Here is a 57,671-nt window from a genome sequence, read left to right on the forward strand (position 1 = left end):
TCCCCTTGGGTCCTCGTCGGTGGCCGACGACGCGGCGCGGGTTCGGCGGCCGGGTGGCCGCCACCGCACCTGATCGGCAATGACTGGCACACCGTAGTGAGCCGGTCGCGGGAGAACCAAAGGGCGTTCACTCACTCGAGTGAGTAGTCGGATGAACGGCAAATCCTTGCCAGAACCGGTCTTTCATCCGACGGCCGGAAACACGTTCGCCCCGCGGCTCAGTTGCCGCCGGCGCCCCCGCTGAACAGCCACTCCGACTTCAGCTCGGCGTAGCCCGGCTTGATCACGTCGCTGATCATCGCCAGTCGCTCGTCGAACGGCAGGAACGCGGACTTCATGGCGTTCACGGTGAACCACTCCAGGTCCCCCAGCGTGTAGCCGAAGGCCTCCACCACGTGCCCGAACTCCTGGCTCATGCTGGTGCCGCTCATCAGCCGGTTGTCGGTGTTCACGGTGACCCGGAACTTCAGCCGGCTGAGCAGCCCGATCGGGTGCTCGGCGTACGAAGTGGCGGCGCCGGTCTGGAGGTTGGAGGTCGGGCACATCTCCAGCGGGATGCGCTTGTCGCGCACGTACGCGGCCAGTCGGCCGAGCTCGACCGAGCCGTCCTCGCCCACCGTGATGTCGTCGACGATCCGCACGCCGTGGCCGAGCCGGTCGGCGCCGCAGCACTGCAGGGCCTCCCAGATCGACGGCAGGCCGAAGGCCTCGCCCGCGTGGATGGTGAAGTGGTTGTTCTCGCCCTTGAGGTAGTCGAAGGCGGCCTGGTGGCGGGTGGGGGGGTAGCCGGCCTCGGCGCCCGCGATGTCGAAGCCGACGACGCCCTGGTCCCGGTGGCGGTTGGCCAGCTCCGCGATCTCCTGCGAGCGGGCGGCGTGCCGCATCGCGGTGATCAGCGTGCCGATCCGGATCCGGTGCCCGGCCTCGCGGGCGTTGGCCTCGCCGAGGCGGAAGCCCTCCTGGACGGCCTCGACGACCTCGTCCAGGGTCAGGCCGGCCTCCAGGTGCTGCTCGGGGGCGTACCGGACCTCCGCGTACACGACACCGTCGGCGGCCAGGTCCTCGGCGCAGTCGGCGGCGACCTTGATCAGGCCCTCGCGGGTCTGCATCACGGCACAGGTGTGCGCGAAGGTCTCCAGGTAGCGGACCAGCGAGCCGGAGTCGGCGGCCTCACGGAACCACTCGCCGAGCTCCTTGGGGTCGGTGGTGGGGAGTCCCTGGTAGCCGACGGCGGCGGCCAGCTCGACCACGGTCTCCGGGCGCAGCCCGCCGTCCAGGTGGTCGTGCAGGAGGACCTTCGGCGCGCGGCGGATCTGGTCGGCGGTGGGGATGCGCGGGCCCGTGCCCGCGGTGGTGACGGGGATCTGCTTTTCCATTGCGGAAATATAGCCCCTACGCGCGTAGACCCACCACCGGGAACACCACCGGATGGTCCAAACTCCCCCCGGAATTCCACCGACCGGTCCATACGATCCGCCAAAAGCGCGCGCCGTTCCGCAGGGGCGCCGACCACCGTGGAACACCCCGCCGACGACCTCAGTCGTGCTGGAGCAGCCGACCGCGCCGGGACAGCACGAAGTCCCGGAACGCCTCCGCCGGCGGGGTCAGCGGCCGCCCCGCCGCCCAGGCCAGCCCGACCGCCCGCCGGGTGCGCGGCGCCGTCACCTCCAGCTCCACCACCCCGGGCCGGGGCACCAGGGCCGGCGGCAGCAGCGCCACCCCCAGCCCGGCCGCCACCAGCCCGCGCAGCGTCTCCGCCTCCTCCCCCTCGAAGGCCAACCGGGGGACGAACCCCGCCTCCGCGCAGAAGCCGTCCGTGATCGCCCGCAGCCCGTACCCCTGCTCCAGCCCGACGAACGGTTCCTCGGCCACCTCCGCCAGCCGGATCCGCCGCCGCCCGGCCAGCCGGTGGTCCGCCGGGACGACCAGGTGCAGTCGCTGCTCGTCCAGCGGGCGGGCGGCGAACGCCGGGTCGTCCGGCAGCGGCGCCACCAGGCACAGGTCCAGCTCGCCGGCCCGCAGCCGCTCCAGCATCGCCGCGCCGTAGTCCTGCACCAGCTGGAAGCGCACCCGCGGGTGCGCCGCGCGGAAGCCGCGCAGCAGCGCCGGCACCGCGTCCGGCCCCATCGTGTGCAGGAAGCCGAAGGCCACCAGCCCCACCTCCGGGTCCGCCTCCGCCCGGGCCGCCTGCGCGCCGCGCTCGACCTCGGCCAGCGCCCGCTCCACCGAGGCCAGCAGCAGCCGGCCCGCCCTGGTCAGCCGGACCGTACGGCCCTGACGGGCCAGCAGCTCCACCCCCAGCTCCTCCTCCAGCCGGGCCACCGCGCGCGACAGCGTCGGCTGCGGCACCCCGAGCAGCCCGGCCGCCTGCGTCACGTGCTCCAGCCGGGCCACCGCCGCGAACTGCGCCAGCCGGGGCGCCAGCAGGACGGCCGGCTCCTCCGGCCCCAACTCGGCTGCCCGGTACCGCTCCCCGCCGTCCACCGACTCCGAACCCGCCATCCCGCCACCACCTCGACTCATACGCCAGTGCATCGATCATCCCTGCTTCATGCATTGGACGCATCAACGACAACGGGCCTACGGTCGATGTCATGCAGCCCGCCGATACCAGGGCATCCGTCACCTCCCCGGATGCCCCCGCCGCCGCCCCCACCCGCCTCACCGCGGACGACCGCCACCGCCCCGGCCAGCGCGCCTTCCGCCGCGCCAACCTCGCCCTGTTCGCCGCCGGAGTCGCGACCTTCGTCCTGCTCTACTCCACCCAGGGCCTGCTGCCGATCCTCTCGGCCGACCTCGACCTCACCCCCGGCCAGGCCAGCTGGACGGCCTCCGCCGCCACCCTCGGACTCGCCCTCGGCCTGCTCCCGGCGAGCGCCCTCTCCGACAGGTACGGCCGCACCAGGGTGATGACGGCCTCCACCCTCGCCGCCTCCGTCCTCGCCCTCGCGCTGCCCTTCGCGCCGGACCTCACCACCCTCGTCGCCCTGCGGATCCTCCAGGGCGCCGCCCTCGCCGGGCTGCCGGCCACCGCCATGGCCTACCTCGCCGAGGAGGTCCACCCCAGCGCCCTGGCCTCCGCGATGGGCCTGTACGTGGCCGGCAACAGCATCGGCGGCATGGGCGGCCGACTGCTCTCCGGCTGGACCGCCGCCGCCCTCGGCTGGCGCTGGGGCCTCGCCGCCTCCGCCGCCCTCGCGCTGCTCGCCACGCTCGTCTTCCGGCTGCTGATCCCCGCCGCCCGGCACTTCACCCCCGCCCCGGTGGACGCCCGCGCGCTCGCCCGCACCGTCGGACGGCACCTGCGCGACCCGCTGCTGGTCCGGCTGTACGCACTCGGGATGCTGTTCATGGCCGTGTTCGGCGCGGTCTACAACACCGTCGGCTACCGGCTGATCTCCGCGCCGTTCCACCTGCCGGAGTCGATCGCCGCCTCGATCTTCGTGGTCTACCTGGTCGGCACCGGCACCTCCGCCGCGGCCGGACGCCTCTCCGCCCGCCTCGGCCGCCGCGGCGCCCTCTACGTCTCCGTCGGCGTGACCGCGGCCGGCCTGCTGCTCTCCCTCGCCGAGTCCCTGGCCTGCGCCCTGCTCGGCCTGGTCCTGATCACCGCCGGCTTCTTCGCCGGCCACGCCACCGCCTCCTCGGCGGTCGGCCGCACCGCCACCGAGGGCCGCGCCCAGGCCTCCGCCCTCTACCTGATCGCCTACTACCTCGGCAACAGCCTCGGCGGCACCCTCGGCGCCGACGCCTACCACGCCACCGGCTGGCCCGGCGCCGCCACCGTCGGCCTCACCGCCATGACCCTCGCCGCCGCCGTCACCCTCTACGCGACCCACCAGGCGCACATCACGAGACGAACGGTCGCGGACGCTTGACAGCCTCCGCCGATAGACTCCGGGACATGAGCATCGATCCTGCTGAGTACACCAGGCTGCTTGAGATCGCGGATCAGCTGCCGAAGGTGCCGGGGATAGGGAAGATTGAGATCGCCGACGGTCATATCGTCATGATGATGTCGCCGGTGAAGCGCCACGAGCTCGCCGTGCTGCGCATCGCCCGACAGCTCAACGCCCAGCTGCCGTCCACTCACCCGGGTCACATCGCTTACCACGGTGCGGACTTGCAGGACGCCGGACTCGGTCAGCTGCGCAACCCGGATCTGATGGTCTTCCCCGAGGCGACCTTGGAGGGCGAGCAGCGAGCGGTTCTCCCGCACGAGGTAGTACTCGTGGTGGAGATCGTGTCCGCCTCCAATCCCGAGAACGACTACCACAACAAGGTCCGCGACTACTCGGCCATGGGTATCCCGTTCTACCTGATCGTCGATCCCCGCACCGGCACCGGCATCGTGCATTCCGAGCTGGGCTACGAGTCCCGCGAGAAGTTCGTCTTCGGCGACAAGATCGCCGTCGGCCCCTGGACCCTCGACACCACCGGGCTGCTCACGTACGCCTGACCCGGCGTACGTGAGCAGCCCTCACATCGCTCAGGCGATGCGGTCGAGCACGATGGGGTTCGGGGTGAACGCCGTGCCCGCCGGGGAGACCTCGATGCCACCGGTCAGGGCCTCGATGGCGTAGTCGTAGCGCTCGGGCGTGTCGGTGTGGAGGGTCAGCAGGGGCTGGCCGGCCACGACGGTGTCGCCGGGCTTGGCGTGCATCTCGACGCCGGCGCCGGCCTGGACCGGGTCCTCCTTGCGGGCGCGGCCGGCACCCAGGCGCCAGGCGCAGACGCCGACGGCGTAGGCGTCGAGCTCGGTGAGCACGCCGGAGGCGGGCGCGGGGATGACGTGCTGCTCGCGGGCGACCGGAAGCGGGGCGTCCACGTCGCCGCCCTGGGCGACAATCATGCGGCGCCAGTGGTCCATCGCGGAGCCGTCGCGCAGTGCGTCGGCCGGGTCCTTGCCGTGCACGCCGGCCGCGGCGAGCATTTCGCGGGCGAGCGCGAGGGTGAGCTCCACGACGTCGGCCGGGCCGCCGCCCGCCAGGACCTCGACGGACTCCCGGACCTCCAGCGCGTTGCCCGCGGTGAGGCCGAGCGGGGTGGACATGTCGGTGAGCAGGGCGACGGTGTTGACCCCGGCGGTGGTGCCCAGGCCCACCATGGTGCGGGCGAGCTCGCGGGCGTCGGCCAGGTTCTTCATGAACGCGCCGGAGCCGACCTTGACGTCGAGGACCAGCGCGCCGGTGCCTTCGGCGATCTTCTTGGACATGATCGAGGAGGCGATCAGCGGGATCGCCTCCACGGTGCCGGTGACGTCGCGCAGCGCGTACAGCTTCTTGTCGGCGGGCGCGAGGCCGTCGCCGGCCGCGCAGATGACCGCACCCGCGCCGCGGAGCACGTTCATCATCTCCTCGTTGGAGAGCAGGGCGCGCCAGCCGGGGATGGACTCCAGCTTGTCCAGGGTGCCGCCGGTGTGGCCGAGGCCGCGGCCGGAGAGCTGCGGGACGGCGGCGCCGCAGGCGGCGACCAGCGGAGCGAGCGGGAGGGTGATCTTGTCGCCGACGCCGCCGGTGGAGTGCTTGTCGCTGGTGGGCAGCGGCAGCGAGGAGAAGTCCATCCGCACGCCGGAGCGGATCATGGCGTCGGTCCAGCGGCTGATCTCGCGCGGCTGCATGCCGTTCAGCAGGATCGCCATGGCCAGGGCGGACATCTGCTCGTCGGCGACCTCGCCGCGGGTGTAGGCGTCGATGACCCAGTCGATCTGAGCGTCGCTCAGCTCTCCGCGGTCGCGCTTGGTCCTGATGACGGAGATGGCGTCCATGCGTGCTCCAAGAGGGGTTCTAAAGCGTCAAATGCGTAGAGTGCCGCGAGATGACCGGGTTACGGCCCACTCGCGACACTCTACGCGCGTAACAAACGGCGATGCTAGAGCCGCTCCGGCCCGAACGCGTCGGGCAGGACCTCGCTCATCGGCTTCACGCCCGAGGCCAGGTCGACCAGCAGCTCCGGTCCGCCGTGCTCGTACAGCAGCTGGCGGCAGCGACCGCACGGCATCAGCAGCTCGCCGGCGCCGTCCACGCAGGTGAACGCGGTCAGCCGCCCGCCGCCGGTGGCGTGCAGCGCGGACACCAGCCCGCACTCGGCGCACAGCCCGAGCCCGTACGAGGCGTTCTCGACGTTGCAGCCGGTGACCACCCGCCCGTCGTCCACCAGCGCGGCCGCGCCGACCGGGAACTTGCTGTACGGGGCGTACGCGTGGCCCATCGCCTCGCGCGCCGCCTCGCGCAGCCGCTCCCAGTCGATCGCGGAAGGCGTGGGGGCGGTCACTTGCCCTCGCCCTTGCGGTAGATCTGACCGTCCGCCTTCGGCATCCGCAGCCGCTGCGAGGCCAGCGAGAGCACGATCAGGGTGATCAGGTACGGCGTGGCGACGATCAGCGGACGCTGCACCTGGTCGGTGAGCGAGTACCAGGCGATCAGGCCGCCGGCGACGACGAAGTAGATCACCGTCGCGGTGTACTTGCGCCGGTAAAGCTGCCACAGGGCGAGCAGGATCATCGCGATGCCGACGATCAGGATCAGCACGTGCACCGACCCCGGGTCGCGCAGCTGGAGGCTGTCGGTGAAGCCGAACAGACCGGCGCCCATGGCGAGACCGCCGGGCATCCAGTTGCCGAAGATCATCGCGGCGAGGCCGATGAAGCCGCGGCCCAGGGTCTGGCCGTCCTTGTAGAAGTGCGCGGCGACCAGCGAGAGGTACGCACCGCCGAGGCCCGCGAAGGCGCCGGAGGCGATGACCGCCAGGTACTTGTACTTGTAGACGTTGACGCCCAGCGACTCGGCTGCGGTCGGGTTCTCACCGCAGGAGCGCAGCCGCAGGCCGAACACCGTGCGCCAGAGCGCGAAGTAGCTGACCACGATCAGCGCGCCGGCCAGCAGCACGACCACCGAGATGTTGGTGACCAGGCCGCCGAGCACGCCGGCGACGTCCGAGACGAAGAACCAGTGGTGGTTCTCGATGCTCCTCAGGCCCGAGGACAGCCCCGGAATGGTGATGTACGGCAGCGGATCCGCCGGCGGGGACTGGTTCGCCCCGGCACCGGCCGAGATGTAGTCCTTGTAGTAGATCCGGTTGACGTACGCGCAGATGCCGGGGATCAGCAGGTTGATGCCGACGCCGGAGACGATGTGGTCGACGCCGAAGGTGACGGTGATGATCGCGTGCAGCAGACCGCCGAGCGCGCCGCCGAGCATGCCGGCCAGCAGGCCGACCCACGGGTTGACCAGGTAACCGGCCCAGGCACCGCAGAAGGTGCCGGCGACCATCATGCCTTCGAGACCGATGTTGACCACACCGGCCCGCTCGGACCAGAGACCGCCGAGACCGGCCATGCCGATCGGCACGGCGGCGCTGAGCGCGGCGGTGACCTGACCGGAGGAGGTCAGCGAGTGGTTGCCGGTGGCCATGCCCACGGCGGAGAACAGCACCAGGGCGCCCGCGATCAGGAGCAGGACGACCGGCCAGGACAGCTTGCGCTTCTTCGCAGGCGCGCCCGGCGCCTTCGGACGAGCGGCAGTGGCCGTACTCACGCGGACACCTCCTTCTTCTCAGTGGCCGCGAGCTGGGCGGCGAGCTCGGCGCCGACCTTCTGCTGCTGGCGCTTCAGGCCGTAGCGGCGCACCAGCTCGTACGCGACGACGACGCAGATGACGATGGTGCCCTGCATGACCGCGACGATCTCGGACGGGAAGCCGCCCTGCAGCGGCAGCTGGGAACCGGTGGCGTCCAGGAAGGCGAACAGCAGGGCCGCGAAGACCATGCCGATCGGGCTGTTCCGGCCCAGCAGGGCGATCGAGATGCCGAGGAAGCCGAGGCCGGGCTGGAAGCTCTGCCCGTAGTTGAACGAGTTCTGCAGCAGCTCCGGCATGCCGATCAGACCGGCGATCGCGCCGGAGACCACCATCGAGGTGATCACCATCTTCTTGACGTTCACGCCGGACGCCGTCGCCGCGCTCTCCGAGCGGCCGGTGGCGCGCAGGTCGAAGCCGAAGCGGGTGCGGGAAAGGGTGAACTGGAAGGCCACGCCGACCAGGGCCGCGATGAAGACGAAGCCCCAGAGGACGCCGCCGGCCGTCTCGATGCCGAAGAAGTGGCTGGACTGCGAGATCGGGTCGGTCTGGATCGAGTTGCTGGTGCCGCTCACCTTCGGCGCGAAGATGCCCGGGGCCAGCAGCAGACCCACGATCGCGATCGCGATCGAGTTCAGCATGATGGTCGAGATGACCTCGCTGACGCCGCGGTAGACCTTCAGCAGACCGGCGATGCTCGCGTACAGGCCGCCGACCAGCATGGCGGTGACCAGCAGCAGAGGGATCTGGATGAAGGCCGGCAGGTCGACCTGCGCGCCGACGTACGCCGCGAACAGCGCCGCGACCTTGTACTGGCCCTCGACGCCGATGTTGAACAGGTTCATCCGGAACCCGAACGCGGCGGCCGCGGCGGCCAGGTAGTACGTGGTGGACCGGTTGAGGATGGCCACCTGACCGTCCGACTTGGTGGCGTACGTGATCATCACGTTCCACGCGTCGAACGGGTTCTTGCCCGAGGTCGCCAGCAGGACGGAGCAGATCGCGACGGAGAGCACGACCGCGAGCACCGGCGCCGCCAGTGCGAGCACGATCCGCTCAACGCTGATCCGCTGCGCCAGACTGCGCTTGGCGGCGGGGTTGGGACTGGTCATGTGGTTACTCCCCCGCCTGCGGGTCGTCGGCGGTGTCGGACGGGTCGGTGCCGTCGGCCGGGGTGTCCTCGGCCTCGGTGCCCTCGGCGGCGACGGCGTGCGCCTCGGCGAGCGCATCCGGCTCGGACTCGATGTGGCCGCTGGCCGCACCGGTCATCGCGGTGCCCAGGTCCTCGGCGGTCACGGTGGCCGGGTCGGCGTCGGCGACCAGGCGGCCGCGGTAGATGACCCGGATGGTGTCGGAGAGGCCGATCAGCTCGTCCAGGTCGGCGGAGATCAGCAGGACGGCCAGGCCCTCCCGCTGGGCGACCCGGATGTGCTCCCAGATCTGGGCCTGCGCACCGACGTCCACACCGCGGGTGGGGTGGGCGGCGATCAGCAGCTTGGGCTGGTGGCTCATCTCGCGGCCGATGATCAGCTTCTGCTGGTTGCCGCCGGAGAGCGAGGCCGCGGTGACCTCGATGCCGGGCGTGCGGACGTCGTACTGCTCGACGATCCGGCGGGTGTCCACCCGGGCGGCGGACGGGTCGAGCAGCACGCCCTTGGAGTTGGGCTCCTCGGTGACGTGCCCGAGGATGCGGTTCTCCCAGAGCGGGGCCTCCAGCAGCAGGCCGTGCTTGTGGCGGTCCTCGGGGATGTAGCCGATGCCGGCCTCGCGACGGGACCGGGTGAGGGTGCCGGAGAGGTCCTTGCCGTCCAGGGTGACGGTGCCGCCGTCCAGCGGCAGCATGCCCATGATGGCCTCGACCAGCTCGGCCTGACCGTTGCCCTCGACACCCGCGATGCCGAGGATCTCGCCCTTGTGGATGCGCAGCGAGATGTCGTCCAGGACGACGCGCTCGATGCCCTCGGCGTCGGTCTTGGCGATCCGCAGGTCCTTGACGTCGAGCATCTCGGCCGTGGTGACGGTCGACTCGCGGCTCTCCGGGGAGGGCAGCTCGGCGCCGACCATCATCTCGGCGAGCTGGCGGGCGGTGACGGCCTTCGGGTCGGCGTCGCCGACCGTGGTGCCGCGCCGGATGACACTGATCGCGTCGGCCACCGCCAGCACCTCGTGCAGCTTGTGCGAGATGAAGATGACGGTGACGCCCTCGGACTTGAGCTCGCGCAGGTTGTCGAACAGCGCGTCGACCTCCTGCGGGACCAGCACGGCCGTGGGCTCGTCGAGGATCAGGATCTTGGCGCCGCGGTACAGCACCTTGAGGATCTCGACGCGCTGGCGGTCCGCGACGCCGAGGTCCTCCACCAGGGCGTCCGGGCGCACGCCCAGGCCGTACTGGTCGGAGATCTCCTTGATCTTCGCCTTCGCCTTGGCGCCGATGCCGTGGATCTTCTCGCCGCCGAGGACGACGTTCTCCAGCACCGTGAGGTTGTCGGCCAGCATGAAGTGCTGGTGCACCATGCCGATGCCGCGGGAGATGGCGTCGCCGGGGGTGTTGAACTCGCACTGCTCGCCGTTGATCGCGATGGTGCCCTCGTCCGGCTTCTGCATGCCGTAGAGGATCTTCATCAGCGTCGACTTGCCGGCGCCGTTCTCGCCCATCAGGGCGTGCACGGTGCCGGTGCGGACGGTGAGGTTGATGTCGTGGTTGGCCACGACACCGGGGAAGCGCTTGGTGATGCCGCGCAGTTCGACGGCCGGTGTCGCCGTCCCCGCGCTGGGGGTGCCGTCCTTGCGCAGGGGGACGGGGTCGGATGCGGTGATGGCGGTCTCCTGGTGGTCTGGAGGCGCGTCGTTGCGCTCGGAGGGCCAAGGGGGGAAACGGGGGGACGGAACGGGGCCCGGGGGTACGCGTTGAGCGCACCCTGCCGGGCCCCTCCCGTGAACTGTGTCGATCATCGCGCTGCCGGGCAGGCGGCAGGCGCTGTCGCGTCCGAGACGCGCGGCCTTACTTGGCCGGCGCGGTCGGGATGGTGGTGGCGCCGCTCTTGATGGCGTCGGCGGCGGCCTTCAGCTTGTCCTGGATGTCGTCGATCTTGCCACCGGTGGTGGCGAGGGAGACACCGTCGGCCTTCAGGTCGAAGAGCTTGATCCCGGTGAAGGCGTTGCCCTTCTTGACCGAGTCGATGTACGCGTAGACCGCGTTGTCGACGTTCTTGACCATCGAGGTCATGATGCTGTTCTTGTACTTCGCCAGGGCCGGCTGGGCGGCCTGGTCGGAGTCGACACCGATGGCCAGGGCGCCCTGCTTGTTGGCGACGGCCTCGATGGCGCCGTTGCCGGAGGAGCCGGCGGCGGAGTAGATGATGTCCGCGCCCTTGTCGAGCTGGCCCTGCGCGGCTTCCTTGCCCTTGTCGGGCGAGTTGAAGCCGGTGAAGTCCGGGGGCGTGGTCAGGTAGGTGGTCTCGATCACGATGTTCGGGTCGACGGACTTGGCACCCGCCTCGTAACCGGCCTGGAACTTCTTGATCAGCTCGGACTGCACACCACCGATGAAACCGATGTGGTGGGCCTTCGACTTGTTGGCGGCGGCGACACCGGCCAGGTACGAACCCTCCTGCTCGGCGAAGAGCAGCGAGGTGACGTTGGACGGCTGGTCCTTGTCGTTCGAGTCGATGATCGCGAACTTCACGTTCGGGTTGTCCTTGGCGATCTTGTTGACCGCCGGCTGGTAGACGAAGCCGACCGCGATGATGGTCTTGTAGCCGGCGTCGACCAGGTTCTTGAGGCGGGTCTCCTTGTCGGCCTCGGCCTCACCGGTCTTGGCCTCGGCCTCGGTGACGGAGGCACCCAGGTCGGCCTTGGCCTTGTCGAGACCGCGGGCGGCGGAGTCGTTGAACGACTGGTCGCCGCGGCCGCCGATGTCGTAGGCCATGCCGACCTTGAGCGAACCGTCGCCCGAGGCGGAAGAAGAGGTGCTGTCGGTGCTCTTTGCGCCGCAAGCGGCGAGCGAGGCCATGCCCAGGGAACCCGAGAGCACAACCGCGGCGAGCTTCATTGAACGGCGCAAGGGAGTTTCTCCTTCTGACACGCAACCGTTTGGCGTGGTCGGACGCCACCGTAACGCGCGTAGAACACGGTTGTGTTACGGGGTGCCAGAGCATTCGGGTTGTTATCAAACCGTGGTCTGACGCCCGCCCCGAGACTCTTTCCTCCTCCACGGACGGTGATCCGAGATTGGTTCGGCCCAGTTTACGGAACCGTTCCCGAACCCCGGATCCCGACGATCCGCCCACGTGTCGGCCACCCGGCCCGCGGAGGCGGCCCCAGTCGCGCGCTCAGCTGCTCCCTCAGCCGTTCCCTCGGTCGCCGTCCGCCTCCAGCGCCAGCGCCACGAACAGCTCGGCACCGATGCCGATCGCCCGCTCGTCCACGTCGAACCGGCCCTGGTGCAGGTCACGGACGGTGGTGTCACCGGGGGCTCGGACGCCCAGCCGGGCCAGCGCGCCCGGGGCGTGCTCCAGGTACCAGGAGAAGTCCTCGCCCCCCAGACTCTGCTCGGTGCCCTCGACCACCACAGAACCCTCGCGCCCGAATCGCGCGTGCATCACCTCGTCCAGCTGCGCGACCGAGACCGCCTCGTTGACCACCGGCGGCACCCCGCGGTGGTAGTCCAGCGTCCACTTGGCCCGGTAGGTCTCGGCGAGCTTGGCGATCAGCTCGTGCAGCAGGTCCGGCGCCTCGCGCCAGCCGTCCAGCTCCAGGCAGCGGACGGTGCCCTCCAGTTCGGCGTGCTGCGGGATGACGTTGGGCGCGGAGCCGGAGGCGATCCGGCCCCAGACCAGACTGACGCCCCAGCGCGGGTCCATCCGGCGGGCCAGCGCGCCGGGCAGGTCGGCGGCCATCCGGGCCACCGCGGTCACCAGGTCGGTGGTCAGGTGCGGGCGGGCGGTGTGCCCGCCGGGGCCGTCCAGGTGCAGCACCAGGCGGTCGCAGGCCGAGGTGATCGCCCCCGTGCGCAGGGCGATCCGGCCGACCTCCACCTTCGGGTCGCAGTGCACCGCGAAGATCCGGCCGACGCCGTCCATCCCGCCGGCCTTGATCACGTCCAACGCGCCCCCCGGCATGACCTCCTCGGCCGGCTGGAAGATCAGCCGGACCGGTCGGCGCAGCTCACCGGTGCGGGCGGCCTCGGCCAGCACCAGGCCGGCGCCGAGCAGCACCGAGGTGTGCACGTCGTGGCCGCAGGCGTGGGCCCGGCCGGGGACGGTCGAGCGGTACGGCACGTCGGTCTTGGCGTCGTCGATCGGCAGCGCGTCGATGTCGGCGCGGAAGGCCAGGAACTCGGCGCCCGGGGCGATGCCGGCCGGGACGATGTCGACGAGCAGGCCGGTGCCGCCGGGCAGCACCCGGGGTTCGAGGCCGGCCGCCACCAGCCGGTCGCGCAGCAGCCCGGTGGTACGGAACTCCTGTCGACCCAGTTCCGGATGCCGGTGCAGATCACGGCGGAAGGCGATCAGCTCGGGCTCCAGCGCCCTGACCCGGTCGCGCAGTTCGACAGCGGGGCGTGCGGCGGCGAGAGTGGCGCCCGGCTGAGCGGGCTCAGGACGGTTCATCTCCCCAAGCGTAGGCCTGTTGGGGGGTTTTGGCCCGACTTCCGGAAAATTAGTCCCCAGATGGGCGCATACCGGCCGGACAGGTGGGTATGACATCTCGTTTCAGCCGCCTTCCCCGGGTTGCTTGCCCTGTGCAACGATCACACCGGCCGGTGGTCACGGCCGCCACGTCCTGAACGGCGACCGGCCGTTGACGGCCGTTCAGGCGAATCCCGGAACCGCGGATCTCAGAAGCGCTCCACCGGGGCGTACGTCCCCCACACCTCGCGCAGCGCGTCGCACACCTCGCCGACGGTGGCCCGGGCGGCCAGCGCCTCCTTCATCGGGTACAGCACGTTGTCCGGCCCCTCGGCGGTGCGGCGCAGCGCGTCCAGGGCCCGGGTGACGGCGCCGGCGGAGCGGTCGGCCCGCAGCCGGGCCAGCCGGCCGGCCTGCTGCCGTTCGATCGCCGGGTCCACCCGCAGCGGCTGGTACGGCTCCTCCGTGTCCATCCGGAAGCGGTTGACGCCGACCACGGTCCGCTCGCCGGAGTCGGTCTCCTGCTGGACGCGGTAGGCGGTGCGTTCGATCTCGCCCTTCTGGAAGCCCTGCTCGATCGCGGCCACCGCACCGCCCCGGTCCTCGATCCGGGCCATCAGCGCCAGCGCGGCGGCCTCCACCTCGTCGGTGAGCGACTCGACGGCGTACGACCCGGCGAACGGGTCGACGGTGGCGGTCACGTCACTCTCGTGGGCGAGCACCTGCTGGGTGCGCAGGGCGAGTCGGGCGGCCTTCTCGGTGGGCAGCGCGATCGCCTCGTCGTAGCTGTTCGTGTGCAGCGACTGGGTGCCGCCGAGCACCGCGGCGAGCGCCTGCACGGTGACCCGGGCCAGGTTGACCTCGGGTTGCTGGGCGGTGAGCTGCACCCCGGCGGTCTGGGTGTGGAAGCGCAGCATCTGCGAGCGCGGGTCCTGCGCGCCGAACTCCTCGCGCATGACTCTGGCCCACATCCGGCGCGCGGCACGGAACTTGGCCACTTCCTCCAGAAGGGTCGTCCGGGCCACGAAGAAGAACGAGAGCCGGGGCGCGAAGTCGTCCACGGCCATCCCGGCGGCGATCGCGGTCCGGACGTAGGCGATGCCGTTGGCCAGGGTGAAGGCGATCTCCTGCGCGGGGTCGGCCCCGGCCTCGGCCATGTGGTAGCCGGAGATGGAGATGGTGTTCCAGCGCGGGATCTCGGCCCGGCAGTACCGGAACACGTCGGCGACCAGCCGCAGCGAGGGCTGTGGCGGGAAGATGTACGTGCCGCGGGCGATGTACTCCTTCAGCACGTCGTTCTGGACGGTGCCGGTGAGCGCCGACGGCGCCACGCCCTGGGCCTCGCCCACCAGTCGGTAGAGGAGCAGGAGCAGGGCGGCGGGCGCGTTGATGGTCATCGAGGTGGAGACCTCGCCGAGCGGGATGCCGTCGAACAGCACCGCCATGTCCTCGACGCTGTCCACCGCCACGCCCACCTTGCCGACCTCCCCGGCCGCGAGCGGGGCGTCCGAGTCGTAGCCCATCTGGGTGGGCAGGTCGAAGGCGACCGACAGGCCGGTGCCGCCGCCCGCGATCAGCTGCCGGTAGCGGGCGTTGGACTCGGCGGCGGTGCCGAAGCCCGCGTACTGGCGCATCGTCCAGGGCCGGCCGGTGTACATGGTCGGGTAGACGCCCCGGGTGTACGGGTACTCCCCGGGGCGGCCCAGGCGGGTCGCGGGGTCCCAGCCGGCCAGTGCCTCGGGGCCGTACAGCGGCTCGATCGGGAGGCCTGATTCGGAAAGCCGGGCTGGTTCCGGGGCGCGGCCCGACTCGGCGCGGCGCGGATCGGCTGCCATGGGTCCCTCCAGGGGATCGGCGGGCACGGGTCCTCGCAATGTAGGACGCGGGCGGTCGGCCGGGGCGCCGACGCGGTTGAGATGATCGGGTGAACGACCGATGAGCCCCAGGGAGTGGCAATGACCGAGCAGAAGGTGGCCGTGGTCACCGGTGCCAGCAGTGGAATCGGCGCGGCGACCGCCCGCCGGCTGGCGGCCGAGGGCTTCGACGTGGTGGTGACCGCCCGCCGCACCGAGCGGATCGAGGCGCTGGCCAAGGAGATCGGCGGCCGGGCGTACCCGCTGGACGTCACCGACCGGGCCGCCGTGGACGCCTTCGCGGCCGAGGTCGGCCGGGTGGACGTCCTGGTGAACAACGCCGGCGGCGCGATCGGCGCCGAGACCGTCGAGCACGGCGACCCGGCCGACTGGCGGGCCATGTACGAGGTGAACGTGCTCGGCGTGCTGCACATGACGCAGGCGCTGCTGCCGGCCCTGCGGGCCACCGGCGACGGCACGGTGCTGGTGCTCTCCTCGACCGCCGCGCTGACCGCGTACGAGGGCGGCGGCGGGTACGTCGCCGCCAAGCACGCCGCGCACACCATCGCGGCCACGCTGCGGCTTGAGCTGTGCGGAGAGCCGATCCGGGTGATCGAGATCGCGCCCGGCATGGTGAAGTCCGAGGGCTTCGCGATCACCCGCTTCCGCGGCGACGAGGAGAAGGCGGCCGCGGTGTACGCGGGCGTGGCCGAGCCGCTGACCTCGGAGGACGTCGCGGACACCGTGGCCTGGACGGTCACCCGGCCCTCGCACGTGAACATCGACCTGCTGGTGGTCCGCCCCCGGGCGCAGGCCGCCAACCACAAGGTCCACCGGGGCTGACCGGGCCGGGCGGGCGCCCGGAGGCGACCGATCGACTCGGCACGGGAGGGCCATGATCGAACGCGTCACCACCCAGTGGTACACACGTGCGATGAGAACCTTCCGGGCCGCCCGCCCACGAGTCCTGCTGACCGCCGTGGCGGCAGGCACCCTCCTCCTCACCACCGCCTGCGACGACACCGCCAAGCCGGCCCAGGACAAGGCCGCCGGCACCTCCGCGCCCGCCGCCGCCTCGGGCACGGCCACCCCGGCGCCGACCGCCAAGGCCACCGGTGAGGCCGACCCGGCCCTCAAGCCCTTCTACGGCCAGCAGATCACCTGGGCGGACTGCCCGGCCGACCCCCAGGCCGAGAAGGCCAAGATCGACACCTCCGGGATGAAGTGCGGCAAGCTGCACGTCCCGCTCGACTACGCCAACCCCGCCACCGACGCGATCGACCTCGCGCTGATCAAGTACCCGGCCGCCAAGCCGGACCAGCGGATCGGCTCGCTGATGGTCAACCCGGGCGGCCCCGGCGGCTCCGGCGTCGAGATGGTCGAGTACGGCGCCAAGGACTTCGTCGGCGCCCTGCACAACCGCTTCGACGTGATCGGCTTCGACCCCCGCGGCACCGGCGGCAGCTCGCCGGTCGTCTGCTACGACGACAAGCAGCACGACGCCGTCAACCAGCTGGACGAGCCGCTGGACCCGGCCGAGCGCAAGGCCGCGCAGATCAAGCAGTCCACCGACCACGCCGCCGCCTGCCAGGCCAAGTCCGGCAAGCTGCTGCCCTTCGTCGGCACCCGCAACACCGCCCGCGACCTGGACGTGCTGCGCGGCGTCGTCGGCGACCGGAAGCTCAACTACCTGGGCATCTCCTACGGCACCTACCTCGGCGCGCTCTACGCCGAGGAGTTCCCGCAGAACACCGGCCGACTGATCCTGGACGGCGCCGTCGACCCGGCCGAGGACAGCCTGGACCACGGCGTCGACCAGCAGGTCGGCTTCGAGAAGTCCTTCGAGCGCTTCGCCGCCGACTGCGTCGAGAACCACGCCGCCGAGTGCCCGCTCGGCAAGGACCGGAACGCGGCCGCCAAGAAGGCCGCCGACTTCCTGGACAGCCTGCACGACAGCCCGCTGACCGCCAAGGACGGCCGCAAGCTCGGCCGCGACCTGGCCTGGACCGGCACCATCCAGATGCTCTACGGCGACGAGAAGACCTCCTGGCAGTACCTGCGGGCCGGCCTGGGCATGGCGATGACGATGAAGCGCGGGGACCTGCTGCTGGCCTTCGCCGACGAGTACGACGGCCGCGACGAGAAGGGCCACTACAGCCCCATGGAGGAGGCCAACGCCGCGATCGGCTGCGCCGACACCGCCCGCCCCGCGCCCACCCCCGAACACGCCAGGGCCGCGGTGGACCGGCTGCTCGCCGAGGCGCCGCTGCTGTCCAAGGGCGTCACGGTGGACGACTACAGCGAGCCCGGCTGCGCCTACTGGCCGTTCAAGACCCAGGAGAAGCCGCACACCGTCCGGGCCGAGGGCAGCGCCCCGATCCTGGTGGTCGGCTCCACCGGGGACCCGGCCACCCCGTACGCCTCGGCCGAGTCCCTGGCCAAGGGCTTCGCCAACGCCACCCTGCTCACCCGGGTCGGCGAGGGCCACGGCGCCTTCGGCAAGGGCAACACCTGCATCGACCGGGCCATGGAGGCCTACCTGACCGAGGGCACCATGCCGGCCGCGGGCACCCGCTGCACCTGAGCCCGCACCTGAGCCCGCACCTTGGCCCGGGCGGCCCGGCAGGCCGTGCGATTAGCAGATGAACGCGGGGAGGGCGCTGACGCGAAGGTGTCAACGTCACAACTTGATAGCTCGTCCGGATGAATTCGGCGCGCGCCCTCCCCAACTGATGACGCCTCAACTACCTTTGAGACGCTGCCCCACCGGCGCCGAGCGCCTCTCCGCAGCCCCATACTTCATCTGCTTCACCACCCCTGCTTCACCGGCACCTTCCCGCCCTCACGAGGAGGACCCGCTGGCCAGCGACATCCCGTCACAGCGGCTCGACGTCAGAACAGAGCCGACCCTCCTCGGGTTGCACCGCTTCAACGAGGCCGACGCCGGCGCCGCCGAGGAGGCCCTCCTGGCCTGCTGCGGCAGCCGCCGCTGGGCCCTGCGGCTCACCGCACACCGGCCGTACCCCGACATAGAGTCCCTGCTGGCCGCCGCCAGCGAGGCCTCCTACGACCTCCGCCCGGCCGACCTCGCCGAGGCGCTGGCGGACGAGAGCTGGATGCCGCAGCCGCTGCTCGGCATGCGGGCTCCCGGCAGCCAGGCCGCGCACACCGCGCTGCGGGCGGCGCACGCCGCGTACGAGGCCCGGTTCGGCCACGTCTTCGTGGTCTGCCTGGAGAGCGTCGCCCCGGAGGAGATGCTCGACACCGTGCTCTCCTCCATCCGCATCCGACTGGCCAACGACCCGGACGAGGAGCGGCTGATCGCGGCGGACGAGCTCCGCCGGATCGCCCTGACCCGGCTGGAACACCTGGTCGCCACCCATTCGGAGGCCGGAGCGCACTGAGCCGCCCCCCGCCCGCCGCACATCCGGGGGGCGAAACCGCCCGTACGGGTGAATTGCGAATGAAGCCTGACCGCCGCGCCCCGCACCCTCATGTGCGGGGCGCGACCATGTCGCCACTCGGAGTGGCGAACTCCGCCCCGGTTCCCGCCCCACTAGGCCAGAAGTGCCTGATTGATCACACCTGGGGCCCCCGGAGGCGGCACGGGAGAAGGCGTCGATAGGATGCTCGCGGCCGGTGGACCGTACCCGGCCGGGCTGACCGACACCGAAGCCGGCCGAGCCCCCAATCCGCTTCCGGAGGGTTTTTCCGTGCCGGCTGGAACGCTGTACCGCGGCCGGGAAGGCATGTGGAGCTGGGTGGCTCATCGAGTCACCGGCGTCCTCATCTTCTTCTTCCTGTTCGCCCACGTCCTGGACACCGCCCTCGTGCGAGTGTCGCCGGAGTCCTACGACACCGTCATTCAGACGTACAAGACTCCCCTCGTGAACCTGATGGAGTACGGCCTGGTGGCCGCCATCCTGTTCCACGCCCTGAACGGCCTGCGCGTCGTCGCGGTCGACTTCTGGTCCAAGGGCCCGAAGTACCAGAAGCAGATGCTCTGGACCGTGGTCGGAGTCTGGGTGCTCCTGATGGCCGGCTCCTTCTACGGGATCCTGCAGCACACGCTGATCTCCTGGTTCGGGAAGTGAGCTGACACATGTCCACGGAAATCTCCGACGCCATCGTCGTCCCCTCCAAGCAGGCGCACACCGGCAAGGGCCTCGGCACCGGCAACCCCGCCGACGCCTTCGTCATCGAGCCGCCGCGCCAGCGGACCAAGAAGACCCCGCGCCGCACCCGCACCAACTTCGAGATGCTGGCCTGGCTCTTCATGCGCCTGTCCGGTGTCGTCCTGGTCGCCCTGATCCTCGGCCACCTGATCATCATGCTGATGCTCGACGGTGGCGTCTCCAAGATCGGCTTCGCCTTCGTGGCCGGCCGCTGGGCCTCGCCGTTCTGGCAGGGCTGGGACCTCCTGATGCTCTGGCTCGCCATGCTGCACGGCGCCAACGGCATGCGTCAGGTCATCAACGACTACGCCGAGAAGGACTCGACCCGGCTCTGGCTCAAGGGACTCATGGGTACCGCCACGGTCTTCACCGTGCTGCTGGGCACCCTGGTGATCTTCACCTTCGACCCCAACATCTGAGCCGCGAGCACCATCGACCATCGGCAGAGGCCAGAGGCGAGTTAACCCCCCATGCAGATTCACCAGTACGACACCGTCATCGTCGGCGCCGGCGGCGCCGGCATGCGCGCGGCCATCGAGTCCACGCAGCGCAGCCGCACCGCCGTCCTGACCAAGCTCTACCCGACCCGGTCCCACACCGGCGCGGCCCAGGGCGGCATGTGCGCCGCCCTCGCCAACGTCGAAGAGGACAACTGGGAGTGGCACACCTTCGACACGGTCAAGGGCGGTGACTACCTGGTCGACCAGGACGCCGCCGAGATCATGTGCAAGGAGGCCATCGACGCCGTCCTCGACCTGGAGAAGATGGGCCTGCCCTTCTCCCGCACCGAGCAGGGCCGCATCGACCAGCGCCGCTTCGGCGGTCACTCCCGCAACCACGGCGAGGCCCCGGTCCGCCGCTCGTGCTACGCGGCCGACCGCACCGGCCACATGATCCTCCAGACGCTGTTCCAGAACTGCGTCAAGCACGGCGTCGAGTTCTTCAACGAGTTCTACGTCCTCGACCTGCTGATCAACGAGGGCAGGACGGCCGGCGTCGTCGCCTACGAGCTGGCCACCGGCGAGATCCACGTCTTCCAGGCCAAGTCGGTCGTGTTCGCCTCCGGCGGCACCGGCAAGTTCTTCAAGGTCTCCTCCAACGCCCACACCCTCACCGGTGACGGCCAGGCCCTGGTGTACCGCCGCGGCCTGCCGCTGGAGGACATGGAGTTCTTCCAGTTCCACCCGACGGGCATCTGGCGCATGGGCATCCTGCTCACCGAGGGCGCCCGCGGCGAGGGCGGCATCCTGCGCAACAAGGACGGCGAGCGCTTCATGGAGCGCTACGCCCCCGTCATGAAGGACCTCGCGTCCCGTGACGTCTGCTCCCGCGCGATCTACACCGAGATCCGCGAAGGCCGCGGCTGCGGTCCGGACGGCGACCACGTCTACCTGGACCTCACCCACCTGCCGCCGGAGCAGCTCGACGCCAAGCTCCCCGACATCACCGAGTTCGCGCGCACCTACCTCGGCATCGAGCCCTACACGGACCCGATCCCGATCCAGCCCACCGCGCACTACGCCATGGGCGGCATCCCGACCAACGTCGAGGGTGAGGTCCTGCGCAACAACACCGACGTCGTCCCCGGCCTGTACGCGGCCGGCGAGGTCGCCTGCGTGTCCGTGCACGGCGCCAACCGCCTGGGCACCAACTCGCTGCTGGACATCAACGTGTTCGGCAAGCGCGCGGGCATCGCCGCCGCCGACTACGCGCAGACCGTGGACTACACCGAGCTGCCCGAGAACCCGGCCGAGAAGGTCCAGGCCCTGGTCGACGGCCTCCGCGAGTCCACCGGCACCGAGTCCGTCGCGCAGATCCGCAAGGAGCTGCAGGAGACCATGGACGCCAACGCCATGGTCTACCGCACCGGCGCCACCCTGAAGCAGGCCGTCGAGGACATCGCCGCACTGCGCGAGCGCTACAAGCACGTCGCCATCCAGGACAAGGGCTTCCGCTACAACACGGACCTGCTGGAGGCCGTCGAGCTGGGCAACCTGCTCGACCTGGCCGAGGTGCTCGCCGTCTCCGCGCTCGCCCGCGAGGAGTCCCGCGGCGGCCACTACCGCGAGGACTTCCCGACCCGTGACGACGTGAAGTTCATGCAGCACACCATGGCGTACCAGGAGGTGGCCGCCGACGGCACCACCTCCATCCGCCTCGACTACAAGCCGGTCGTCACGACCCGCTACCAGCCGATGGAGCGTAAGTACTGATGAGCACTCCGACTGTGGAGAAGCACTCGGCCGCTCTGGACGCGGTCGAGGCGGGCGGTGTCCAGCTGATCACCGTCACCTTCCGGATCCGCCGGTTCAACCCGGAGGAGCACCCGGACCCGGTGTGGGTCGACTACCAGCTCACCATGGACCCGAAGGAGCGCGTCCTGGACGCGCTCAACAAGATCAAGTGGGAGCAGGACGGCACCCTCACCTACCGCCGTTCCTGCGCGCACGGCATCTGCGGCTCCGACGCCATGCGGATCAACGGCCGCAACCGGCTCGCGTGCAAGACCCTGATCAAGGACGTCGACCCGGAGAAGCCGATCACGATCGAGGCCATCAAGGGCCTCACGGTCCTCAAGGACCTCGTCGTGGACATGGACCCGTTCTTCCAGGCGTACAAGGACGTCATGCCGTTCCTCATCACCAAGGGGAACGAGCCGACCCGCGAGCGCCTGCAGTCCGCCGAGGACCGCGAGCGCTTCGACGACACCACCAAGTGCATCCTGTGCGCCGCGTGCACGTCGTCCTGCCCCGTGTTCTGGAACGACGGCCAGTACTTCGGCCCGGCCGCCATCGTCAACGCGCACCGCTTCATCTTCGACTCGCGCGACGAGGGTGCCGAGCAGCGCCTGGAGATCCTCAACGACCGCGAAGGCGTGTGGCGTTGCCGCACCACCTTCAACTGCTCCGAGGCCTGCCCGCGCGGCATCGAGGTCACCAAGGCGATCCAGGAAGTGAAGCGGGCGCTGGTCACCCGCCGCTTCTGACCCCCGCCTGAAACCGCGAAGGCCCCCGCCCGATCCCCGGATCGGACGGGGGCCTTCGCGTTCCCCTAACGCAGCGCGCCGAGGTCGGTCGCGCGCGGGATTTCAGTCGGTGGCCGGGGTGCGGCGGGTGGCGCGGAGGCCGCGGAGGCCGATGGTGCCGACGGCGATGCCGAGGGCGAACGAGGTGACGGCGAGGAGGAGGTGGACCCAGAAGAAGGCGGTGGGCTGGGAGTGGTCGCCGTTGGTGAAGGCCTGGCCGCCGGAGTCCTTCCACAGGTTCTTGACGAAGGTGGTCCAGATGATGATCGACCAGACCCCGAAGGCGGTCAGGAACCAGGAGGTGCGGCGGCTGAGCTTCATGGGTGGTCCTCGACGGGGGTGTGAAGGTGGTGTGCGTCCCCAGTATGCGCGGGCCGCCGATCGGCGTACGGCGGGCCCCTCCTGCGGAGGACGGGCCCGGAGTGGCGGACGCCCGGGGTCGGGAATGGGTACGGTCTGCTGGTGCCCACACCCCCTCACACGTTCGCGCGTCTGTGCGCCGCGGTCACCGCGGCCCTCCCGGTCCTGCTCGTCGCCCCGGTGGCGGTCGCGGCCCCGCAGCAGCCGCCACCGTCGGCCGCGGTCGGCGGCGAGCGGCTGGGGAACCCCGGGGTGCAGGTCGCCCCGCTGGCGGGCGCCCCCGCGCTGCCGGGCGACCTCACCGGCCAGTCCTGGATAGTCTCCGACGCGATGTCAGGCGAGGTGCTGGCGTCCTACAATCCGCACCTCAAGCTGCCTCCGGCGAGCACCCTGAAGATCCTCTTCGCGGACACCGTGCTGCCCAAGTTCGACCGCAACGCGGTGCACAAGGTCGCCGACGAGGAGATCCAGGGGATCGGCGCCGGCAGCAGCCTGGTCGGCATCAAGGAGAACCTGGAGTACCGGGTCGAGGACCTGTGGCGCGGGGTGTTCCTGAGTTCGGGCAACGACGCCGTGCACGTCCTGTCGCACATGAACGGCGGCGTCCAGCAGACCGTCGCGGAGATGCAGGCGCGCGCCGAGGCGCTGCAGGCGAAGGACACCAGGGTGGTCTCCCCGGACGGTTACGACATGGACGGCCAGGTCTCCTCGGCGTACGACCTGTCGCTGTTCGCCCGGGCCGGCCTGCGCAACGCGGACTTCCGGAGCTACTGCGCCACCCGGGACGCGATGTTTCCGGGCGCCGTGGACAAGAACACCGGCCAGCGCGGCAGCTTCGGGATCGCCAACACCGACCGGCTGCTGGGCAAGTACCCGGGGCTGATCGGGGTGAAGAACGGCACCACCACCAATGCCGGCTCGACCTTCGTCGGGGCGGCCGAGCGTGACGGGCGCACCCTGCTGGTGACGGTGATGCACCCGGCGAGCTACCAGAAGGTGTACGACGAGACGGCCGCCCTGCTGGACTGGGGCTTCGCCGCGGCGGGCAAGGTCCAGCCGGTCGGCAAGCTGGTCGACGAGGTCCCGCCGGGTGGCGCCGAGCCGACGGGCCAGGCCGGCGGCACGGCCGGTGCGCCCGCGCCACCGCCGCACCCCTCCCCCGCCGCCACCGGGCCCGCCACCGCGGGCGCGCCCGCGGCTGCCGGGGATGACGGGCTCGGCCTCGTCGGCTGGTCGGCCGTCGTGCTGGCCGGGGTCGGGGTCGGGTACGGCGCGCTGGTCCTGCGGCGGCGCCGCTCCGCCGGCTGACCGCCCGTCGAGCGAGCGGGCCCGGTCTCAGTCCTGGGACCGGGCCTTGCCGTTCTCGGCGTGCGCCTTGCCGTTCTCCGCGTGTGCCTCGGCCTTCTCCGGGCGCGCCGCGGCCTTCTCGGCCTGCGCCTCCGCCTCGTCGGCGGCCTCCAGCAGGGCCCGTCCGTGCGCCCTGGTCCGTTCCCGGGCGGCCGCCGGGTCGGCCATCGCGGTCCAGGCGACGCAGTACATCAGCAGCCGGCAGACGAAGTTGATCCACAGCAGCAGCGCGACCGGCGTGGCGAAGGCCCCGTACAGGCTCCGCCCGGCGACCGAGCCCAGGTAGGAGGCGAGCAGGAGCTTCAGCAGTTCGAAGCCGACCGCGCCGATCAGCGCGCCCTGCAGGAGGTCCCGGCGGCGCTGGCCGGTGATTCCGGGGAACGGCGCCAGCAGGTAGGCGAACAGGAGGGTGTCGCACCCTATGGCGATCAGGACGCCGACGCCGGTCAGCAGGTAGCCGCTGCCCAGGCCGATCGCGCCGGCGATCCGCCCGGCCAGGGTCGTCCCGGCGGCGGAGGCGGCGAGGGAGAACAGCGACACCAGGCCGAGGCCGCCCAGCACCACGACGTCCCAGGCCTTGCGCAGCACCGGGTTGCTTTCCTCGTCGGGGAGCTGCCACAGGTCCCGGATCGAGGTGCGCATGGTGTCCACCCAGCCGAGGCCGGAGACCAGCAGCAGCGCCCCGCCGACCACCCCGACCGCGCCCGCGCTGGCCACCAGGGACGGCAGGTTGAGCGCGTCCGAGAGGCCCGGCAACTGGTCGGAGATGCGGGTCTGCAGGTCGTGCACCTGGCTGTCGCTGAGCGTCGCGACGGCGACCGCCAGGCCCACGGTGAGCAGCGGGAAGAGGGCCAGGAAGCCGAAGAAGGTCACGGCGCCGGCCAGCCGGTTGCCGCGGGCGGCGGAGAAGTACTCGTACACCCGGTACGGGCGGCTGCGCAGCACCCGGGCGACGAGCGGGCCGATGGCCGGAAGGCGAGTCAGGAAGTCCACCCGACCGGTTATACCGGCCCGTCCCCCGAATGGCCCTCAGGCGCGGGCCCGAATCCGGCGGACCTGCCTACCGCTTGACGAGGCGGCGGGCCTTCGCCACGGCGCGGACGGCCTGGTAGGCGCCGTAGCGGCCGTGGCTGAGGAGCTCGGTGCGTACGCCGTCCACGCCGGCCGGCGGCCGGTAGCCGGCGGGGCGCAGCCGGGTGCAGTGCGCGGCGGCGCGGCGGAAGTACTCGCGGCGGTCGCCGGGCGGGACCCGGCCGGGCTTGGAGACCACGGTGTTGAGGTGGTGCAGCATCCGGCCGTAGACGACCGGGCGCCAGTGGTCCAGGTCGGGGCGGCGGTCGAGGAAGGCGAAGACCAGGTCGTACTGGGCGAAGACGTCGAAGTGCTTGCGGCTCGCGGTGGCCAGGATGTTGCCGCCCTCCTGGCGCTGGCGGTAGTGCACGCCGATCCGGTCGAGGAGGGTGATCCGGCTCGCGGCGAGCAGCGCCGGGTACGTCCAGGGGGTGTCCTCGTAGTAGCCGGCGGGGAAGACCAGCTGCTGCTCGGTGATGAAGTCGCGGCGGTAGGCCTTGTTCCAGACGACCTGGAGGAGGTCGAGCAGGTCGGGGCGGGCGGCGAGGTCGAAGACGTCCGGGGAGGCGGCGCCGAAGACGTGGGCGGAGGCGGCCCGGGTGGTCCGGCCGTCGACGTAGGTGCGGGCGTAGTCGTAGACGAGGACGTCCGGGTCGCCGGTGGCGGCGAGCCGCTCGTCGATGGCCTTGAGCAGGCCGGGGGTGAGGGTGTCGTCGCTGTCGAGGAAGATCACGTAGTCCCCGCCGGCGACGTCCAGGCCGGCGTTGCGGGCCCGGCCGAGGCCGACGTTCTCCGGCAGGTGCAGCACCCGGACCCGGGGGTCGGCGGCGGCGGCCTCGTCCAGCATCGTGCCGCAGGCGTCCGGGGAGCGGTCGTCCACCGCGATCAGTTCGAGGTCCGGGCCGTCCTGGCCGAGCACCGAGTCGAGGCACTCGGCGAGGTAGTCCTGGACCTTGTACACGGGGACGACGACGCTGAAGCGGGGCACGGGCCCAGCGTAGTGGCCCCCGGGGAGGGCCCTGGCCCAGAGGTAGGATCGGGTCGCACGTACGCACCGATCAAAGTGCGGTCAGGCCCCCACCGGGCTGCCACGCTCCTTCCCCAGAAAGGCCTGCGTAGCCGATGGCTCCCCGCCTCTCCATCGTCGTTCCGATCTACAACGTCGAGCGTTATCTCGTCGAGTGCCTCGACTCGATCGCCGCCCAGACCTTCACGGACTTCGAGTGCGTCATGGTCGACGACGGTTCGAAGGACGACAGCGCGGCCCTCGCCGAGGCGTACGCGGCCAAGGACTCGCGCTTCCGGCTGGTCCGCCAGGTGAACAAGGGCCTCGGCGCGGCCCGCAACACCGGCATCCGGCACATCGACCCGGACTCCGAGTTCCTGTGCTTCGTGGACAGTGACGACTCGATGCCGCCGAGCGCGTACGAGCTGATGATCAACACGCTGGAGGAGACCGGCTCGGACTTCTGCACCGGCAACGTGCTGCGCTTCCGCGCCGTGGGCTACTACCAGTCCGGCGGCCACGTGAAGCCGTTCAAGGAGACCAAGCTCAAGACCCACATCACCGAGGTCCCGGCGCTGGTCACCGACCGCACCGCGTGGAACAAGGTGTACCGGCGCTCCTTCTTCGACGCCGCGGGCATCCTGTACCCCGAGGGCATCCTGTACGAGGACGCCCCGGTCAGCGTCCCGCACCACTACCTGGCCAAGAGCGTGGACGTGCTCTCCGAGCCGATCTACCACTGGCGCGAGCGCGAGGTCGGCGAGATGTCGATCACGCAGATGCGCACCAACCCGAAGGGCCTGATCGACCGCGTGGCCTCGGTCGAGCTGGTCCGCGAGTGGCTGAAGAAGCAGACCGAGCCGCGCTTCGCCCAGTACCTGCGCTCCTACGACGAGAACACCCTCGTCGAGGAGATCCCGATGTTCTTCTGGTCCGTCGTGGACGGCGACAAGGAGTACCGGGACGCCTACGTGCAGAACGTCAGCCGGCTGCTCCGGGCGATCGGCCCCGAGCAGGTCCGCAAGCTGCGCGCGCCGCTGCGGCTGAAGTTCCACCTGACCCTGGCGGGCCGGGTGGACGAGCTGGTCGAGCAGATCAAGTACGAGGGCGAGAGCGGCGGCGGTGTCCAGGCCCGCGGTCTGCTGCGCCCGTACGCCGACTACCCGTTCCTGCGCGGCGGGCGCAAGAGCGTGCCGTCCGGCGTGCTCAAGCTGGACAATTCGCTGGTCATGCGCAGCCGGCTGTACGAGAGCGCCTGGGTGGGCGGGAAGCTGCAGCTGACCGGGCACGCGTACCCGGAGCAGCTGGGCGCGGCCAACAAGCACGACATGGTCCGCACCCTGGTGCTGCGCGAGACCAAGGGCCGCCGGGTGATCGCGGTGCCGATGAAGACCACGTACAGCCCCGAGGCCACCGCGAGCTGCAACCACGACCTGTACAGCTGCGACTGGTCCGGCTTCTCCGTCTCCCTCGACCCGAAGAAGCTCAAGCACCGCGGCCAGTGGAAGGACGGGCACTGGCGCTTCCTGGTGGCCGGCGCGGGCAAGGGCGGGGTGTACAAGGGCCGGATCTCGGCCGGCTGGAGCGACACCGCGCAGTACATCCCCTCGCACTGGGTCGAGCCGGACGTGCGGATCATGCCGTGGGTCCGGGACAGCTTCGTCTACCTGCGGGTCGAGACGGTGAAGGCCCGGGTGACCGGCCTGGCCGCGCACGCCGGCCGGGTGGAGGTCTCGGGCGCGGCCCGCTCCGGCCCGAGCTTCGCCGGGGCCCGGCTGCAGCTCACCCACGTCGAGTCGGACCGCACCCTGGACGTCCCGCTGGAGCTGGACGCGCCGGTCGGCTCCCTGCAGCCCTTCACCGCGTCCTTCCAGGTCGCCGAGCTGACCGCCGTCCGCGAGGCCTGGGCCGAGCTGGACCCGGTGGCCGCCGAGCGCGCCCGCGACCGCTGGGACACCGCGCTGCTGCTGGCCGACGGCAGCGTCGTCCGGCTGGTCTGGGACGAGCGCAACGCGCCCGAGCAGCTGCACCTGCCGCTGAACCCGCAGGCCCCGGCCGGTCTGCGCCGGGCGCTGTACTCCAAGCCCTCCCCCAGCGGCTACCTGCAGTTCTCCGACCAGCTGCTGCAGCCGCTGGTGGACGAGGTGTCCTCGCGCGGCGCCGATGGCTTCCTGCTCAGCGGCTCGTTCCCGCTGCCCGGCGCGCACCTCTGGGAGCTGGTGGTCCGGCACAACTGGCGCGAGGAGGAGCACGTCTACCCGGTGGAGATCTCGGAGGGCCGGTTCCGCACCGCGCTGCCCGCCGTGCCGACGGCCTCGTTCGCCGGCCGGGTGCCGTTCGCCAAGGGCACCTGGGACGTCTACTTCCGCCAGGTCGGCGCGCCGGTCGAGAAGCTGACCGACGCCTCCGCGCAGGTCACCCCGGTCTGCTTCGCCGCCCTGCCGCTGGAGGTGGAGTCCCGCGGCAAGCGCATCGTGCTGGAGCGCCGCCACCACGACGGCCTGTCGCTGGAGGCGCACGCGGCGCTGCTGCCCGAGGAGCGGTCCGGCTACCGCCAGCGCCAGCTGCGCAGCGTCGACTACCCGGCCGCCCGCCGGCTGCCGGTGCGCGACACGGTGCTGTACAACGCCGGCAACGGCAGCATGTACGCCGACTCGCCGCGGGCGGTCCACGAGGAGCTGGTCCGCCGCGGTCTGGCGCTGGAGCACCTGTGGGGCAGCGACGACATGCAGGTCGAGCTGCCGCAGAGCGCGTCGGCGGTCCGGCTGTGGAGCCCGGAGTGGTTCGAGGCGCTGGCCACCGCCAAGTACATCGTCACCAGCACCCACCTGCCCGACTTCTTCGTCCGCCGCCCCGGCCAGGTCGTTCTGCAGACCTGGCAGGGCAGCCCGCTGAAGCAGGTCGGCTTCGACTTCGAGAAGGTCTGGTTCACCGACTCCAACTACCTCAAGTCCCTGGCCCGGGAGGTTCCGAACTGGAGCCTGCTGGTGGCCGGCAGCAGCTGGGCGGCCCCGGTGCTGCGGCGCGCCTTCGACTTCAAGGGCGAGATCCTGGAGAGCGGTGCGCCCCGGAACGACCTGCTGTTCGCGGCCGACCGGGACAAGACCGCCGAGCAGGTCCGGGAGCGGCTCGGCCTGCCCGAGGGCAAGAAGGTCGTGCTCTACGCGCCGACCTGGCGCGAGGACCGGCGCCGGCCGCAGGGCGGCTACCAGATCGACCTGCGGATCGACCTGGAGGCGGCGAAGGCCGCGCTCGGCGACGACCAGGTGCTGCTGGTGCGCCGGCACAACGTGATGTGCGGGCAGATCCCGGGTGCCGGCAACGGCTACATCTGGGACGTCGGCAGCTACCCCGACATGGCGGAGCTGCTGCTGATCGCCGACGTGCTGGTGACGGACTACTCGTCGAGCGTGTTCGACTTCGCGTCGACCGGCAAGCCGATGTTCTTCTTCACCCACGACCTGGAGCACTACCGGGACAACCTGCGCGGATTCAGCCTGGACTTCGAGGCGGAGGCGCCCGGCCCGCTGCTGGCCACCTCCGAGGAGCTGGTCTCCGCGCTCGGCCGGGTGGACGAGGTCGCGGCCGAGTTCGCGGACAAGGCCGCCGCGTTCCGTGAGGCGTACTGCGACCTGGACGACGGCAAGGCCGCCGCCCGGGTGGTCGACGCGATGCTCCGCAAGGAGTAGTCACCGCGAACGGTCCGAGAGGCGCCCGACACCACCGGTGTCGGGCGCCTCCGCATTTCCCGGAGCCCATATTCGACATTTTCTCGAACCCCTGAGTCATTTCCGCACCCATGTTCCAGGAAATGAATTCTCCGGGCAATTCGAAAAAGCGTGCAGTTGACCTTGGTGCCATTTCCGGATGGGATATGAATTTCCATTCCGAAGGGCCCCATTGCCATGCCTGTGCTCACACGGCTCGTCCTGCCGCACGCCGCTCCCCGTGTGACCACCGCCCGCCCCGCGGACGACGAGGACGTGGTGTTCGGGCTGCTGCGCGCCCGCTGGCACGGCCGCGGCCTGGAGCTCACCGGATTCGCCCGCCCCCAGGGACTGGACACCGGCCGCCCCGGCTCCGCCTGGACCTGGCTGACCCTGCGCCACGAGGACCAGGCCGAGCCCCCGCTGCACCTGCGCTCCACGCCCCGCAGGCTGCCCGAGATCACCGACGACAGCGCCCAGCCCGAGTACAACCACGACTGGTCCGGCTTCACCGTGCTGCTGGTGCCCGGCCGGCTGCGCCGCGAGGGCCGGTGGCTGCTCGGCGACTGGCAGATCGACACCACCCTCTTCACCCGCCCCCGCGCCGCCCGGGTGCGCCGCCAGTACGGCGCCCTCGCCCCGCACTGGTGCGGCTCCGGCGAATACCCGCCGGCCCGCTGGGTGGACCGCGACGTCCGCCTCCAGCCGTACTTCGAGGACGGCCGGCTACGGCTGCGGCTGGAGCGCCCGGCCGTACGGATCACCCGGGCCGCCCGCACCGCCGTCGACCTCGACCTGGGCGGCATCGCCGACTCCTGCCCCTCCGGCACCGTGCTGCGGCTGCGCCACCGGCAGAGCGACGCGGTGATCGAGCAGCCGCTCACCCGCGGCGGGAACACCTTCACCACCCGCCTGCCGTACCGGCCGTTCACCGCCGCAGGGCGCGGCAGCGGCGAACCGGAGCACTGGGACGCCGAACTGCTGCGGCCCGACGGCGGCACCGAGCAGCTCTGCCTCGACGAACGCGGCGGCCCGGTGGCCGGCCAGCACCCGCTGCCCGACGCCCCCGGCCGCGTGCTCTACCTCAAGCACCTCGCCGACGGGCGCCTCCAGGTCTGCGTCCAGCCCGCGGTCGGCCTGGTCGACCGGATCGCGGTACGGGCCGACGGCTTCGAACTGTGCGGCCACTGCCCGGACCCGGCCGCGGACCGGCTGGAACTGGTGCTGCGGCACTCCGGCACCGCGAGCGAGGTCCGCACCCCGGTCGAGACCGGCCCGGACGGCCGCTTCCTGGCCCGGGTGCCCGCCACCCGCACCGGCTCGGACGGCGCCGCGCTGCCGCTGCGCAAGGGCATCTGGGAGGCCGCGCTGGAGCCCGCCGACGGCTCCGGGCCGGGCCGCCCGCTGCTCGCCGCCCCCGCCGCGCTGCCCGCCGTCCCCGCCGCCACCACGGCCGGCGGCAAGCGGATCCTGCTGCAGCGCCGCTGGCACGACACCCTCCTGGTGGACTCCACCCCGGTGCTCGGCGCCGCCGAGCGCAGCGCCTGGACGCAGCACCGCCAGCGCGCCGAGCACTACCCGGCCGCCCGGCGCGAACCGCTGCGCGAGGCCGTGCTGTACGACGTGTTCGGCGGCCGCGGCTACGCCGACTCCCCGCGCGCGGTGCACGCCGAACTCGTGCGCCGCAGCACGCCGTTGGAGCACCTGTGGGTGGTCGACGACGCACAGGCCGAGGTGCCGGCCGGAATCACGCCGGTGCGGATCTGGAGCCCGGAGTGGTACCGGGCGCTGGCCACCTGCCGCTACCTGGTCGGCAACACGCACTTCCCGGACTTCCTGGAGCGCCGCCCCGGCCAGGTCGTCGTGCAGACCTGGCACGGCTCGCTGCTGAAGCGGATCGCCCACGACGTCGAGAACCCCTGGCTGGCCGACCACGGCTACCTGGAGGCACTCGACCGGGAGACCCCGCAGTGGAGCCTGCTGCTCTCCCCCAGCCCGTTCGCCACCCCGATCCTGCGGCGTGCCTTCCGCTACCGGGGCGAGGTGCTGGAGTCCGGCTACCCGCGCAACGACATGCTCGCCCGCCCGGACGGGCGGATCGCCGCGGCCGTCCGCCGCCGGCTCGGCGTCCCCGACGGCAAGCGGATCGTGCTGTACGCGCCGACCTGGCGCGAGGACCAGCGGCGCGGCGACGGCGACGGCTTCCGGCTCGACCTGCGGCTGGACCTCGACCACGCCCGGCGGCTGCTCGGCAAGGACCACGTGCTGCTGGTCCGCCCGCACACGCACGTGCGCGAACCCCTCCCGGGCGCGGGCGACGGCTTCCGGTACGACTGCGGGGACTACCCCGACCCGCAGGAACTGCTGCTGGTCGCGGACGTCCTGGTGACCGACTACTCGTCGATCATGTTCGACTTCGCGATCACCGGCCGCCCGATCTACTTCTTCACCTACGACCTGGAGCACTACCGCGACACCCTGCGCGGCTTCTACTTCGACTTCGAGTCGAACGCCCCGGGCCCGCTGGTGGCGACCTCCGCCGAACTGCTCGGCGCGCTGCGCGAACTCGCCGACAGCGGCGCCGGGTTACCGCCCGGCTGCGTCGAGCGCTACCGGCGCTTCCAGGCCGAGCACTGCGCGCTGGACGACGGCGGCGCGGCCCGCCGGGTGGTCGACCGGATGCTCGCACCGCGGCCGGCCGGGGGATAGCCCGGCGCCGGTCGTGGACCCCGACCCAGGAGGTCGGTCGTGGACCCCGGCCCAGGAGGTCGGTCGTGGACCCCGACCCAGGAGGTCGGTCGTGGACCCCGACTCAGGAGAAGGAGTAGCTCCGCCAGGGCCGCCAGACCTCGTCCGCGTCGAACCGGGAGAGGCCGAAGCCCGGCACCGGGAACGACGCCCGGAAGCCGCGCGCCTGCTCGTACGCCCGGTCCAGCACCTCGTCCGGCAGGCCGTGGGCGACCGTCACGTGCGGGTGGTACGGGAAGGCCAGCTCGCGGGCCAGTGGGCCGGAGCGGATGTCCGCCTCCAGCAGCCGGCACTCCTGCGCGCCCTCTTCGACCCGGACGTACACCACCGGGGAGACCGGGCGGAAGGTCCCGCCGCCGCGCAGCAGCATCCGGAACGGCCGGTGCGCGGCCGCCACCGCCGCCAGGTGCTCCTCGATCTTCGGCAGCAGTTCGGCCGGCACCTCGGTCGGCGGCAGCAGGGTGACGTGCGTCGGTATCGACCGGGCCAGCGGATCGCCGTGCCCGGCCCGGGCGTCCTGGATCGCCACGCCGTACGGATCCGGGACGCTCACGGACACGCCGATGGTGACGACCTCCCCGCCCTGGGCCGAAGAGCGCGCCGGATCCGGGCGCTCGGCGGCGAAGGGCGGGTCACGGTCGTCACCACCGGGCAGGCGTGTGACGGGAGTCACCGCTTGGCGGCCGGGAGGAAGCCGATCCGGTCGTACACCGTCTCCAGCGTCACCGACGCCACCTCGCGGGCCTTCTCGGCACCGATCGCCAGCACCCGGTCCAGCTCGGCCGGGTCGTCCAGGAAGGTGCGGGTGCGCTCCTGGAAGGGGGTGACCCACTCGGTGAACAGCTCGGCCAGCTCGGTCTTCAGGGCGCCGTACATCTTGCCCTCGAAGTGCGCGACCAGCTGGTCGACCGACTGGCCGCTGAGCGCGGAGTGGATGCGCAGCAGGTTGGAGACGCCCGGCTTCTCCTCCTCGTCGTAGGACACGACGGTGCCGGTGTCGGTGACGGCGCTCTTGATCTTCTTGGCGCTGGCCTTCGGGTCGTCCAGCAGGCCCACCAGGCCCTTGGGCGAGGAGGCTGACTTGCTCATCTTGACGGCCGGGTCCTGGAGGTCCTGGATCTTCGCCGTCTCCTTGAGGATGTACGGCTTCGGCACGGTGAAGGTCGGGCTGTAGCGGGTGTTGAAGCGCTCGGCGATGTCGCGGGTGATCTCGACGTGCTGGCGCTGGTCCTCGCCGACCGGGACGGCGTCCGCCTGGTAGAGCAGGATGTCCGCGATCTGGAGGATCGGGTAGGTGAACAGGCCGACCGTGGTGCTCTCGGAGCCGTACCGGGAGGACTTGTCCTTGAACTGGGTCATCCGCGAGGCCTCGCCGAAGCCGGTGAGGCAGTTCATCACCCAGGCGAGCTGCGCGTGTTCGGGCACGTGCGACTGGACGAAGAGCGTGCAGTGGTCCGGGTCCAGGCCCGCGCCGAGCAGCTGGGCGGCGGAGACCCGGGTGTTCTCGCGCAGCGTCGCCGGGTCCTGCGGCACCGTGATCGCGTGCAGGTCGACGACCATGTAGAAGGCGTCGTTGTCCTTCTGCAGGTCGACCCACTGGCGCACCGCGCCGAGGTAGTTGCCGAGGTGGAACGAGCCGGAGGTGGGCTGGATGCCGGAGAGTACCCGGGGACGGCCCTTGACCGGACCGGTGACCGCTGCGTTGACCATGCGGGCCATTGTTCCAGTTCCACCGGTCGCTCAGGAAACGTCCGCCCCTGGAGGTTCCACCAGTGTGACGGCACTCACCCTCACCCGGGCGATCCGCCGGCCCTCGACCTTGGCCACCGTCAGCAGCACCCCGCCGCCGCCCTCCAGCGGGATGCGCACGTGGTCGCCGTCCCGGGGCAGCCGGCCGAGCGAGGCGACCAGGCAGCCGGCCACCGTCTCGTACGGGCCCTCGGGCAGGGTGACGCCGGTCTCCTCGGCGAAGTCGCCGAGGTTGAGCAGGCCGTCCAGCTCCATGCCGCCGCCGGCCAGCCGACGGGTGGGGGCGGACTCCGGCCGGTCGTACTCGTCCCGGATCTCGCCGATGACCTCCTCGACCAGGTCCTCCAGGGTGACGATCCCCGCGGTGCCGCCGTACTCGTCCACCACGATGGCCAGGTGGTGGCCCTCGCGGCGCATCTCCCCCATCGCCTCCAGCACCCGCTTGGTGCCGGGCAGCAGCTTGACCGGGCGGGCCAGGTCGCGGACCTTGGCTGCCTGTTCGCCGCGGGCGCCGTACAGATCGCGGACGTGCACGAAGCCGACCACCGCGTCGGCGCTGCCCTCGACCACCGGGTAGCGCGAGTGCGGCGAGGTGTCGGCCTGGTGCCGTACGGCGGCCAGCGGGCGCTCGGCATCCAGGAAGGTCACCTCGGTGCGCGGGACCATCACCTCGCGCAGCTGGCGCTCCCCGGCGGAGAACACGTCGGCGATCAACGCCCGCTCGTCGCTGCCGAGTTCGGTGTTGGCGGCGACCAGGCCGCGCAGTTCCTCGGAGCTCATCGAGCCGCGCCCGGCCGCCGGGTCGCCGCCGAGCAGGCGGACCATCAGATTGGTGGAGTGGCCGAGCAGCCAGATCACCGGGCGCAGCACGACCGACATCACGTCCACCACCGGGGCGGCGATGACCGCGATGGACTCGGCGCGCTGCAGGCCGATCCGCTTGGGGGTCAGCTCGCCGAGCACCAGTGACGCGTAGCTGATCACCAGGGTGAGGCTGACCAGGGCGATCGCGTCGGCCACGCCCTCGGTCAGGCCCGCCCGGACGAACAGCGGGGCGACCTTGCCCGCCAGGGTGTCCGCGCCGAAGGCGGCGGACAGGAAGCCCATGCAGGTCACCCCGACCTGGACGGCGGCCAGGAAGCGGTTGGGGTCGGCGGCCAGGTGCGCGGCCCGGGCCGAGCGCCGGGTGCCAAGCGCCTCCAGCGTCCGGATCTGGCCCTCGCGCAGCGAGATCAGCGAGATCTCGGCGACGTTGAACAGCCCGCCCAGCAGGATGAAGACGAGGACGAGCGCGGCGTCCCCGAGGGTTTCGTTCACAGCGGGCCAGTGTAGGGCGGCCGGTGCGCGGAGGCGGGCCTCCGAGGCCGGACACGGCGGCGGCCCGCCGCCCCGGGGAGGGGTGACGGGCCGCCGGAGTGCTCAGCGGGCTCAGATGAGGCCCAGCTCCTGCACCGCGTCGCGCTCCTCGGTCAGCTCCTTGACCGAGGCGTCGATGCGGCCGCGCGAGAAGTCGGAGATCTCCAGGCCCTGGACGATCTCGAACTTGCCGTCCTTGGTGGTGACCGGGAAGGAGGAGATCAGGCCGGCCGGGACGCCGTAGGAGCCGTCGGAGACGACGCCCATGGAGGTCCAGTCGCCCTCGGCGGTGCCGTTGACCCAGGTGTACACGTGGTCGATCGCGGCGTTGGCGGCCGAGGCGGCCGAGGAGGCGCCGCGGGCCTCGATGATGGCGGCGCCGCGCTTGGCGACGGTCGGGATGAAGTCGTTCTCCAGCCAGGCCTGGTCGCTGCCGACGGCCTCGAAGGCCGGCTTGCCGGCGACCTCGGCCTGGAAGATGTCCGGGTACTGGGTCGCGGAGTGGTTGCCCCAGATGGTGACGCGCTTGATGTCGGAGACCAGGGCGCCGGTCTTGGCGGACAGCTGGCCGACGGCGCGGTTGTGGTCCAGGCGGGTCATCGCGGTGAAGCGCTCGGCCGGGACGTCCGGGGCGTTGCGCTGGGCGATCAGGGCGTTGGTGTTGGCCGGGTTGCCGACGACCAGGACCTTGATGTCGTCCGCGGCGTGGGCGTTGATCGCCTTGCCCTGCGGGCCGAAGATGCCGCCGTTGGCCTGCAGCAGGTCGCCGCGCTCCATGCCGGCGGTGCGCGGACGGGCGCCGACCAGCAGCGCGACGTTGGCGCCGTCGAAGGCCACCTCAGGCTTGTCGGTGATCTCGATGTCGCGCAGCAGCGGGAAGGCGCAGTCGACGAGCTCCATGGCGGTGCCCTCGGCGGCCTTGAGGCCCTGCGGGATCTCGAGGAGGCGCAGGTTCACCGGCACGTCGGCACCGAGCAGGTGGCCCGAGGCGATGCGGAAGAGCAGCGCGTAGCCGATCTGGCCGGCCGCTCCGGTGATGGTGACGTTGACGGGGGTGCGAGTCATTTCTACCTTCTCCAGCAAATCGCCAGGTGCCCCAGGCACACCGGCGCACTGGAGCCGAGGATGGTCTCTCGACATCGAGAGACCGGCGTCAGGTTATCGCAAGGGAAGCGTACGCCGCGTGCGCGGGCGTGGCTGATGCGTCACAGAAGCACCGCGGCCCCCGCCCGGCTCCCGAAGGACGGGGAGCCGGGCGGGGGCCGTTCGATCGGCGCGCGGGCCGGTCAGTGCCTGGGCCGGCCCATCAGCTTGCCGATGTTGTCGAGCAGCGGGATCTGCAGCCACGGGTTCGGCTGCGCGACCAGGGTCAGCAGCACGATCGAGGCGCCCAGGAAGGTCAGCACGATCACGTCGGTGAAGCGGCTGCGCACCGCCAGCATCCCGACCTCGGGCAGCACCAGGCGCAGCACCGCGCCGAGCAGCACGCCGCCGCCGAGGATCAGCAGCCCGTACTTGAAGCCGTCCTTGAAGTCGGCGAACCAGGTGACCGCGAGGCCCGCGCCGACCACCAGCAGGACCAGCGTTATCGGCCACTGCCGGACCGGCAGGGCGTGGTCGCCCCCGAGGGCGGCGGACGAGCCCTCGGGCGGCAGGATGCCGGTGGTCTTGACCGGCCTGCGCCGGGACCGCGCCGGTCGCGGTTCAGTCATGCTCGCCGTCCCTCGGGTGTCAGATGCCGGCGCGGCGCTCGGCCGCCTCGACGATGTTGTTGAGCAGCATCGCGCGGGTCATCGGGCCCACGCCGCCGGGGTTCGGGGAGATCCAGCCGGCCACCTCGGCCACACCCGGGTGGACGTCGCCGACGATCTTGCCCTCGCTGCGGCTGACGCCCACGTCCAGCACCGCCGCGCCCGGCTTGACGTCCTCCGGCTTGACCAGGTGCGGCACGCCGGCGGCGGCCACGATGATGTCGGCCTTGCGCAGGTGGGCGCTCAGGTCCCGGGTGCCGGTGTGGCACAGGGTCACCGTGGCGTTCTCGGAACGGCGGGTCAGCAGCAGGCCGATCGAGCGGCCGACGGTGATGCCGCGGCCGACCACGACCACCTCGGCGCCGTTGATCTCGACGTCGTGGCGGCGCAGCAGCTCGACGATGCCCAGCGGAGTGCAGGGCAGCGGGCCGTCGATGCCCAGGGCGAGCCGGCCGAGCGAGGTCGGGTGCAGGCCGTCGGCGTCCTTGTCCGGGTCCATCAGCTCCAGGACCGGGTTCTGGTCCAGGCCCTTGGGCAGCGGCAGCTGGACGATGTAGCCGGTGCAGGTCGGGTCGGCGTTCAGCTCGCGGACGACGTTCTCGACGTCCTCCTGGCTGGCGGTGGCGGGCAGCTCGCGCTGGATCGAGGCGATGCCGACCTCGGCACAGTCCTTGTGCTTCCCGTTCACGTACCAGCGGCTGCCCGGGTCGTCGCCGACCAGGACGGTGCCGAGGCCGGGCGTGACGCCCTTCGCCTTGAGGGCCGCCACGCGGGCGGCGAGTTCGGACTTGATCGCGGCGGCGGTGGCCTTGCCATCGAGAATCTGGGCAGTCATGACCCCATTCTCCCGGATCGCGGCAGGTCGCCGTACCACGGCCGGCCACGTCCCGCGGTCGGACCCGCGGTCGGACCCGCGGGCGGGTGCACGGCGCGTCCTCGAGCGGGTCCGCGGGTGGGTCTCGCGGCGGGTCCGGTCCGGGTGACCGGACGGGCACGAAGGTCCGCCGCACGTTGCGGTTGCGCCACATTCTTGACCCGGCCCGTGGAACCGGCTGGACAGGGCGCTGCCGTCCGGATCACGATAAGCGGGCATTCCCGCCGCGCCCCGGCCCGGTGACGGGCCGACGGGTCCCGCGGCGGGGCGTACCCGGGGGAAAGAGCAAGTGAGCCGACCACAGCAGACCGAGCAGCCCGGCCGTCGCGGCGCCGTCCCGCCCGCGCTGTGCCCGTCGAGGGCTCCACTGATCCGGCGCTCACCGCGCTGCTGAGCCGACGGCGCCCGTCACCGCCGCCGGGCTGTCACCCTGCTCCGCTACTGTCCCACCTGGTCGGCGACCCGACTCACCGACCGGCACCGGGCGTCCGCCGTCCCGTCCCCGTCCCCGCAACTGCCCGGAGGCATCCATGAGTTATCCGCCCGACCCGAACAACCCGTACGGCCAGCCGCCGGCCGCCCCGGGCTACGGCTACCCGCAGCAGGCGCCCCCGGCGCCGCCCGCCGCGTACGGCTACCCGCAGCAGGCCCCGGCCTACGGCTACGCACCGGCCGCGCCGGCGTCGATGCCGGGCCTGGTGATGACCGCGCGGGTGCTGCTGTTCATCGTGGGCGGTGTGCAGGCGATCCTGACGATCATCTACCTGGTCATCGGAGCTGCCGCCAAGGACGCCACCAACACCATCAAGCACACGACGACCAGCGACAACCCGTTCACCGCGATGGGCGACGCCGCCGCCAGCGTCATCATCGTCGTCGCGGTCCTGTTCGGGCTCTTCGCCGCGCTCTCCATCACGCTCGGCGCCAAGTTCGGCAAGGGCGGCAACACCGTCCGGATCACCACCATCGTGTACGGCTCGCTCGGGGGCCTGGTCGGCCTGCTGATCCTGCTGGGCGCCATCTCCGCCGGCACCGCCGTGGGCCTGGTGATGGCCTTCCTGTGGCTGGCGATCAGCATCATCTGGATCACCGCCATGTGCGTCCGGGACGGCGTCAACTGGTTCAACCGGCCGAGGTACTGACCGGTCCGACCGGTATGACAGAGCGGCCCGGCCCCTCCTCGGAGGGGTCGGGCCGCTCTGTCATAGCGTCACGCCGGCTCTGTGGCCGGCGACCGGCTCGGTCCGGCTCGGTCCGGAATCAGTGGAAGAAGTGCCGCGCGCCGGTGAAGTACATGGTCACGCCGGCCTCGGCGGCCGCCGCGATGACCTCCTCGTCACGGATCGAACCGCCGGGCTGGACGATGGCCTTGACGCCGGCCGCGATCAGGATCGCCGGGCCGTCCGCGAACGGGAAGAAGGCGTCCGAGGCCGCGAACGCGCCCTTGGCCCGCTCGCCGGCCCGCTCGACCGCGAGCTTGCAGGAGTCGACCCGGTTGACCTGGCCCATGCCGACGCCGACCGAGGCGCCGTCCTTGGCCAGCAGGATCGCGTTGGACTTGACGGCCCGGCAGGCTCGCCAGGCGAAGGCCAGTTCGGCCAGCTCGGCGGCGGAGAGCGCCTCGCCGGTGGCGAGCGTCCAGTTCGCCGGGTCGTCGCCCTCGGCGTGCACCCGGTCGGCGTCCTGCAGCAGCACGCCACCGGAGATCGGGCGGACCTCCTGGCGGTTGGCCGGGGCCCCGGGGGCGACCAGCACCCGCAGGTTCTTCTTGCGGGTCAGCACCTCCACGGCGCCGTCCTCGTAGCCGGGGGCCACGACGACCTCGGTGAAGATCGGGGCGATCTGCTCGGCCAGCTCGACGGTGACCGGGCGGTTGACCGCGATCACGCCGCCGTACGCGGAGACCGGGTCGCACTCGTGCGCCTTGCGGTGCGCCTCGGCGACGTCGGAGCCGGTCGCGATGCCGCACGGGTTGGCGTGCTTGATGATCGCCACGGCCGGCTCGGCGTGGTCGTAGGCGGCGCGGCGGGCGGCGTCGGTGTCGACGTAGTTGTTGTACGACATCTCCTTGCCGTGCAGCTGCTGCGCGCCGGCCAGGCCGCCGGTGCCGTCGCTGTACAGCGCGGCGCCCTGGTGCGGGTTCTCGCCGTAGCGCAGCACGTTCTGCCGCTCCCAGGTCGAGCCCAGGAACTCGGGGAAACGCTCGTCGCTGGGCGCGTAGCCGGCCTCGAACCAGGAGGCGACGGCCACGTCGTAGGCGGCGGTGTGGGCGAACGCGGCACCGGCCAGGCGCTTGCGGGTGGCCAGGTCGAAGCCGCCCCCCTGGGCGGCCTTCAGCACGTCGCCGTAGCGGGCCGGGTCGACCACGACGGCCACCGACGGGTGGTTCTTCGCGGCGGCGCGGACCATGCTCGGACCGCCGATGTCGATCTGCTCGACGCACTCGTCCGGGGTGGCGCCCGAGGCGACGGTGGCCTTGAACGGGTAGAGGTTCACCACGACCAGGTCGAAGGGCTCGACGCCCAGCTCGGCCAGCTGCGCGCGGTGCGACTCCAGCCGCAGGTCGGCCAGCACGCCGGCGTGCACGCGGGGGTGCAGCGTCTTCACGCGCCCGTCCAGGCACTCCGGGAAACCGGTCAGCTCGGAGACCTCGGTCACCGGGACACCGGCGGCGGCGATCCGGCCGGCGGTGGAACCGGTGGAGACGATGGCGACCCCGGCGGCGTGCAGGCCCTGGGCCAGCTCCTCCAGACCGGTCTTGTCGTACACGCTGATCAGCGCGCGACGGATCGGACGGATGTTCTCCGAAACGGGGGGCGTGGTGGAGCTGGCACTCATGCCGGAATCCATACCTTTCGGTCCTCGATGCGGTGGCCCTCGCGGGCCAGCCGGCCCACGACGTCGACGAGCAGCTTGCGCTCGACTGTCTTGATGCGCTCGTGCAGCGCGTCGCCGCCATCGGCGTGGTCGGCGTCGACGACCTCGACGACGCCCTGCGCGATGATCGGCCCGGTGTCCACACCGGCGTCGACCAGGTGGACGGTGCAGCCGGTGACCTTCACGCCGTACGCGAGCGCGTCGGTGACGCCGTGGGCGCCGGGGAAGGACGGCAGCAGTGCGGGGTGGGTGTTGACGATCCGCCCGGCGAAGGCCGTGACGAACTCGGGGCCGAGGATCTTCATGAAGCCGGCCGTGACCACCACGTCAGGCTCGTACTCGGCGACGGAGGCGGTCAGCGCCCGGTCCCAGGCGGCGCGGTCGGAGAAGTCCTTCACCCGGTGGACGAAGGTCGGCAGGCCCGCCTTCGCGGCACGCTCCAGGCCGACGATCCCGTCCCGGTCCGCGCCGACGGCCAGGATCTCGGCGCCGTACGCCGGGTCCGCGACCGCGTCGATCAGCGCCTGCAGATTGGTTCCGGAGCCGGAGACCAGCACCACCAGACGGGCCGGTCCGGGCGTACGGGGAGGGAAGTGCTGGGCGGGGGCGGCGGCCACTGCGCGATTCTCCGTAGGTCGGGCGCCGTGCGCTGGTACGTCCACCGGTGGTGGGGCCACTACGAACGGCAGGTCGAGCGAGGGGGAACACCAGGAAAACCCGCCGCGACGCGGGCCCCGGGAACCGATGTGAGCTGCTGACCGTCACCACGATAACGGCTGGTCGGACGGCCTCCGAACCCTCCCGGCGGCGCTACGCGCGTAGTTGAGACGGGGATCTCCCCGGGCCTGTCGAAGACACGGCCGGGGGCCCGCCGCACCGGAGTCCCGCCCCGTCCGGACGGCCCCGACCGGGCTCGGGGCCCGGGCCGCCGGTGGGCCGACGAACGGCTGCGGGATCATTGGAGGGCGCGGGAGACCGCGCCGACCGCGAGACCGCGACGACCGCGGGACCCTCAGGCCGGACTCGGAGCGAGCTCCGGCCGAGTTCGACCGGGTTCCGACAGAGTTCCGACAGAGCTCCGGCCGAGCTCCGACCGACAAGGATTGGCTGAACCCATGAGCAGCGGCGACGACACCGACGAGCGCAACCCCTTCGCGCCGCCGCCCACGGATGCCCCGGACCAGCCGTGGCAGCCGCGCAGCCCCTGGACCGGCGAGGGCTCGGACGGCGCCGGCGGCCAGGGTGGCGAGCGCCCGCAGCTCCCGCCGCCGTGGGGCTCCGGCCAGGGCGACGGCCGGCCCGGCCAGCGGCCCCCGGCCCCGCAGCCGCCCCGGCTCGACCCCGCCAACCCGGCCCACCGCCGGGCCCGCAACGCCGCGCTGGCCGGGCCGTTCGCGCTGGTCTGCCTGTTCGCGGGCTTCCACTGGATCGCCCTGCTGGTCGGGGTGCTCGGCATCGTCTGGGGCATCAGCGCCCTGCGGAGCCCGAAGGGTGCCGCGGGCGCGGCCGCCGGCCCTGCGGGGGCGGTCGGTCCTGCGGGGGCGTTCGGGCCTGCGGGGGCGGTCGGCCCGGTCCGCGGGGGCACGGCGCCGAACCCGCTCACCCCGGCCGCGCTCGCCGGGATCCTGACCGGCGCGATGACCGTCGTCGTCGCCACGTCGGTGATCGGCCTCGGCTACCACTACCGCGACTACGTCACCTGCGTCCAGGACTCGCTGACCGCCGTCGGCGCCGAGAACTGCGACCGGTACGCGCCGCAGTGGTACGTGGACTTCACCGGGAACACCGAGTAGCCCGGCAGTCCGGCCGTCCGTCAGTCCGTCAGTCGACCGGTCCGGCTTCAGTCGACCGGGTCCGCGGCCTCGCGGGCAGGCCCGGACAGGCGCAGCACGAGGGCGTGCGTACGGGCACGCAGCCGCAGCGCACCCCGGCGCGCCTGCCACACGAGCCGGGCGTACGCGCCCTGCCCCTCCGCCGGGGCGAGCGCGCGGTGCCGTACGAGCAGGGCGCCCGGGACGGTCACCAGCGCGAGCCAGCCCGCCGCCGCCAGGCCCGTCGACCACGGCACCGGCCCCAGCCAGACCATCCGCTCGCCCGCCAGCGCCCCGCCGGACAGCCAGCCCAGCAGGGCGGCCACCGCCCCCACCACCAGGGCCGCCGCCAGCGCAGCCGTCACCGTCGCGGCGGGCGGCCAGGGCTCGGCGCGGTCCTCAGCCCCCTCGACCCCTTCGATTCCCTCGATCCCGTCGGCCGGACTCCGCCGACCCGCCGCCGCGCGGCCCAACAACACCGTCGGCACCACCCCGGCCAGCAGCGGCAGCACCAGCGCCGCCCACCGCCAGCCGCCCGGGCCGTCGGCCGGCAGCAGCGCGAACAGCGGGAACTCCGGCACCGACCCCAGCGCCGTACCGCCCGGCGACACCGCCGTCCCGGTGCCCACCACGAACCCCGGGCCGAGCGCGTACGCCGCGCCCCACAGCACCGCGTTCGGCAGCAGCACCAGCGCGAGCAGCAGCAGGCCCGACAGCGCGGCGGGCCCGCGTCCGAGCAGCGCCATCCCGCGCCCGCCGCCGACCACCGCGTCCAGCAGCGCCGACACCGCCACCAGCACCCCGCCCGCCGCGACCAGCCCGGCCCCGGCCGCCAGCGCCGCGGCCCGTACCACCGCCGCGCCGCCGGTCGGACGGCACGACGGCGGGAGACGGTCCAGCAGGGAGCGGGCGATCGGGGAGCCGACCATCGTGGAGCGGGCGATCGGGGAGCGGGCCATCGGGGAGCCGACGGCGTCGGCCGAGCGGACTCCGGCGGCCGTGGCCAGGGCCGCCACCACTGCCACCACCAGGACGTCCAGCAGCACCTGGCTGCGGAACAGCCCGGCGCCCGCGCAGTGCAGGGCCACCGCCACCGCCACCGCGCAGTACCCCGCCCATAGCGCCACCGGGCCGCCCCAGCGCGAGCGCAGCGGCCCGCGCCGCGCCGCCACCCCGGCACCCGCCCGGTGGAGCCGGACCACGGCCAGGACGCCGAGCAGCAGCGGAGTGACGGTCAGCGGGGCGCCCGCATCCCCGCGCAGCACCGGCGCACCGTGCCCGAGCAGCCACAGCACCCCCGCCAACCGGGTGGCAGCGGCGGCGCCGTCGTCCGCGTACGGCGTCACCACCCACAGCCCGAGCACCGGCACTCCGACCCCCGCCAAGCCGACCAGCGCCGCCCGTACCCCCGCCAACAGGTCGGCCAGCGCGGGGCGTCCGCCCAATTCTCCCGGCGCCTCGAGGATCGGACGGCCCATCAGCTGCGTCATGCGCCTCATGGTGCCAAGGCGACTCGCCATGCTCCGTGAAGCGGCAAACCGCCGCCGTGTCCCAGATTATTGGCTTATGCGCATTTTCAGACCCTGCCCCCCAACCGCCGGCGCCCCGGCCCGGAGCGTCTGATGACCACGCCGCCCACCGCCGACTCCCCCACCCCGAAGCGCCACCGCGAGCCCGCCGGCGCCGACCACGACGCGGCCCGCCTGCTGCGGAAGCTGACCCCCCGTGAGGCCCAGACCCTCGCCCACCTCGCCGCCGGGCACGACCTCCCCCACACCGCCGCCGCCCTCGGCATCACCCCCACCACCGCCCGCAGCTACCTCCTGCGCGCCATGCGGAAACTCGGCGCCCCCACCGAAGCCGAGGCGATCACCCGCGCCGCGGGCACCCTGCCGTACGTCCCGCCCCTGCGCCCGGCGAACTTCGCCGGCCTCACCCCGTCCTCCCTCGGCCCCGCCGCGGTCAACGGCCGGACGGCGATCGACGGCGGACGGACCCGAACGGCCGAGCAGGCGGCGCAGCCGGCACCTCAAGCAGTGGTGGCAGCGCCGCCGGGCGCCACGCCACCCCCCGCCTCCGGCGCCCGACGCGGCCGGACGGCGCGGCGCGCCCGCCAAGAGCGCGGAGACACGGCGCACACGCCCGCGCGCGGGCGTCCGTCCTCCCTCCCCGACCAGGCGCCCCGGCCGGACCTCATCGACACCTCACCGGAGACCGGCGCGGAGCCGCACACCTCCGCCGGCACCGGCACGGCGCCGTCGGCGGCCGCGCACGGGCGCCCGGCCGCCGACGGCGGGCAGGCGACTCCGGCCGCCTCGGCCGCAGACGAAGAACGGCGGCAGTCCTCCGGCACCGGACGGAACGAGGAGGCGGCACAGCACGACAACCTGGCGCAGAACCCCCAGGGTTCCACGGCTCCGGAGCATCAGCGGCCCCCGCTCGCCAGCCGTACGGCACCCTCCGGCGACGGACCGCAGGCCCCCCAGGACTCCTCGACCGCGAAGCACCAGCAGCCCCCGGCCGTCGGCGGCCGGCCCGCCCCGGCGCCCGCCGGCACGGAAGGGCACGGCGAGATGACGCACACGGCTCCGGCCGCACCGGCCGCGGGCGGGCGCGGCCGGCCCGCGGAGAGGCGCGACCCTTCGTCCCCCGCACCGGCTTCGCCCTACGCCGCCGACCGCCCGGCGCCGAGCTTCGAGGAGCTGTACGAGACCGCGCACACCCGCCTGGTGCAGCAGGTGTTCCTGCTGACCGCCTGCCGCCACCGCGCGGTGCACTGTGTGCGGCTGGCGTTCGGGCAGGCGCGGCGGGGGTGGCAGGCGGTGGCCCGGTCGGGGGATCCGGAGGCGTGGGTGCGGGTGCGGGCGTGTGAGCTGGCGCTGTCGCCGTGGCACCGGGGCGGGCCGCGACGGGCGCACGCGTGGGGCCTGCCACACCGGCGGATCCAGGTGCGTCCGGCGGACGAGTCGCAGGCGGTGCTGCCGGACCACGACCGGCTGACCGACCGCGACCGGGCGCTGCTGAAGGCGCTCAAGCGGCTGTCGCGGCCGCAGCGCCGGGCGCTGGTGCTGCACGACGGGCTGGGGCTGCCGGCGGCGGCGATCGCGGTGGAGGTGGAGTCGACGCGGGCGGCCGCCGAGGGGCGGGTGTGGACGGCCAGGGCGGCGCTGGCGCAGTGGGTGCCGGACCTGGTGGGGCCGGATCCGGCGGCGCCGGGGTTCGCGGACGGGCTGAGCCGACTGCTGCACCGGGCGGCGGTGCGCGGCTGCCCGGCCCCGCACCGGGCGCCGGTGCCGGTGCTGCGGGCCCGGTACCGGCTGGGGACGGCGAGCCGGACGGGCGCGGCGGCCCTGCTGACGGCGGCGGTGGGCGGGGCGGCGCTGGCGACCCTGGCGGGGGTGCGGCCGGCCGTGCTGTTCCGGCCGCCCGAGCCGCCGGCACCCTCGCTGTGCCTGCCCGCCGCCGAGGCGGAGGAGCCGGGCGTGCCGCTGCTGCCGGGCGGGGCGCCGAACGGCATCAGCAGCCTGTGGTGCAGCCCGGCGCCGGGACTGGAGGCAGTACTGCTGGAGCCTCACAGCCAGGCGGTCGCCCGCTGGCAGCTGCCGGCGGCGGCGCGGGGCGCGGAGGCCCCGCCGCCGCAGGGTCCGGTGGTCTGCCCGCTGTGGTCGCCGCGGCCCTGCACGACGGGACCGAGAGCGCACTGAAGGAGGCCGGCTCCCCGGAGGCCGGCAGCCGGAGGCGCGCCGAAAGCAGCGCGCCGAAGCAGCCCGCTGAAAGCGGCGAGCGCCCCCGCCCGGGAAGGGCGGGGGCGCTCGTTGCGCGCGGGGGCGGGATCAGGCCTGGGCGGCGATGATCTCGCGGGCCAGGCGGGCGGTCTCGGACGGCGTCTTGCCGACCTTGACACCGGCGGCCTCGAGGGCCTCCTTCTTCGCCTGGGCGGTGCCCGAGGAACCGGAGACGATGGCGCCGGCGTGGCCCATGGTCTTGCCCTCGGGGGCGGTGAAGCCCGCGACGTAGCCGACGACCGGCTTGGTCACGTTCGCCTTGATGAAGTCCGCGGCACGCTCCTCGGCGTCGCCACCGATCTCACCGATCATGACGATGATCTCGGTCTCCGGGTCCTCCTGGAAGGCCTTGAGAGCGTCGATGTGGGTGGTGCCGATGACCGGGTCACCGCCGATGCCCACGGCCGAGGTGAAGCCGATGTCGCGCAGCTCGTACATGAGCTGGTAGGTCAGGGTGCCGGACTTCGAGACCAGACCGATCTTGCCGGAGGTGGTGATGTCGGCCGGGATGATGCCGGCGTTCGACTGTCCGGGGCTGATCAGGCCGGGGCAGTTCGGGCCGATGATGCGGGTCTTGTTGCCCTTGGCACCGGCGTGCGCCCAGAAGGCGGCGGTGTCGTGCACCGGAACGCCCTCGGTGATGACGACGGCCAGGCCGATCTCGGCGTCGACGGCCTCGACGACGGCGTCCTTGGTGAACTTCGGCGGCACGAAGATGACGGTGACGTCGGCACCGGTCTTCTCCATGGCCTCGGCGACGGTGCCGAAGACGGGCACCTCGGTGCCGTCGACGTCGACCGTGGTGCCGGCCTTGCGCGGGTTGACACCGCCGACGATCTGGGTGCCGGAGGCGAGCATGCGGCGAGTGTGCTTCATGCCCTCGGAGCCGGTCATGCCCTGGACGATGACCTTGCTGTCCTTGGTAAGGAAGATAGCCATGGTGTGAAGTCCCCTTCCTTACTTGTTGGCCAGCTCGGCGGCGCGGTCAGCGGCGCCGTCCATGGTGTCCACGCGCTGGACCAGCGGGTGGTTCGCGTCGTCGAGGATCTTGCGACCCAGCTCCGCGTTGTTGCCGTCCAGACGGACGACCAGCGGCTTGGTGACGTTCTCGCCCTTGCTCGCGAGGAGCTCCAGGGCCTGCACGATGCCGTTGGCGACCGCGTCGCACGCGGTGATGCCGCCGAAGACGTTGACGAAGACCGACTTGACGTCGGGGTCGCCCAGGATGATCTCCAGGCCGTTCGCCATGACCTCGGCGGACGCGCCGCCACCGATGTCGAGGAAGTTGGCGGGCTTGACGCCGCCGTGCTTCTCACCGGCGTAGGCGACCACGTCGAGGGTGCTCATGACGAGGCCCGCGCCGTTGCCGATGATGCCGACCTGGCCCTCGAGCTTGACGTAGTTCAGGCCCTTGGCCTTGGCGGCGGCCTCCAGCGGGTTGGCCGCGGCCTTGTCCTCCAGGGCCTCGTGCTCGGGCTGGCGGAACTCGGCGTTCTCGTCCAGGGAGACCTTGCCGTCAAGCGCGATGATCTTGCCGTCGCCGGACTTGATCAGCGGGTTGACCTCGACGAGGAGCGCGTCCTCGGCGATGAAGACCTTCCACAGCTTCTGCAGGACGTCGGCGACCTGGTCGGCGATCTCGGCCGGGAACTTCGCCGCGGCGACGATCTCGGCGGCCTTCTCCGGGGTGCAGCCCTCGTTGGCGTCGACCGGGATCTTGGCGAGCGCCTCGGGGTTCTGCTCGGCGACGACCTCGATCTCCACGCCGCCCTCGACGCTGGCCATGGCCAGGAAGGTGCGGTTGGTGCGGTCCAGCAGGAACGAGACGTAGTACTCGTCCTTGATGTCCGCGGTCTGGGCCAGCATCACCTTGTGAACGGTGTGGCCCTTGATGTCCATACCGAGGATCGCCTCGGCCTTGGCGACGGCATCGGCCGGGTCCGCGGCGAGCTTGACGCCACCGGCCTTGCCGCGGCCGCCGACCTTCACCTGAGCCTTGACGACGGCGCGTCCGCCGAAGCGCTCGGCGATGGCACGAGCGGCTTCGGGGGTCTCGATGACATCACCGTCAAGCACGGGCACGCCGTGCTTGGCGAAGAGGTCCCTCGCCTGGTACTCGAACAGGTCCACGTGTGTTCGTCCTTGTTCGTGGTCGCGGATTGTGTCTCTACGAGCGTGCCACGGCAGGATCTTCGCTGCGGGTCGTCGGGGCGGTGCGGGTACGCAGAGGTACGGCCTTGCGGCCCACACAGCCACGGGCGCACACGTCAATCAACACGCGCGTCACGTCCGTCTGGCAGGTTATCCCCGTGGGACGGGACTGTTCCGCCCGGGGCCTGCCCGGCATGGGTGAGAACCGTCACAGACAGCCTAGAGCGTCCCGGTAAACCCCCTTCCACCGATCGGGTGGATTCGCACGTCCGGGTGAATCCGTCACACCCCCTGGTCGGGCACCGGGATCGGGCGCTTCTCGATCGCCGCCGCCATGATCTCGGGGAACACGTCCGGGGTGCAGGCGAAGGCCGGCGCGCCGAGGGCGGCCAGGGCGGCGGCGTGCGCGTGGTCGTAGGCGGGCGCACCCTCGTCGGAGAGCGCGAGCAGGGCGATGAACTGGACGCCGGCCGCCTTCATCGCGGCGACCCGCTTGAGCATGCCGTCCCGGATACCGCCCTCGTACAGGTCGCTGATCAGCACGACGACGGTCTCGGAGGGGCGGGTGATCTTCGACTGGCAGTAGGCGAGCGCGCGGTTGATGTCGGTGCCGCCGCCGAGCCGGGTGGCGAACAGGACGTCCACCGGGTCGGTGAGCTGCTCGGTGAGGTCGACCACCGAGGTGTCGAAGACGACCAGCCGGGTGTCCAGGGTGCGCATCGAGGCGAGCACCGCGCCGAAGACCGCCGAGTGCACGACCGAGGGCGCCATCGAGCCGGACTGGTCGATGCAGAGGATGACGTCCTTCTTCACCGCGCGCTGGGCGCGGGCGTAGCCGACCAGCCGCTCCGGGACGACGGTGCCGTACTCGGGCAGGTAGTTCTTCAGGTTGGCCCGGATCGTCCGGTCCCAGTCGATGTCGCGGTGCCGGGGGCGGTTGACCTTGGCGCTGCGGTCGAGGGCCCCGCCGAGGGTGGCCCGGGTGCGGTCGGCCAGTCGGCGCTCCAGGTCGGCGACCACCTTGCCGACCACGGCCCGGGCGGTCTCCCGGGTGGTCTCGGGCAGCGCGTGCTTGAGCGAGAGCAGGGTGCCGACCAGGTGGACGTCCGGTTCGACGGCCTCCAGCATCTCCGGCTCCAGCAGCAGCCGGTCCAGGCCGAGCCGAGTGATCGCGTCCTGCTGCATCAGCTGGACGACGGTGGACGGGAAGTACTCCCGGATGTCGCCCAGCCAGCGGGCCACCTGCGGGGCCGAACCGCCCAGCCCCGCGCTGCGCCGCCCGCCGCCGCGGCCGGCCCGGCCGCCCTGCTCGGGCGCGCCGCGGTAGAGCGCGCCGAGGGCGCCGTCCATCGCGGCGTCCCGGCCGCGCAGGGTGCAGCCGGTGCCGTCGGCCTCGCCGCCGAGCACCAGCCGCCAGCGGCGCAGCCGTTCGTCGGTCGTGGGCGCTGCCATCTCGTCCTCCTGCTTCAGCGGGTACCGCGGTGATCGGGTGCGGCCGGTCGTCGGGTGCGGCGGGTCGTCGGGTGCGGCGGGTGTGTCCGCTGCTGCGAGGGTCAGGTGTTGCGGCCGGCGGCCTGCCGGGGGATCCGCGGGCGGATGCCTAGCAGCAGGGCCACGACGGGGACGGCGGCGTCGGCGCGGGCGCGGTCCAGTTCGCCCACCGGGGCCCGGTCCGCCGGGGGGCCGCCGAGCGGACCGGCCGCGACCCGGCCGCCGATGGTCGTCCGCACGCCCGCCTCCAGCCCGGCGAAGGTACGGCGCAGCAGCGGCAGGACGTCGGTGAAGACCTCGCCGCTCACCCCGGTCAGCCAGGCGTCCAGCAGGGCGAGCAGCCGGGGGTCGTGCAGCAGCAGGGCGCCGCCGCCGGTGAGGAAGCCCTCGACCCAACCGGCCGCGTCCGCGGGGGCGTTGGCGACGGACAGGACCAGCCGCAGTCGGCGGCCGGCCTCCTCGGAGTCGAGTCGGCCGTCGTCCAGCAGCAGCCGGACGGCCCGGCCGCGGAGCAGGCCCGGGGCGCCGGTCGCCGGGCCGCCGGACGGCTCGCGGGCGGCCAGTGAGCGCAGGGCGGCGGCCCAGCGGTCGGCCAGGCCGGCCAGGCCGTACGGGTCCGGTGCCCGGTCGGGGCCGGCGGGGGCGGCGGGGTTGCCCGGGTGGGCAGCGTCACCCCGGCCGTCGGGACCGTCCCGGTCCGGTGCGGCGTCGGCGGCCGGCGGCCCGGCGGAGGTCAGCAGGCCGATCGCGCCGTGCACCTCGTCGAGGCGGCCGCGCATCGCCGCCGCGCTCTCGGCGTCCAGCCCGACGCAGCCGGGCGGCAGTCCGACGCAGATCCGCTCGGCCAGGCCGGCCGCCGCCCCGGCGAGCGCGCCGTCGTCGGTGCCCCGCACGTCGCCGTAGCGCAGCGCGCGGACCAGCGCGGGCAGCGCGCCCGCCAGGTGCGCGACGTCGGTGTCCAGGGCCGCGCAGTCGGCGAGCACCCGCATCACTGCGGGCAGCGCGCCGGACAGCCCGGCCAGCAGGCAGGTCTCCACCAGGCCGGTCAGTTCGGCGAGTTCGACGGCGGCGCGGGCGGTGCCGACCGCCTTTCCGGTGGCCGCTTCCTCGACCGTGGTGCCCCACTGGGCGGCCTCGGCGATCCGGACCGCGAACTCCGGCTGCCAGCACAGCCGCCAACTCTCCCGGAACGTCCCGGTCGAGTTGACCGAGGAGCGGGCCGGCACGCCCCAGTCCACGCCCAGCAGCCGCAGCCGGTGCAGCAGCCGGGAGCGGGCCGCGTCGGTCTCCTTGCGCAGGTCGAGGTCGATGTCCTTCGGCGTGGCCTCGGGCTTGAGTCGCAGCGAGCGCTGCAGCCGGGCGAGGTCGCGCTGCAGCGGAACCGCCGGTGCGGCGTCCGGGACCTCGCCGAGCTCGTCGCCGATCACCAGGCGGTCCCGGACCAGCTCCAGGGCGACGTCCGAGCCCTCGCAGAGCACCGCGCGGACGGCGTCCAGGGTCTCGGTCAGCCCGGCGAGCGGGCGACCGCGCAGGACGGCCAGGGTCTCGGCGAGCCGGACCGCCTCGATGACGTGGGCGGAGGAGACCGGGTGGTCCTCGGCGCGCAGGAGGTCGGCGGCCCGGGTGAGCCAGCGCGGCACCGGGTCGCCGTCGGTGGTGAACAGGTGGTGGTACCAGCCGGGCGAGTGCACGCCCGCGCCGTACCCGGTGGCCGGGGAGAGCCGGCGGTGCGTCCAGGGCACCCAGGTGATGTCCGTCCGCACCTTCTTCGGCAGCTCGGCGAGCAGCGCCCGGTCGTGCGCGACGGTGGGCATCGTCTCCAGCGCGGGGACGTGGAAGGCTCCGCAGACCACGGCGATCCGCCGGTGCCCGGCGCGGCGGGCGGCGCGGATCTGCTGGCGCATGTACGCCTCGCGCAGCAGGTCCCGGCGGGACTCGCCGAGACCCTCGGCGCGCAGCGCGCCCATCGCCTCGGCGACGGCGGCGAACGGGGCCAGCGCGTCGGTGCCGGGCGCGCGGTGCTCGACGACGTCCTCCCACCAGCGCTCCGGGTCGTCGTGCCCGGCCGCCTCGGCGAGCAGTGCCAGCGGGTCGACGGGCAGCTCGCCGGCGTCGTCGGCACCCGTGGCGTCGGATCCACCGGTGCCGTCGGAACCGGCGGTGTCGTCGGAACCGGCGGTGGCCTCGGGCGCGCGCGCGAAGCCGTACCCGGCGGGCAGGTCGATGAAGCGGACCGGCAGGTCGTGCTCCACGGCGTGCCGGATCGCCACCCACTCCGGGGAGAACGCGGCGTACGGCCAGAAGGCGGCCTTCGCCGGGTCGTCCACCGCGTGGGCGAGCAGCGCGACCGGCGGCACCAGGTCCTTCTCGGCGGCCAGGTGGACGATGCCGTCGGCCTCCGGCGGACCCTCGACGAGCACCGCGTCCGGCTGCCACTGCGCCAGCGCGGCGGCCACCGAACGGGCCGAGCCGGGGCCGTGGTGGCGGATGCCGAGGAGAGCGACCTCCGCGGTCATGCCGTCACCTCGCGAGCGGCCCGGTAGAAGTCCTTCCAGCCGTCGCGCTCGCGCACCACCCCTTCGACGTACTCGCGCCAGACCGCCTGGTCCGCCACCGGGTCTCGGACGACGGCGCCGAGGATGCCGGCCGTCACGTCCCCGGCGCGCAGCACGCCGTCGCCGAAGTGGGTGGCCAGGGCCAGGCCGTTGGTCACCACCGAGATCGCCTCGGCGGTGGAGAGGGTGCCGCTCGGGGTCTTGACCTTCGTCCGGCCGTCCACCGTGATCCCGGCCCGCAACTCCCGGAAGACGGTCACCACGCGCCTGATCTCCTCGGCGCCGCCGGGCAGTTCGGGCAGCTCCAGGGAGCGGCCGAGCTGGCCGACCCGGCGGGTGACGATGTCGACCTCCTCCTCCAGCGAGCCCGGCAGCGGCAGCACCACGGTGTTGAACCGGCGGCGCAACGCGCTGGAGAGCTCGTTGACGCCGCGGTCGCGGTCGTTGGCGGTGGCGATCACGTTGAAGCCGCGCACCGCCTGCGTCTCGCTGCCCAACTCCGGCACCGGGAGAGTCTTCTCGGACAGGATGGTGATCAGGCTGTCCTGGACGTCGGCCGGGATGCGGGTCAGCTCCTCGACCCGGGCGATCTTGCCGTCGGCCATCGCCCGCATCAGCGGCGAGGGCACCAGGGCGTCCGGGCTGGGGCCGCGGGTGAGCAGCTGGGCGTAGTTCCAGCCGTACCGGACGGCCTCCTCGGGGGTGCCCGCGGTGCCCTGCACCAGCATCGTGGAGTCGCCGCTGATCGCGGCCGCCAGGTGCTCGGACACCCAGGTCTTCGCGGTGCCGGGCACGCCGAGCAGCAGCAGCGCCCGGTCCGTCGCCAGCGTCGTCACGGCGACCTCGACCACGCGGCGCGGGCCGATGTACTTGGGGGTGATCCGGGTGCCGTCGGGCAGTTCGCCGCCGAGCAGGTACGTCGCCACGGCCCATGGCGACAGCTTCCAGCGCTCCGGGCGCGGACGGTCGTCCTGCGCGGCCAGGGCGGCCAGTTCGCCGGCGAAGGCGTCCTCGGCGTGCTGCCGCAGAACGTCGGTCATGGGGGCTCCTTGAGGTCGGCCACCGGGGCACACGGGTGCCCCGGGGCAGGATGATCGGGGGGAGCCAGGTCGGCGTCCCGGCCTGTGGGAACCACCCTGCACCGTCCCACTGACAACGCCCGCCGACCCCGGGAAGGGCGCCGGACGGTCAGTCAGCCACTGTCAGTGCCGCCGCCTACGGTCGGTCGCATGGAGGAACGCTGGAGCACCGAACACGTCCTGTCCCTGGCACCTGACGCCGCATCGCAGAAGGCGGCGGGCAAGCTCTCCTCGCCCGCGTCGTGGTCCGGCACGGGCGCCGACGGCACCGCGGTCTGGGGCGAGTGCAAGGGCAGCGGCCGCACGCCGTACCGCACCGTGATCGAACTCGTCACGCCCGCCTACAACTGCACCTGCCCCAGCCGGAAGTTCCCGTGCAAGCACGCGCTCGGACTCCTCCTGCTGTGGAGCGGCTCCCCGGAGGCCGTCCCGGCCGCCGAGCCCGCCGACTGGGCGGCCGACTGGCTCCGGGCCCGCCAGGAGCGCGCCGAGAAACGCGCGGCGGCGCCGGTCGACCCGGAGGCCGCCCGCCGCCGGGCCGAGAAGCGCGGCGCCCGGGTCGCGGCCGGCGCGGCCGAGCTGCGGCTGCGCCTGGCCGACCGGATCCGACACGGCCTGGCCGACCAGTCCGCCGCCGGCCCCTGGGAGGAGGTCGCCGCCCGCATGGTCGACGCGCAGGCCCCCGGCCTGGCCGCCCGGGTCCGCGAACTCGACGCCCTGCCGCAGGAGCGGCGGCTGGAGGAGTACGCGATGCTCCACCTGCTCGCCACCGCCGCCACCCGGCTCGACGAGCTGCCCGCCGAACTGGCCGCGAGCGTCCGCGCCCGGGTCGGCTACACCCTGGACGCCGCCGAGGTGCTGGCCGGCCCCACCGTCCGCGACCGCTGGCTGGTGCTCGGCAGCCGGGACACGTCCGACGAGCGGCTCACCACCCGCCGGGTCTGGCTGCGCGGCGCCAAGACCGGCCGCCCCGCCCTGCTGCTGGCCTTCGGCCGCCCCGGCCAGGCCCCCGACCTCGCCCTGCCCACCGGCCACCTGCTGGAGGCCGAACTCGCCTACCACCCCGGCGCCCGCCCGCTGCGCGCCGTCCTCGGCACCCGCTACGGCGCCCCCGAGGCGGGCCCGGCCGACCCGCCCGCCGGGCTGACCGTCGCCGAGGCGGTGGCCGGGTACGGCACCGCCGTCGCCGACGACCCGTGGCTGGACACCTGGCCGACCGTCCTCACCGACGTCGTCCCGGTCCGCACCCCGGACGGCTGGTACCTGACGGACGGCCACCAAACCGTGCCCGTCCGTGCCTCGGCCGTCCCGGAGGCGGCGCTGTGGCGCCTGGCCGCGGTCTCCACCGGCCGCCCGCTGACGGTCTTCGGCGAGTACGGCCACCAGGGCTTCGCCCCGGTCACGGCCTGGCCCGCCGGGCACCGACCGGTCGGCCTCACCAATTCCTAGGAGCACCGAGAATGACGATCACCCAGGACCCGTGGGAGACCCTGCACACCAGCGCCCTGCTCGGCACCGACCGCCGCCCGCTCCCGGCCACCGCCCTGCCGCTCGCCGACGCCGTGGACCGGACCGACCCGGCCACCGCCCTGCTGGAGCTGGCCGCCCTCGCCACCGTCCGCCGCCGGGCGGGCGCGCTGCCCGTACCGGCCGCCGAGCCGCCCGGCCCGCCCGCGCCCGAGGACACCCGGCCGGAGCTGCCCGAGCCGGCCGCCCGCCGGCTGGCGGTCCTGCTGGCCGGCCGCACCGGCGGCAGCGGCGGCACCGCCGGCGGCACCCTGGCCAACCTGGCCGAGCTGCTGCCGCAGTGGCTCGCCACCGCCCGCGCCCGGGGCCTGCGGCCGCCCGCCGCGCTGATACCCGGCCTGCTCGACGCCGCCCGCGCTCGCGGCGAACTGCGTTCCGACGCCGTCGCACTGGCCGGCCCGCTGGGCCGCTGGCTGGCCGAGCGGAACCCCGACTGGCGGTTCGTGCTGCGCACCACCACCCAGGAGCCGGCCCGGCAGCAGGACGACCCCGCCGACCACCAGCTGTGGCACGAGGGCCTGTTCGCCGAGCGCGTCACCCACCTCACGCTGCTGCGCCGCCGGGACCCGGCCGCCGGCCTGGAGCTGCTGCGGAGCACCTGGTCCACCGAGCGGGCCGAGGACCGCCTGCTCTTCCTGGACTCCCTCCAGGACGGCCTCTCCCCCGACGACGAGCCGTTCCTGGAGGCCGCCCTCGGCGACCGCAGCAAGAACGTCCGCGCGACCGCCGCCGAACTGCTCTCCACCCTGCCCGGCTCCGCCCTGGCGCGTCGGATGGGCGAGCGCGCGCGGACCGCCGTACGCCTCGCCGGGAGCGGCACGCACCTGCTGGTCACCCCGCCCGCCGAGTGCGACGCGCAGATGCAGCGCGACGGCATCGCGCCCAAGTCCCCCACCGGGCGCGGCGAACGGGCCTGGTGGTTCGGCGAGCTGGTGGCCGCGGCCCCGCTCTCGGTCTGGCCGGAGAGCACCGGCCTGACACCCGAACAGCTGCTCGCCCTGCGGGTCGGCGACAGCATCGACGAGACCAGCAGCAGTTGGGCCGACGACCTGCGGGAGGCCTGGGCGCGCGCCGCCGTCCGCCAGCACGACGCCGGCTGGGCCCGGGCACTGCTCGGCCCGGCCCCGGTGCCGCCCACCCGCGGCGCCGGCCGGGCCCGTGCCCCGCGTGCCACCGGCGCCCCGGCCAAGCTGCTGGCCGTCCTGCCGCCCGAGGAGCGGGCCGCCTGGACGGCCGCGTTCATCGAGGTGCACGGGCTGGGCGAGGCCTTCCAGCTGCTCGGCGCCTGCGCCACCCCGTGGACGCCGCCGCTGTCCACCGCCGTGGTGAGCGCCCTGGCCCGGGCCGCCGCCTCCGGCGCGTACCCGTGGAGCCACAGCGGGGTGCTCGGGATGACGGAGCGCGCGCTCGCGCCCGAGACGGCCGGCGCGGTGGAGGAGCTGGCCGCCGGGGCCGCCCCGGACTCCGCCTGGGCCGAGACCTTCGCCCGGCTGGCCGGCACCCTGCGCTTCCGGGCCGCGATGCTCGCGGAGCTGGCGGGCTGACGCCGGGCGGGCAGTCCGAACGGGCCTCCGGCCGGGCAGTCCGGACGAGCGGTCCGGCGGGCCGGGTGACGAAGCGGCCCCGGGAACGGCAGGGCGGGCCGGCCCCGAGGGACCGGCCCGCCCGTCCTGCCGACGATCAGCTCACCCGAGGATCAGCTCGCCCGCAGGTTGGCCTCGACCCAGGCGACCACGTCCCGGGTGGGCGTGCCCGGGGTGAAGATGTCCGCGACGCCCATCGCCTTGAGCTCGGCGATGTCCTCGTCCGGGATGATCCCCCCGCAGAAGACCTTGATGTCCGCCGCGTCGCGCTCCTTCAGCAACTCCAGCACCCGCGCGCACAGCGTCATGTGGGCACCGGAGAGGATCGACAGCCCGATGCCGTCCGCGTCCTCCTGGATCGCGGTGTCGACGACCTGCTCGGGCGTCTGGTGCAGCCCGGTGTAGATGACCTCCATACCGGCGTCGCGCAGGGCACGCGCAATGACCTTGGCGCCACGGTCGTGACCGTCGAGCCCCGGCTTGGCGACCACCACACGGATCGGCCCCGACACACTCATCACTGCCTCCTGGACATCGTTGTCCACCACCCCACCGGGCTTCGTGGGCCACGGGCGCGGTTAACGGTCAA

At 72.8% G+C, this 57,671-nt stretch carries 45 protein-coding genes; 17 read left to right on the forward strand and 28 right to left on the reverse strand.

What is annotated here, in order from left to right; translation table 11 throughout:
- Positions 1-218: 218 nt before the first annotated feature.
- Together ACZ52R_RS26070 and ACZ52R_RS26075 are read right to left on the reverse strand one after the other, a co-directional pair.
- The gene (locus ACZ52R_RS26070) at positions 219-1,376 is read right to left on the reverse strand and encodes an adenosine deaminase (protein WP_360495258.1); all 1,158 of its coding nucleotides are present in this window, start codon (positions 1,374-1,376) and stop codon (positions 219-221) included.
- A gap of 160 nt (positions 1,377-1,536) precedes the next feature.
- Positions 1,537-2,502 carry a LysR family transcriptional regulator gene (locus tag ACZ52R_RS26075; protein ID WP_465616294.1) on the reverse strand — a complete coding sequence of 322 codons (966 nt, stop codon included), beginning with the start codon at positions 2,500-2,502 and terminating at the stop codon, positions 1,537-1,539.
- Positions 2,503-2,594: 92 nt separating this feature from the next.
- Here ACZ52R_RS26075 and ACZ52R_RS26080 point away from each other — a divergent pair, with 92 nt between their 5' ends.
- Together ACZ52R_RS26080 and ACZ52R_RS26085 are read left to right on the forward strand one after the other, a co-directional pair.
- Positions 2,595-3,878, forward strand: a complete 1,284-nt coding sequence (locus tag ACZ52R_RS26080; protein ID WP_465754253.1) for an MFS transporter — start codon at positions 2,595-2,597, stop codon at positions 3,876-3,878.
- A 26-nt stretch (positions 3,879-3,904) separates the two neighbouring features.
- A complete protein-coding gene (locus ACZ52R_RS26085; RefSeq protein WP_465662395.1) occupies positions 3,905-4,459 on the forward strand; it encodes a Uma2 family endonuclease in 555 nt (184 codons plus the stop codon).
- Between the two features lie 30 nt (positions 4,460-4,489).
- Here the strand turns inward: ACZ52R_RS26085 and ACZ52R_RS26090 are convergent, their stop codons facing one another.
- The 8 genes from ACZ52R_RS26090 to ACZ52R_RS26125 all read right to left on the reverse strand — a co-directional run bounded on the left by ACZ52R_RS26090 (position 4,490) and on the right by ACZ52R_RS26125 (position 15,036).
- Entirely contained in the window at positions 4,490-5,767 is a 1,278-nt protein-coding gene (locus ACZ52R_RS26090; protein ID WP_465662397.1) for a thymidine phosphorylase, read from the reverse strand.
- A 104-nt stretch (positions 5,768-5,871) separates the two neighbouring features.
- Entirely contained in the window at positions 5,872-6,273 is a 402-nt protein-coding gene (locus ACZ52R_RS26095) for a cytidine deaminase (protein WP_360495245.1), read from the reverse strand.
- Positions 6,270-7,535, reverse strand: coding sequence for an ABC transporter permease (locus ACZ52R_RS26100; protein WP_465616286.1), 1,266 nt, complete (start codon positions 7,533-7,535; stop codon positions 6,270-6,272). The genes ACZ52R_RS26095 and ACZ52R_RS26100 overlap by 4 nt, the downstream gene beginning before the upstream one ends.
- Positions 7,532-8,686, reverse strand: a complete 1,155-nt coding sequence (locus ACZ52R_RS26105; RefSeq protein ID WP_465616284.1) for an ABC transporter permease — start codon at positions 8,684-8,686, stop codon at positions 7,532-7,534. Before ACZ52R_RS26105 ends, ACZ52R_RS26100 begins: the two co-directional genes overlap by 4 nt.
- Positions 8,687-8,690: 4 nt before the next feature.
- Entirely contained in the window at positions 8,691-10,283 is a 1,593-nt protein-coding gene (locus ACZ52R_RS26110; protein WP_465616282.1) for an ABC transporter ATP-binding protein, read from the reverse strand.
- 292 nt (positions 10,284-10,575) lie between these two features.
- Positions 10,576-11,637: a BMP family lipoprotein gene (locus tag ACZ52R_RS26115; RefSeq protein WP_465616280.1), complete on the reverse strand. Its 1,062-nt coding sequence runs from the start codon at positions 11,635-11,637 to the stop codon at positions 10,576-10,578.
- Positions 11,638-11,917: 280 nt separating this feature from the next.
- Positions 11,918-13,183, reverse strand: a complete 1,266-nt coding sequence (locus tag ACZ52R_RS26120; protein ID WP_465616278.1) for an amidohydrolase — start codon at positions 13,181-13,183, stop codon at positions 11,918-11,920.
- 227 nt (positions 13,184-13,410) lie between these two features.
- Positions 13,411-15,036 carry an acyl-CoA mutase large subunit family protein gene (locus ACZ52R_RS26125; protein ID WP_360495231.1) on the reverse strand — a complete coding sequence of 542 codons (1,626 nt, stop codon included), beginning with the start codon at positions 15,034-15,036 and terminating at the stop codon, positions 13,411-13,413.
- Positions 15,037-15,156: 120 nt separating this feature from the next.
- Here ACZ52R_RS26125 and ACZ52R_RS26130 point away from each other — a divergent pair, with 120 nt between their 5' ends.
- The 7 genes from ACZ52R_RS26130 to ACZ52R_RS26160 all read left to right on the forward strand — a co-directional run bounded on the left by ACZ52R_RS26130 (position 15,157) and on the right by ACZ52R_RS26160 (position 22,215).
- On the forward strand, positions 15,157-15,897 hold the full coding sequence (locus tag ACZ52R_RS26130; RefSeq protein ID WP_360495229.1) for an SDR family oxidoreductase: 741 nt from the start codon (positions 15,157-15,159) through the stop codon (positions 15,895-15,897).
- 91 nt (positions 15,898-15,988) lie between these two features.
- On the forward strand, positions 15,989-17,638 hold the full coding sequence (locus ACZ52R_RS26135) for an alpha/beta hydrolase (RefSeq protein ID WP_465616276.1): 1,650 nt from the start codon (positions 15,989-15,991) through the stop codon (positions 17,636-17,638).
- Between the two features lie 334 nt (positions 17,639-17,972).
- Positions 17,973-18,458 carry a 2-oxo-4-hydroxy-4-carboxy-5-ureidoimidazoline decarboxylase gene (locus tag ACZ52R_RS26140; protein ID WP_465616274.1) on the forward strand — a complete coding sequence of 162 codons (486 nt, stop codon included), beginning with the start codon at positions 17,973-17,975 and terminating at the stop codon, positions 18,456-18,458.
- A 309-nt stretch (positions 18,459-18,767) separates the two neighbouring features.
- Positions 18,768-19,148 carry a succinate dehydrogenase, cytochrome b556 subunit gene (gene sdhC / locus ACZ52R_RS26145; RefSeq protein WP_189916136.1) on the forward strand — a complete coding sequence of 127 codons (381 nt, stop codon included), beginning with the start codon at positions 18,768-18,770 and terminating at the stop codon, positions 19,146-19,148.
- Between the two features lie 8 nt (positions 19,149-19,156).
- A complete protein-coding gene (sdhD, locus tag ACZ52R_RS26150; protein WP_360495220.1) occupies positions 19,157-19,648 on the forward strand; it encodes a succinate dehydrogenase, hydrophobic membrane anchor protein in 492 nt (163 codons plus the stop codon).
- 51 nt (positions 19,649-19,699) lie between these two features.
- On the forward strand, positions 19,700-21,442 hold the full coding sequence (sdhA, locus tag ACZ52R_RS26155; protein ID WP_360495217.1) for a succinate dehydrogenase flavoprotein subunit: 1,743 nt from the start codon (positions 19,700-19,702) through the stop codon (positions 21,440-21,442).
- On the forward strand, positions 21,442-22,215 hold the full coding sequence (locus tag ACZ52R_RS26160; RefSeq protein WP_360495214.1) for a succinate dehydrogenase iron-sulfur subunit: 774 nt from the start codon (positions 21,442-21,444) through the stop codon (positions 22,213-22,215). Before sdhA ends, ACZ52R_RS26160 begins: the two co-directional genes overlap by 1 nt.
- Before the next feature lie 102 nt (positions 22,216-22,317).
- Here ACZ52R_RS26160 and ACZ52R_RS26165 read toward each other — a convergent pair whose 3' ends face one another.
- Positions 22,318-22,575, reverse strand: coding sequence for an SCO4848 family membrane protein (locus ACZ52R_RS26165; protein WP_030059128.1), 258 nt, complete (start codon positions 22,573-22,575; stop codon positions 22,318-22,320).
- Between the two features lie 141 nt (positions 22,576-22,716).
- Between ACZ52R_RS26165 and ACZ52R_RS26170 the strand changes: the two genes are divergently transcribed.
- Positions 22,717-23,922 carry a D-alanyl-D-alanine carboxypeptidase family protein gene (locus tag ACZ52R_RS26170; RefSeq protein WP_465616270.1) on the forward strand — a complete coding sequence of 402 codons (1,206 nt, stop codon included), beginning with the start codon at positions 22,717-22,719 and terminating at the stop codon, positions 23,920-23,922.
- A gap of 27 nt (positions 23,923-23,949) precedes the next feature.
- Here ACZ52R_RS26170 and ACZ52R_RS26175 read toward each other — a convergent pair whose 3' ends face one another.
- Both ACZ52R_RS26175 and ACZ52R_RS26180 read right to left on the reverse strand, forming a co-directional pair.
- Positions 23,950-24,954: a YihY/virulence factor BrkB family protein gene (locus ACZ52R_RS26175; RefSeq protein ID WP_465754254.1), complete on the reverse strand. Its 1,005-nt coding sequence runs from the start codon at positions 24,952-24,954 to the stop codon at positions 23,950-23,952.
- A gap of 67 nt (positions 24,955-25,021) precedes the next feature.
- Entirely contained in the window at positions 25,022-26,020 is a 999-nt protein-coding gene (locus ACZ52R_RS26180) for a glycosyltransferase family 2 protein (protein WP_465616266.1), read from the reverse strand.
- A 134-nt stretch (positions 26,021-26,154) separates the two neighbouring features.
- Here ACZ52R_RS26180 and ACZ52R_RS26185 point away from each other — a divergent pair, with 134 nt between their 5' ends.
- A complete protein-coding gene (locus ACZ52R_RS26185) occupies positions 26,155-29,727 on the forward strand; it encodes a bifunctional glycosyltransferase/CDP-glycerol:glycerophosphate glycerophosphotransferase (RefSeq protein WP_465616264.1) in 3,573 nt (1,190 codons plus the stop codon).
- A 216-nt stretch (positions 29,728-29,943) separates the two neighbouring features.
- Positions 29,944-32,454, forward strand: coding sequence for a CDP-glycerol glycerophosphotransferase family protein (locus ACZ52R_RS26190; RefSeq protein ID WP_465754255.1), 2,511 nt, complete (start codon positions 29,944-29,946; stop codon positions 32,452-32,454).
- Positions 32,455-32,557: 103 nt separating this feature from the next.
- Here ACZ52R_RS26190 and ACZ52R_RS26195 read toward each other — a convergent pair whose 3' ends face one another.
- The 6 genes from ACZ52R_RS26195 to ACZ52R_RS26220 all read right to left on the reverse strand — a co-directional run bounded on the left by ACZ52R_RS26195 (position 32,558) and on the right by ACZ52R_RS26220 (position 38,184).
- A complete protein-coding gene (locus tag ACZ52R_RS26195; RefSeq protein WP_465616260.1) occupies positions 32,558-33,046 on the reverse strand; it encodes a 2'-5' RNA ligase family protein in 489 nt (162 codons plus the stop codon).
- 116 nt (positions 33,047-33,162) lie between these two features.
- The gene (trpS, locus tag ACZ52R_RS26200) at positions 33,163-34,203 is read right to left on the reverse strand and encodes a tryptophan--tRNA ligase (protein ID WP_360495196.1); all 1,041 of its coding nucleotides are present in this window, start codon (positions 34,201-34,203) and stop codon (positions 33,163-33,165) included.
- 30 nt (positions 34,204-34,233) lie between these two features.
- Positions 34,234-35,559, reverse strand: coding sequence for a hemolysin family protein (locus ACZ52R_RS26205; RefSeq protein WP_360495193.1), 1,326 nt, complete (start codon positions 35,557-35,559; stop codon positions 34,234-34,236).
- A 111-nt stretch (positions 35,560-35,670) separates the two neighbouring features.
- A complete protein-coding gene (locus tag ACZ52R_RS26210; protein ID WP_360495190.1) occupies positions 35,671-36,663 on the reverse strand; it encodes a malate dehydrogenase in 993 nt (330 codons plus the stop codon).
- A 221-nt stretch (positions 36,664-36,884) separates the two neighbouring features.
- Positions 36,885-37,310 carry a DUF3017 domain-containing protein gene (locus ACZ52R_RS26215; RefSeq protein ID WP_360495187.1) on the reverse strand — a complete coding sequence of 142 codons (426 nt, stop codon included), beginning with the start codon at positions 37,308-37,310 and terminating at the stop codon, positions 36,885-36,887.
- Between the two features lie 19 nt (positions 37,311-37,329).
- Complete coding sequence (locus tag ACZ52R_RS26220) at positions 37,330-38,184, reverse strand: bifunctional methylenetetrahydrofolate dehydrogenase/methenyltetrahydrofolate cyclohydrolase (protein WP_360254771.1); 855 nt, start codon at positions 38,182-38,184, stop codon at positions 37,330-37,332.
- 569 nt (positions 38,185-38,753) lie between these two features.
- Here ACZ52R_RS26220 and ACZ52R_RS26225 point away from each other — a divergent pair.
- Positions 38,754-39,365, forward strand: coding sequence for a hypothetical protein (locus tag ACZ52R_RS26225; protein ID WP_360495181.1), 612 nt, complete (start codon positions 38,754-38,756; stop codon positions 39,363-39,365).
- 118 nt (positions 39,366-39,483) lie between these two features.
- Here ACZ52R_RS26225 and purH read toward each other — a convergent pair whose 3' ends face one another.
- Both purH and purN read right to left on the reverse strand, forming a co-directional pair.
- Positions 39,484-41,061, reverse strand: a complete 1,578-nt coding sequence (purH, locus tag ACZ52R_RS26230) for a bifunctional phosphoribosylaminoimidazolecarboxamide formyltransferase/IMP cyclohydrolase (RefSeq protein ID WP_465754256.1) — start codon at positions 41,059-41,061, stop codon at positions 39,484-39,486.
- Positions 41,058-41,717, reverse strand: coding sequence for a phosphoribosylglycinamide formyltransferase (gene purN / locus ACZ52R_RS26235; protein ID WP_360495175.1), 660 nt, complete (start codon positions 41,715-41,717; stop codon positions 41,058-41,060). Before purN ends, purH begins: the two co-directional genes overlap by 4 nt.
- A 498-nt stretch (positions 41,718-42,215) precedes the next feature.
- Here purN and ACZ52R_RS26240 point away from each other — a divergent pair, with 498 nt between their 5' ends.
- Positions 42,216-42,893: a hypothetical protein gene (locus tag ACZ52R_RS26240; protein WP_465754257.1), complete on the forward strand. Its 678-nt coding sequence runs from the start codon at positions 42,216-42,218 to the stop codon at positions 42,891-42,893.
- A 47-nt stretch (positions 42,894-42,940) separates the two neighbouring features.
- Here the strand turns inward: ACZ52R_RS26240 and ACZ52R_RS26245 are convergent, their stop codons facing one another.
- Positions 42,941-44,401 (reverse strand): cell division protein PerM, encoded by a 1,461-nt coding sequence (locus ACZ52R_RS26245; protein ID WP_465754258.1) that lies wholly within the window; start codon positions 44,399-44,401, stop codon positions 42,941-42,943.
- A 132-nt stretch (positions 44,402-44,533) separates the two neighbouring features.
- Here ACZ52R_RS26245 and ACZ52R_RS26250 point away from each other — a divergent pair, with 132 nt between their 5' ends.
- The gene (locus ACZ52R_RS26250) at positions 44,534-46,615 is read left to right on the forward strand and encodes a LuxR C-terminal-related transcriptional regulator (protein ID WP_465754259.1); all 2,082 of its coding nucleotides are present in this window, start codon (positions 44,534-44,536) and stop codon (positions 46,613-46,615) included.
- Positions 46,616-46,744: 129 nt separating this feature from the next.
- Here the strand turns inward: ACZ52R_RS26250 and sucD are convergent, their stop codons facing one another.
- The 5 genes from sucD to ACZ52R_RS26275 form a co-directional block, all read right to left on the reverse strand.
- Positions 46,745-47,635 (reverse strand): succinate--CoA ligase subunit alpha, encoded by an 891-nt coding sequence (sucD, locus tag ACZ52R_RS26255; protein ID WP_360495163.1) that lies wholly within the window; start codon positions 47,633-47,635, stop codon positions 46,745-46,747.
- An 18-nt stretch (positions 47,636-47,653) separates the two neighbouring features.
- Complete coding sequence (sucC, locus tag ACZ52R_RS26260) at positions 47,654-48,826, reverse strand: ADP-forming succinate--CoA ligase subunit beta (RefSeq protein ID WP_360495160.1); 1,173 nt, start codon at positions 48,824-48,826, stop codon at positions 47,654-47,656.
- Positions 48,827-49,129: 303 nt separating this feature from the next.
- Positions 49,130-50,299: a VWA domain-containing protein gene (locus ACZ52R_RS26265; RefSeq protein ID WP_360495157.1), complete on the reverse strand. Its 1,170-nt coding sequence runs from the start codon at positions 50,297-50,299 to the stop codon at positions 49,130-49,132.
- A 101-nt stretch (positions 50,300-50,400) separates the two neighbouring features.
- The gene (locus ACZ52R_RS26270) at positions 50,401-52,854 is read right to left on the reverse strand and encodes a DUF5682 family protein (protein WP_465616246.1); all 2,454 of its coding nucleotides are present in this window, start codon (positions 52,852-52,854) and stop codon (positions 50,401-50,403) included.
- Positions 52,851-53,933 carry an ATP-binding protein gene (locus ACZ52R_RS26275; RefSeq protein WP_465616244.1) on the reverse strand — a complete coding sequence of 361 codons (1,083 nt, stop codon included), beginning with the start codon at positions 53,931-53,933 and terminating at the stop codon, positions 52,851-52,853. Before ACZ52R_RS26275 ends, ACZ52R_RS26270 begins: the two co-directional genes overlap by 4 nt.
- 189 nt (positions 53,934-54,122) lie before the next feature.
- Between ACZ52R_RS26275 and ACZ52R_RS26280 the strand changes: the two genes are divergently transcribed.
- Together ACZ52R_RS26280 and ACZ52R_RS26285 are read left to right on the forward strand one after the other, a co-directional pair.
- The gene (locus ACZ52R_RS26280; RefSeq protein WP_465754260.1) at positions 54,123-55,421 is read left to right on the forward strand and encodes an SWIM zinc finger family protein; all 1,299 of its coding nucleotides are present in this window, start codon (positions 54,123-54,125) and stop codon (positions 55,419-55,421) included.
- An 11-nt stretch (positions 55,422-55,432) separates the two neighbouring features.
- Complete coding sequence (locus ACZ52R_RS26285; RefSeq protein WP_465662413.1) at positions 55,433-57,043, forward strand: DUF5691 domain-containing protein; 1,611 nt, start codon at positions 55,433-55,435, stop codon at positions 57,041-57,043.
- Positions 57,044-57,195: 152 nt separating this feature from the next.
- On the opposite strand, the gene ACZ52R_RS26290 is transcribed toward ACZ52R_RS26285, so the two are convergent.
- On the reverse strand, positions 57,196-57,600 hold the full coding sequence (locus ACZ52R_RS26290) for a cobalamin B12-binding domain-containing protein (protein WP_189916109.1): 405 nt from the start codon (positions 57,598-57,600) through the stop codon (positions 57,196-57,198).
- Positions 57,601-57,671 lie beyond the last annotated feature (71 nt).

The sequence above is a fragment of the Kitasatospora sp. NPDC034023 genome (assembly GCF_055575795.1).

Excerpts from the sequence above, each read along its gene's own strand:
- ACZ52R_RS26070 (WP_360495258.1), bottom strand. The coding sequence starts at position 1,376 with ATGGAAAAGCAGATCCCCGTCACCACCGCGGGCACGGGCCCGCGCATC.
- ACZ52R_RS26075 (WP_465616294.1), bottom strand. The coding sequence starts at position 2,502 with ATGGCGGGTTCGGAGTCGGTGGACGGCGGGGAGCGGTACCGGGCAGCC.
- ACZ52R_RS26080 (WP_465754253.1), top strand. The coding sequence starts at position 2,595 with ATGCAGCCCGCCGATACCAGGGCATCCGTCACCTCCCCGGATGCCCCC.
- ACZ52R_RS26085 (WP_465662395.1), top strand. The coding sequence starts at position 3,905 with ATGAGCATCGATCCTGCTGAGTACACCAGGCTGCTTGAGATCGCGGAT.
- ACZ52R_RS26090 (WP_465662397.1), bottom strand. The coding sequence starts at position 5,767 with ATGGACGCCATCTCCGTCATCAGGACCAAGCGCGACCGCGGAGAGCTG.
- ACZ52R_RS26105 (WP_465616284.1), bottom strand. The coding sequence starts at position 8,686 with ATGACCAGTCCCAACCCCGCCGCCAAGCGCAGTCTGGCGCAGCGGATC.
- ACZ52R_RS26120 (WP_465616278.1), bottom strand. The coding sequence starts at position 13,183 with ATGAACCGTCCTGAGCCCGCTCAGCCGGGCGCCACTCTCGCCGCCGCA.
- ACZ52R_RS26125 (WP_360495231.1), bottom strand. The coding sequence starts at position 15,036 with ATGGCAGCCGATCCGCGCCGCGCCGAGTCGGGCCGCGCCCCGGAACCA.
- ACZ52R_RS26130 (WP_360495229.1), top strand. The coding sequence starts at position 15,157 with ATGACCGAGCAGAAGGTGGCCGTGGTCACCGGTGCCAGCAGTGGAATC.
- ACZ52R_RS26135 (WP_465616276.1), top strand. The coding sequence starts at position 15,989 with ATGAGAACCTTCCGGGCCGCCCGCCCACGAGTCCTGCTGACCGCCGTG.
- sdhD (WP_360495220.1), top strand. The coding sequence starts at position 19,157 with ATGTCCACGGAAATCTCCGACGCCATCGTCGTCCCCTCCAAGCAGGCG.
- sdhA (WP_360495217.1), top strand. The coding sequence starts at position 19,700 with ATGCAGATTCACCAGTACGACACCGTCATCGTCGGCGCCGGCGGCGCC.
- ACZ52R_RS26160 (WP_360495214.1), top strand. The coding sequence starts at position 21,442 with ATGAGCACTCCGACTGTGGAGAAGCACTCGGCCGCTCTGGACGCGGTC.
- ACZ52R_RS26165 (WP_030059128.1), bottom strand. The coding sequence starts at position 22,575 with ATGAAGCTCAGCCGCCGCACCTCCTGGTTCCTGACCGCCTTCGGGGTC.
- ACZ52R_RS26185 (WP_465616264.1), top strand. The coding sequence starts at position 26,155 with ATGGCTCCCCGCCTCTCCATCGTCGTTCCGATCTACAACGTCGAGCGT.
- ACZ52R_RS26190 (WP_465754255.1), top strand. The coding sequence starts at position 29,944 with ATGCCTGTGCTCACACGGCTCGTCCTGCCGCACGCCGCTCCCCGTGTG.
- trpS (WP_360495196.1), bottom strand. The coding sequence starts at position 34,203 with ATGGTCAACGCAGCGGTCACCGGTCCGGTCAAGGGCCGTCCCCGGGTA.
- ACZ52R_RS26210 (WP_360495190.1), bottom strand. The coding sequence starts at position 36,663 with ATGACTCGCACCCCCGTCAACGTCACCATCACCGGAGCGGCCGGCCAG.
- ACZ52R_RS26215 (WP_360495187.1), bottom strand. The coding sequence starts at position 37,310 with ATGACTGAACCGCGACCGGCGCGGTCCCGGCGCAGGCCGGTCAAGACC.
- ACZ52R_RS26220 (WP_360254771.1), bottom strand. The coding sequence starts at position 38,184 with ATGACTGCCCAGATTCTCGATGGCAAGGCCACCGCCGCCGCGATCAAG.
- ACZ52R_RS26225 (WP_360495181.1), top strand. The coding sequence starts at position 38,754 with ATGAGTTATCCGCCCGACCCGAACAACCCGTACGGCCAGCCGCCGGCC.
- purH (WP_465754256.1), bottom strand. The coding sequence starts at position 41,061 with ATGAGTGCCAGCTCCACCACGCCCCCCGTTTCGGAGAACATCCGTCCG.
- ACZ52R_RS26240 (WP_465754257.1), top strand. The coding sequence starts at position 42,216 with ATGAGCAGCGGCGACGACACCGACGAGCGCAACCCCTTCGCGCCGCCG.
- ACZ52R_RS26245 (WP_465754258.1), bottom strand. The coding sequence starts at position 44,401 with ATGACGCAGCTGATGGGCCGTCCGATCCTCGAGGCGCCGGGAGAATTG.
- ACZ52R_RS26250 (WP_465754259.1), top strand. The coding sequence starts at position 44,534 with ATGACCACGCCGCCCACCGCCGACTCCCCCACCCCGAAGCGCCACCGC.
- sucD (WP_360495163.1), bottom strand. The coding sequence starts at position 47,635 with ATGGCTATCTTCCTTACCAAGGACAGCAAGGTCATCGTCCAGGGCATG.
- ACZ52R_RS26265 (WP_360495157.1), bottom strand. The coding sequence starts at position 50,299 with ATGGCAGCGCCCACGACCGACGAACGGCTGCGCCGCTGGCGGCTGGTG.
- ACZ52R_RS26270 (WP_465616246.1), bottom strand. The coding sequence starts at position 52,854 with ATGACCGCGGAGGTCGCTCTCCTCGGCATCCGCCACCACGGCCCCGGC.
- ACZ52R_RS26275 (WP_465616244.1), bottom strand. The coding sequence starts at position 53,933 with ATGACCGACGTTCTGCGGCAGCACGCCGAGGACGCCTTCGCCGGCGAA.
- ACZ52R_RS26280 (WP_465754260.1), top strand. The coding sequence starts at position 54,123 with ATGGAGGAACGCTGGAGCACCGAACACGTCCTGTCCCTGGCACCTGAC.
- ACZ52R_RS26285 (WP_465662413.1), top strand. The coding sequence starts at position 55,433 with ATGACGATCACCCAGGACCCGTGGGAGACCCTGCACACCAGCGCCCTG.
- ACZ52R_RS26290 (WP_189916109.1), bottom strand. The coding sequence starts at position 57,600 with ATGAGTGTGTCGGGGCCGATCCGTGTGGTGGTCGCCAAGCCGGGGCTC.